The organism is Klebsiella planticola (assembly GCF_000783935.2).
Classification (GTDB): Bacteria; Pseudomonadota; Gammaproteobacteria; order Enterobacterales; family Enterobacteriaceae; genus Klebsiella; species Klebsiella planticola.
Window position 1 is genome coordinate 288358 of sequence record NZ_CP026047.1, and the last position, 56596, is coordinate 344953.

The window sequence follows — 56596 nt, forward strand, 5'->3', positions numbered from 1 at the left end:
AGTCAGAAAACTTTATCGCCTATAAAGATATTCTGGGCAAAATGTCGCGCAACCGGATGTACACCATGGCTGCAACCGCGATGTCGACCGTCTCCATGTCTATCGTCGGTGCCTACATGACGATGCTGCAGCCTAAATATGTCGTGGCTGCGCTGGTGCTCAACATGTTCAGTACCTTTATTGTCCTGTCGCTGATTAACCCGTATCGCGTCGAAGAAAGCGAAGAAAACCTGCAGATGTCCAACCTGCATGAAGGTCAGAGCTTCTTTGAAATGCTGGGTGAATACATTCTGGCCGGCTTTAAAGTTGCCATTATCGTTGCTGCAATGCTGATCGGTTTCATCGCCTTGATCTCCGCGCTGAACGCCCTGTTCGCTACCGTTACCGGCTGGTTTGGCTACAGCATCTCCTTCCAGGGGATCCTTGGCTACATCTTCTATCCGGTGGCCTGGGTGATGGGCGTCCCGGCAGGGGAAGCGCTGCAGGTGGGCAGTATTATGGCCACTAAACTGGTGTCTAACGAATTTGTGGCGATGATGGATCTGCAGAAAATTGCCAGCACGCTTTCTCCACGCGCTGAAGGCATTATCTCTATCTTCCTGGTCTCCTTCGCCAACTTCTCCTCTATCGGGATTATTGCCGGGGCGATTAAAGGCCTGAACGAAGAACAGGGTAACGTGGTATCCCGCTTTGGTCTGAAGCTGGTTTACGGTTCGACTCTGGTGAGCGTGCTCTCGGCGTCTATCGCCGCACTGGTTCTGTAAGCTGACAAGATGATAAAAAAAGCCGGGCTTGCCCCGGCTTTTTTACGCCCGCAGCTCACTGAGCGGCCGCGGCTTGCCGATTAAATATCCCTGCAAATAGTCGACGCCTAATGCCAGCAGTTTCTCTTTTTGCTCTTCCGTCTCAACGAACTCCGCCACCACCGTCATATTTTTAACTTTCGCCACTTCAATAATGGATTTAATCATAATCACATCCAGCGGCTCGCTCTCGAGATCGCGGACAAAACAGCCGTCAATCTTTACGATATCCGCCTGCAGGCGCTTCAGACGTTCGTAGTTGGCGTAACCCGTACCGAAATCATCAATGGCAATAGCGCAGCCAAAATCCCGCAGCAGATCAATGTTATGCATACTTTCTCCCGCATCGCTGAACGCCTGCTCTTCGGTAATCTCGATGGTGATGGCCTCCGGCGACAGCTGATAGCGTTTAAACAAGGCGATAATCTGCGCGGCGCTATCATTTTGCATCAACGTGTAAGGCAGCAAATTAACCGAAAAATGTTGCCCCGGGTACTGATGCAGCGTGCTGAAAAGCATCTCCAGCACCAGCATGTCAAAACGCTGGCTCAGGTTGAACTGAACAATCAGCGGAATAAACTGGTCTGGCGTCATCATCGACTGGCCACAGCGCATCCGCGTCAGGATTTCATGATACCCCTCGCCGGCCGAATTCTGGATCGGCTGGGCATACAGCACAAGATCGCGTTCATTCAGCGCCCGCTTCACCTGGGTCAACATCCGAACCTGCTCGCTGGTTTGGTCAGAAACCTGCTCTTGCGCGGCGTCCAGTGCCAGCACCTGCCGACCGTTCCCTGCCTGCTCTGACAGCCAGCTCAGTTGGCCCAGCATGGGATGCAGCTCTTCTTCGATGCCGCGATGTCTTGCCCAGGACGCGCCAAACTCCAGATCCAGTGTTTGATTATGCCAGCTGAACTTCTTGTGATTTAGCATCGCCACCATATGACCCAGCCGCGCGGAAGGATCTGGGCCGCCTAAAACCAGTAATAACTCGCTCCCCGGCAACTGGAAGAGTTCATCCCTTTCCCCCAGCAGCGGCCGTAATTTGCTGGCAATTTGCTGTTTGCAATGCACCCCCATCATCATGCCGTAATGACGGCTGAGAAAGTCGAGGTTAGCGATCCGTAAGCTGCTGATGACGAAATCAGCATCCTGGCGCAGATAGCATTCCAGCGCGCGCAGGTTCGGGAGCCCGGTTAACGGATCTTCCTGGGCCTGATCCCGCCATCTGAGTTTAATTCGTTCGTTCTGGCCGTAAATATCTACCATATAAAACAAACAGATGGTGAATGAGATCAGCACGGAAAGCACAAATGACAGGGAGTATTCAGTCTGGACACCTTGCAGAAAATTTTGATTATAGGCAACGAGTAAAAATGCCGAAACAGACCAGGAAATACGAATTAATACATGGCCCAGGCGGCTAATGCCGATAAAATAGAGAATGAAAATAAGTGGGACTAAATAACCTGCAATATAATCAGAATTATAGGGGGCGCAAAGCACCAGCAATATGGCCCCCAGCGCCATAAACCAGTACAGGGTAAATGCCCGTCGTTCGCGGGTAAACCATGGCTGGCAATGGCGCCGCCAGAATAATTTTGCGTAACGCGGACTGATAAGCATCCGCATTGGGTAATAAAAGAAGGTGGTAAATATTAACGCCGCGCTGATCAGGCTTTGTATATCAATAATAGTATACACGGCCGGCATCCCTTTGAAATAACTAGAGATAGCCAGCGGGAATGCGAAAAACACGCCGACCAGATACATGGTCAGTTTCATTAACACCGGTGCAAAAAAAGCGCCCCAGAAAATCCGCGTCCCCATATACTTTGCCGTCAGCCCGCTGCGCCAGGTCCTGCCAATCAGCATTCTGACAATCGCGCAGGACACCAGCACTGAAAATAGCTGGCAAAATAGCAGCAGCACCGACTGCAAGGCCGTCAGGGGAAGGATGATATGATTAGTAATAGCAAACGAAATAATTAATGGTGCGATTGCGTAGCGGCCAAAAATAAAGATAACCGCATACATCATGCTTAATGGTAGCCAGGCGAGAAAAACCTGATTCCCGTCGACGATAGCCAGAGGTGAAATAAACCTGGCTAATGGGATCGAAATTAAACAAACAACCAACGCGAGAAACGTTTTTCTGATATCAATGTTAAAATTATCAATCATTATTGTTAATAAAAACTCCGGCGCTGGATAATACTATTTTATATTGAATAAAATACTAAAGGGGATAATAAATCCAGGCAAGAAAATAACCTGAGGAAGAATCTTAAATTACATAGAATTCTAATGGCTGTAAGTTTTCTGACTTAACCAGAAAGTGCTTTACATTCGCGATGGCAAAAAAAAACCCCCGCCGTAGCGAGGGTTCTGAATTTGGTGGAGCTAAGCGGGATCGAACCGCTGACCTCTTGCATGCCATGCAAGCGCTCTCCCAGCTGAGCTATAGCCCCACAAGTGTTTTACGAACCAAACCTGATGGGAACAGTGTTTGGTGGAGCTAAGCGGGATCGAACCGCTGACCTCTTGCATGCCATGCAAGCGCTCTCCCAGCTGAGCTATAGCCCCGAACCGTAAAACGTGTCGTGTTGACGGGCGGCATAATATGAATTCCTTCGTCAGGTGTCAACGGCAAAATGAAGCCTCGCAATTTGATCGCTGAAAAAGCAGGCAACTCGCTGACATTGCGAGCCTTATCGCAGGTAGACGTTAAACATGTCACTCTTTCGCGTAAAAGGATGCTATAACATGAGCAACTAATTCCCACATTTTTACTCAGGAAATAGTATGCTCAAGGAACGAATGACACCTGAAGAAATTGCGCATCTTACCGGGTTCAGCCGGCAGACGATCAATAAATGGGTACGTAAAGAGGGATGGCAAACATCACCACGTCCCGGCGTGCAGGGCGGTAAGGCGCGTCTCGTACACGTTAATGAGCAGGTCAAAGAATTCATTCGCAGCGCGCAGCGCGTGGCGGAACCCTCCCCTTCTTATTCTCCGGCAGAAAACGACCTTGAACCCTTGCTGCTGACGCTCAGTAAAGAGATGACTCCCGGGGAACAGAAACAGCTGATGTCGCTACTGCTGCGCGAAGGCATTCGCGGGTTACTCCAGCGGCTGGATATTCGTGACCAGTAATATAATGATGAAACTAAAAGATAAAATGACGCCAGCAGAGCTGGCAGAATGCCTTGGGCTGGCCAGACAAACGATTAACCGCTGGGTCAGAGAACAAAAATGGCGCACCGAGACTATTCCCGGCGTAAAGGGTGGTCGCGCTCGTCTGATCATTATTGATAAGCCGGTCCTCGATTTTCTGGCCAATATTCCGGCACTCCGTCATCTGCTGACCGAGCATCAGCTGGCGGAACCGTCCAGCCACTATTTTGTTAACGATGCTGGCGTTATCTGGCGGCAGATTGCCGAGACGCTGCATCTGATGACGGCTGAAGAGCAGCAGCGCCTGCGGGACCTTCTTGCCCGTGAAGGCATCAGTGGGTTCCTGTCGCGTCTCGGTATTGCCAGTCAGAAATAGGTAAAAAAAACGGCAGGATATATCCTGCCGCTTCGTTACGCTTCGAGAAGCAAGCCTGAATCAGGATTGCTGGCTTTCACGTTCGGCAATAAAAGTCAGCGCTTTATTGATACGTTCTACGCTGCGGGATTTACCGATCGCATGTACAGTCACATCAAGAGCCGGTGACTGGCCTGCCCCGGTCACTGCAACGCGCAGCGGCATCCCGACTTTACCCATCCCGACTTCCAGCTCATCCGCCGTCGCCTGAATAGCATGGTGAACATTTTCTGCTGTCCAGTCAGTGATGGCGGCCAGTTTGTCACGCACGACTTCCAGCGGCTGACGAGCAACCGGACGCAGGTGTTTCTTCGCTGCGTCCGCATCAAACTCGTCAAACTCCTCGTAGAAATAGCGGCAGCTTGCCGCCATCTCTTTCAGCGTTTTGCAACGTTCACCCAGCAGAGTGACCAGCTCAGCCAGCTGCGGGCCGTTACGGGTATCGATATTTTCCTGCTCAATATGCCACTGCAGATAGGTCGCTACGTATTCCGGCGCCATCGAATTAATATAGTGATGGTTCAGCCACAGCAGTTTATCCGTGTTGAATGCGCTGGCCGATTTGCTTACTGCTCCGAGAGAGAACAACTTGATCATCTCTTCACGGCTGAAGATCTCCTGATCGCCGCTGGCCCAGCCCAGACGCACCAGGTAGTTCAGCAGAGCTTCCGGCAGGTAGCCATCATCACGATACTGCATGACGCTCACGGCGCCGTGACGTTTGGAGAGTTTCTTACCGTCATCACCATTAATCATGGAAACGTGGGCGTATACCGGTACCGGCGCGTTCAGCGCTTTCAGGATGTTGATCTGACGCGGGGTGTTGTTGATATGATCTTCACCCCGGATCACGTGAGTGATCTCCATATCCCAGTCATCCACAACCACACAGAAGTTGTAGGTCGGAGAACCGTCGGTACGACGGATGATCAGATCGTCAAGTTCCTGGTTGCTGAATTCAATTGGCCCACGGATCTGGTCGTCAAAAATAACGGATCCGTCCTGCGGGTTAGCAAAACGCACGACGCAAGGTTCATTATCGGCATGATGTTCATGGCCGTGGCGGCAGCGCCCGTCATAACGCGGCTTTTCACCCTTTGCCATCTGCTCTTCACGCAGCGCGTCCAGACGTTCTTTGGAGCAATAGCATTTATAAGCGGTACCCGCTGCCAGCATTTCATCAATGACGGCGTTATAACGGTCAAAACGTTTGGTCTGGAAGTACGGACCTTCATCCCATTCCAGATTCAGCCAGTTCATCCCATCCATGATGGCTTCAATTGCTTCCGGCGTTGAGCGTTCAAGATCGGTGTCTTCAATACGCAGTACAAACTCACCGTCATTATGACGAGCAAAAAGCCAGGAATAGAGAGCAGTACGCGCACCGCCAACGTGCAGATAGCCTGTCGGGCTGGGCGCGAAGCGAGTTTTGATTTTCATGAAATGGCCTTACGTTTAATAAAGATGCCGACAACCGGCAGAGTCCGTGGGTATTTATGGGTGAATATTCTAACACCGTGGGCTGATTCCTCAATGTTGTTCAGGTCTGAACGTCACGCTTTGCTATTTTTGTTTATAAATCATGCGTCGCGGATGCTTTTGCGATCGTTTTGGCTAATTTTACGACGAACAAACAAATTATTTAGAAAAGGCGTTGACTCATTTTCAACTCTCCCTATAATGCGACTCCACACAGCGGGGGTGATTAGCTCAGCTGGGAGAGCACCTCCCTTACAAGGAGGGGGTCGGCGGTTCGAACCCGTCATCACCCACCACTACTTATGTAGTCTCCGCCGTGTAGCAAGAAATTGAGAAGTGGGTGATTAGCTCAGCTGGGAGAGCACCTCCCTTACAAGGAGGGGGTCGGCGGTTCGATCCCGTCATCACCCACCACTTTCTCGCCAGCTGGATTTCTTGTTAAAATGTGAAGTACCGAAGTGGGTGATTAGCTCAGCTGGGAGAGCACCTCCCTTACAAGGAGGGGGTCGGCGGTTCGATCCCGTCATCACCCACCACTTCGGGTCGTTAGCTCAGTTGGTAGAGCAGTTGACTTTTAATCAATTGGTCGCAGGTTCGAATCCTGCACGACCCACCAATGTTAAAAGGCGCCCTAAAGGCGCCTTTTTGCTATGTGCCAAATTCAACAATTCGAACCTGCGGCAGGTTCGAGTCAAGCAAAGCGAGACAACGGAGCCGCTCGCGGCGACGGCCCGAAGGGCGAGCAAAGCGAGTTATCCTGCATCCCACCACACATATTCTTTACACCCGTATTGTTGTTTCTGCACACCGCGCCCGCCTCCCCTGAAGCACGCTTCATCGCTGATACAGCGGATCGTCAGTTCTGCCCGCGGTCAGCGTATTTCCCTCTTCACGCACGACTTCCCATAACGCCTGCGCGGCGGTAGAGAGTGAACGATTTTTACGCTGCGCCAGCATCAGCTGACGCTCAACAACCGGAGTGAGTCGCTTGACCCGCAAATGGCTGCCTTGAGGCAACGGTAGCGCCAGCGCCGGTAGAATGCTGATGCCAATACCCGACTCCACCATCGGAAACAGTGTCGCCGGATGCCCAATCTCCTGCACAATATTGGCGTCAATGCCAAAGCGCGCCAGCGCGGCATCAATCAACGGCCGGCTGCCGGAGGCGTAATCCTGCAATACCAGCCTCTGGCGGTGAAGCTCCTGCCAGCTCACCGATGCTCTTTCAGCAAAAGGATGATCCTCCCGGCATAAAAGCAAAAAAGGTTCCGCCAGCACCGTTTCACATTGCAGATCGGTCGCCGCGCCGGGATCGATAACAATGCCGAAATCCACTTCACCCTGGCGAATGCTTTCCAGCACCCACTGCTGCGGCCGATCGTGCAGAACAAAGTCGATCTCCGGATAACGTTGATTACTGTGGGCAATACATTGGGGGATCAGGTGCGCTGAAATCGTCTGGCTGGCGGCCACCCGTACGGTTCCGGTTAACTGCTGCCCGACCCGTCCGGCATCACGCAGCGTACTGTTCAGTTCGTCCAGCAGCCGCTCAAGTCGACCGGCCAGCTGCTGTCCCGCCTCGGTCAGTACCACCTCCCGGGTCGTACGGTCGAGCAAACGAACGCCGGTCTGGTGCTCCAGCTCTTTGACGCTATGGCTGACCGCAGACTGACTAAGACCAATGATCTCCCCTGCCCGGCTGAAGCTTTTTGCTCTGGCGACGGTGACGAAGACCTTTAACTGACGTAGCGAATAATTCATCTTTTTTATTCATGAATGGATGCAATAAATTAATTTTATTTCTCAAAATAGAAAAAGCACAATAGCGCTATCGATTTTCAGGAGCGTTTATGAAACTTTTCCGCATTCTTGATCCCTTTACTCTGACTCTTATCACCGTTGTACTGCTGGCCTCTTTTTTTCCGGCCCGCGGCGGTTTTGTTCCCTTCTTTGAAAATTTAACCACCGCCGCCATTGCGCTGCTGTTTTTTATGCACGGGGCGAAACTCTCCCGCGAGGCCATCGTCGCCGGCGGCAGCCACTGGCGTTTACACCTGTGGGTGATGTGCAGCACGTTTGTGGTATTCCCTGTTTTAGGCGTGCTGTTTGCCTGGTGGGCGCCGATTAATGTCGACCCTGCACTGTACACCGGGTTTATCTATCTCTGCATTCTGCCTGCGACCGTTCAGTCAGCCATTGCCTTTACCTCGCTGGCAGGGGGTAACGTCGCGGCGGCCGTCTGCTCGGCATCGGCTTCGAGTCTGCTGGGGATATTTATTTCGCCGCTCCTGGTCGGTCTGCTGATGAACCTGCACGGCGCCGGCGGCAGTCTGGAACAGGTCGGTAAGATTATGCTGCAACTTCTGCTGCCGTTCGTCCTGGGCCACCTCTCGCGCCCATGGATTGGCGACTGGGTTGCACGGCATAAAAAGTGGATCTCAAAAACCGACCAGACGTCAATTCTGCTGGTGGTCTATTCCGCCTTCAGCGAGGCGGTAGTGAACGGCATCTGGCATAAAGTCGGCGTCGGCTCGTTGCTCTTCATCGTGGTCGTCAGCCTGGTTCTGCTGGCTATCGTGATTGCCATTAATATCTTCGTCGCACGCAAATGCGGCTTTAATAAGGCCGATGAAATCACGATTGTTTTCTGCGGTTCGAAAAAGAGCCTGGCAAACGGTATACCGATGGCCAACATCCTCTTCCCGACGTCGATTCTGGGGATCATGGTACTGCCGCTGATGATCTTCCATCAGATTCAGCTGATGGTGTGCGCCGTTCTGGCACGACGCTACAAACGGCAGGCTGAAGCACAGCTGGCGCAGGAGAAAACCCGCGCCTCTGAGGCTTAACGCGGCTTCTTCAAGGGCTGAACCAGCTGGCTCAGCCCTTCTGTTTTAATCAACAAAGTTAATGCCATCAGCTCGCCAAGATGGCCGGCAGGAAACTGGTCTTTACGAGCAAACCACAGCAAATACTCTTCCGGTACATCAATCAGACGACGGCCTTTGTATTTGCCAAACGGCATTTCCGTATTAGCAATCTCAATGAGCTGATCCTTATCCACCTTATTCTCCCAGCAGCCGCAGCATTTCGGCTTCATCAATAACGGCAATGCCCAGCTCCTGCGCTTTAGCGAGCTTAGAGCCCGCCGCTTCGCCGGCAATCACCAGATCCGTTTTCTTCGAGACGCTGCCGGCGACTTTTGCCCCCAGCGCCATCAGCCGCGCCTTCGCATCATCGCGAGAAAGCTGGCTGAGGCTGCCGGTCAGGACAACCGTTTTACCGGCAAACGGACTATCAATCTCCTCGGCATTGACCACCACCGGCGCAGGCCAGTTGACCCCTTCGGCGCGGAGCTGCGCGATCACATCGCGGTTGTTCTCTTCAGCAAAGAAGTGAAAGACGTGCGTGGCCACGACAATGCCCACATCCGGAACTTTTTGCAGCTCCTCAATGGAAGCCTGCTCCAGCGCTTCAAGCGTGGCGAAATAGGCCGCCAGCCCGGCGGCCGTTGCTTCACCGACCTCGCGAATACCTAATGCGTAGAGGAAACGAGCAAAGGTGGTTGCTTTTGATTTTTCCAGGGCATTAACCACGTTTTGTGCTGACTTAGGCCCCATTCGATCCAGGCCAGTGAGCTTCCCGGCGGTTAAGCGGAAGAGATCCGCCGGTGTGTGAACGTACTCTTTCTCAACCAGCTGGTCGATAATTTTGTCCCCCATGCCCTCCACATCTAACGCGCGGCGGGAGACAAAATGCTTTAACGCTTCCTTACGCTGTGCGCCGCAAATTAACCCGCCGGTACAGCGCGTTACCGCCTCGCCTTCGACCCGTTCGACATCAGAATTGCACACCGGACAATGGGTCGGGAAGACTATCTCTCGCGTCTCCTCCGGACGCTCGGAGAGTACGACGTTAACGACCTGAGGAATCACGTCCCCCGCGCGGCGAATCACCACCTTATCGCCAATTCGCAGCCCCAGGCGCTCTATTTCATCGGCGTTGTGCAAAGTAGCATTACTCACCAGAACACCGGCCACATGCACCGGCTCCAGGCGAGCCACCGGGGTGATGGCTCCGGTACGCCCCACCTGAAACTCGACGTCGCGCACGAAAGTCATTTGCTCCTGCGCCGGGAACTTAAACGCCACCGCCCAGCGCGGCGCGCGGGCCACAAATCCAAGCTGTTCCTGAAGCGCCAGGGAATCGACTTTGATGACCACGCCATCAATATCAAAACCTAAATTCGGACGGTCTTCTTCAACTTTACGGTAGTAAGTAAGCACTTCCTCTGGGGTATGGCAAAGTTTCACCCGGTCGCTAACCGGCAGCCCCCACGCCTTAAACTGCTGCAGACGGCCGGAATGACTCCCCGGCAGCTCACCGCCATTCAGCGCTCCCACGCCGTAGCAAAAGAAAGTAAGTGGTCGCTTCGCCGTAATTCGCGGATCGAGTTGACGCAGAGAGCCTGCCGCCGCGTTGCGTGGGTTAGCAAACACTTTCCCTCCGGTGCGGCGGGCCTCTTCGTTAATTTTTTCGAAGCCGGCCTGCGGTAAGAAGACCTCGCCGCGAACCTCCAGCCGTGCTGGAATATTGTCGCCACGCAGTCTCAGTGGGATGGCGCGAATCGTCCTGACGTTGGCGGTGATATCTTCGCCGGTGGTGCCATCGCCACGGGTTGCCGCCTGAACCAGCACGCCGTTTTCATACAGAATGCTGACCGCCAGCCCGTCCAGCTTTAGCTCACAGCAATAGATCAGGTCATCACTGCTCTTCAGCCGATCCTGAACGCGCTTATTGAAGGCAAGGAAGCTCTCTTCATCAAAGACGTTATCCAGCGACAGCATCGGAACTTCATGGCGGACCTGGCTAAATGATGCCAGCGGCGCCGCGCCCACGCGTTGGGTTGGAGAATCAGGGGTAATCAGTTCCGGATGGAGGGCTTCAAGCTCGCGCAGTTCGCGCATTAACCGGTCATATTCCGCATCGGGAATCTCCGGGGTATCCATAACGTGGTACAGATATTCATGATGGCGAAGCGTGGTTCGCAGTTCAGTTAGTTTTTGTTCGATCGGTTCCATATCACACCATCAATGATAAAAAACCCCCGGCAGGCGGGGGTTCTGGATTGGTAGACGAAACGCCGGGGAATAAATCAGGCGTTGGCCTCTTTAACTTCACGAATACGGTCCTGATATTCGCGCAGTTTTTGCGGGGTCATCATCCGACGCTGATCGTCCAGCACCACACCACCGACTTCATCGGCAATATACTGTGCGGATTGCAGCATCAGTTTAAAGTTTTGTAGCTCATCACCAAACGACGGCACCTGCATAAAGATCGTTACGCCAGGCGTGGTCATGTCGGCCATACCATCAGGATTGAAGGTGCCCGGTTTAACCATATTTGCCAGGCTGAACAGAACCTGGCCGCTGCCGTCCGGGCTGAGATGGCGATGAAAGATATTCATATCGCCAAATTTAAAGCCCGCCTGCTGGATGCTGTTAATCAGCACTTCGCCGTTAATCTGCGTGCCCTGGTGCGCAGAAACGTTCATGACGATAACCGTTTCTTTGCGTTCTTTTGGCTGCGGCGCTGGCTGCTGAGGCTCGGAGACCTGCGGTTCAGCTACCGGCTGAGGCTGCGCGGCGACAGGCTGCGGCGCTGGCTGCTGTACCTGAGCAGGCTGTTGCGGCGCACTCTGAACGACCGGCTGCTGAGGCGACTGCTGAGGCTGATATTGCGGCGGCACAGGCTGCTGCGGCGCGACAGGTTGCGGTGGCTGTTGCACCTGAGGCGACGGCACATGAGGCTGCGGTGCCTGATGCTGAGCGGGCTGCTGCCGTACCGGCTCTTCCGGACGCACAGGCTGCTGCACCTGACGCTCGTAAGGAGGCTGGTATTGGTGTTGCGGCGGCGCCTGACGAGGTGCTTCTTGCTCCCCATGCACGCCATTTGGGGCGTGGTTAACCCGGTGAACGCGAACTTCACCTACGCCTTCAACATCGTCATCAAAGTCATCGTTCTCAGACTCTTCGTCATCGCGAGACTTCATACGTTTCAGTGGGCGATCGCGAAACATCGAGGAACGTTCTTTACGGCTGGTCCAGAAACCGTGTACCAGTAAAGCGAGTATGGCGATCGCGCCAACAATGATTAATATCAGACGCAAATCCTGCATCATTATATTCTCTGTTGTTCTAACACCTTGCCACCACGGCAAACATTTACTCACTAAGAGTATTTGCCGATTACGTCGAGTGCAAGTGTGTCTACCGCTTTCACTACATAAAGATGAACTAAATCGTGCTTTTTGCTGTTTTTTCGAACATTTCCTAACTGGTTATTGTCTGACAACCCGATAAAATAAGCGGGCATTCAGTTAGGATGTCAAAAGAGGAGCATCGCCTGACCATGGTTTCAACATCCGCATCTACCCCGCGTAGCGGCGTCTACTATTTTTCGCAGGGCTGGAAACTGATCGGGCTGCCGGGGATTCGTCGTTACGTCTTTCTGCCTCTGTTAGTCAACATCATTCTGATGGGCGGCGCCTTCTGGTGGCTGTTCACCCGCCTGGATAGCTGGATTCCATCCTTAATGGGCCATGTTCCGCAGTGGTTACAATGGCTGAACTATCTGCTGTGGCCCATCGTGGTCATCTCTATCCTGCTCGTGTTCGGGTACTTCTTCTCCACCATCGCCAACTGGATTGCCGCACCGTTTAGCGGCCTGCTCGCTGAACAGCTCGAAGCTCGTCTCACCGGCGCCACGCCGCCGGACGTGGGTATTTTTGGCATCATGAAAGACGTGCCGCGCATTATGAAGCGTGAGTGGCAAAAGTTCGCCTGGTACCTGCCGCGCGCGATCGTCCTGCTGATACTCTATTTTATTCCCGGGATTGGCCAGACTCTGGCGCCGGTACTGTGGTTCCTGTTTAGCGCGTGGATGCTGGCCATTCAGTACTGCGACTACCCCTTCGACAACCACAAGGTGTCGTTTAAAACCATGCGCGAGGCGCTGCGGACCCGTAAAGTCACCAATATGCAGTTTGGCGCTCTGACCAGCTTATTTACCATGATCCCGGTACTGAACCTGGTCATTCTGCCGGTCGCCATTTGCGGCGCAACGGCCATGTGGGTCGATTGCTATCGCGATAAACACGCCATGTGGAAATAGCGCCCTCTCCTTATGCTCAGTGCTTCGGGCCAGCAAAAGCATGGCCTGAAGCACAGCGGCTATATACCGCTCCTTATTCCTTCTGGCTTACCATTATTTCCCTTCCGAATATAGATATGCTAAATCCTTACTTCCGCATATTCTTTAAGCGGGTATGCTGAAGCCGTACTCCCAAATTTCATACAGTTAAGGACGGGCCATGAGTAAGATTTTTGAAGACAACTCCCTGACTATCGGCCACACGCCGTTAGTACGACTGAACCGAATCGGTAACGGGCGCATCCTGGCAAAGGTTGAATCACGCAACCCGAGCTTTAGCGTAAAATGCCGAATTGGTGCCAATATGATTTGGGATGCCGAAAAACGCGGTGTACTGAAAGCAGGCGTTGAACTGGTTGAACCGACCAGCGGCAACACCGGTATCGCTCTCGCCTATGTTGCGGCAGCGCGCGGGTATAAGCTGACGCTGACCATGCCGGAAACCATGAGTATTGAACGTCGTAAGTTGCTGAAAGCTCTAGGCGCGAATCTGGTGCTGACCGAAGGCGCGAAGGGCATGAAAGGCGCGATTCAGAAAGCAGAAGAGATTGTCGCCAGCAACCCGGAAAAATATCTGCTGCTGCAGCAATTCAGCAACCCGGCAAACCCGGAAATTCATGAAAAGACCACCGGTCCGGAAATCTGGGAAGATACGGATGGCCAGGTGGATGTCTTTATCTCCGGCGTCGGCACCGGCGGTACGCTGACCGGCGTGAGCCGCTACATTAAAGGCACTAAAGGCAAAAAAGATCTGATCACCGTGGCGGTTGAACCGACCGACTCCCCGGTTATCGCTCAGGCGCTGGCAGGCGTTGAGCTCAAGCCAGGTCCACATAAAATTCAGGGCATCGGTGCCGGCTTTATTCCTGGCAACCTTGATCTGAAGCTGGTTGATAAAGTGGTTGCTATCACTAACGAAGAAGCCATCTCCACCGCACGTCGCCTGATGGATGAAGAAGGTATTCTGGCCGGTATCTCATCCGGCGCGGCCGTCGCTGCCGCACTTAAGCTCCAGGAAGATGAGGCCTTTACCAATAAGAATATTGTAGTTATCCTACCGTCTTCAGGTGAGCGTTATTTAAGCACCGCGCTGTTTGCCGATCTCTTCACCGAGAAAGAACTGCAACAGTGATGCCAGCTCGTTAGCATCGTGTAAAAAAGCACCTTTTCAGGTGCTTTTTTGTGGCATACGTCAAAGTTTTACCCCTCCTGGCATTGATTCACCGCGTAGGGTCTGGTATTTAACCAACACATTTATTTTGATGCGCGAAATTATTCATAATCGGATTTCCGTAAGCTGAATCGATTTTATGATTTGGTTCAAGTCTTCCTTTCGCTGCATAATGTTTAATGACGTGCCAGACGTCCACGGCCAGATGGTCTTCACAGCGAACACGCTGCTGACACCTTAGCCAGACACGTAATGCCGGCGCTAACAATACAGGCTAAAGCCTTGCCGTTAGGCTAGACTTTAGGTCCACAACACTAAACCTATAAGTTGGGGAAATATAATGTTCCAGCAAGAAGTTACCATTACCGCTCCGAACGGTCTGCACACCCGCCCTGCTGCTCAGTTTGTTAAAGAAGCAAAAGGCTTCACTTCTGAGATCACTGTAACCTCCAACGGCAAAAGCGCCAGCGCCAAAAGCCTGTTCAAACTGCAGACTCTGGGTCTGACTCAGGGTACCGTCGTGACTATCTCCGCTGAAGGCGAAGATGAGCAGAAAGCAGTTGAGCATCTGGTAAAACTGATGGCTGAACTCGAATAAGTTCACGGGTTCTTTTTAATATCAGTCACAAGTAAGGTAGGGTTATGATTTCAGGCATTTTAGCATCCCCGGGTATCGCTTTCGGTAAGGCTCTCCTGCTGAAAGAAGACGAAATTGTCATCGACCGGAAGAAAATTTCTGCCGATAAGGTTGATCAGGAAGTCGAACGTTTCCTGAGCGGCCGCGCCAAGGCCTCCGCCCAGCTGGAGGTCATCAAAACCAAAGCTGGTGAAACTTTCGGTGAAGAAAAAGAAGCCATCTTCGAAGGGCACATCATGCTGCTGGAAGATGAGGAGCTTGAGCAGGAAATCATAGCCCTGATTAAAGATAAGCAGATGACTGCCGATGCGGCAGCAAATGAGATTATCGAAGGTCAGGCCACTGCCCTGGAAGAGCTGGATGATGAATACCTGAAAGAACGTGCGGCTGACGTACGTGACATTGGTAAGCGCCTGCTGCGCAACATCCTCGGCCTGGCTATCATCGATCTGAGCGCGATTCAGGAAGAAGTGATTCTGGTTGCCGCCGATCTGACTCCGTCGGAAACCGCACAGCTGAACCTGAACAAGGTGCTGGGCTTCATCACCGACGCCGGTGGCCGTACCTCCCACACCTCTATCATGGCGCGTTCCCTTGAACTGCCAGCCATCGTGGGCACCGGTAGCGTCACCACCCAGGTGAAAAACGGCGATTATCTGGTCCTTGATGCGGTGAATAACCAGGTTCTGGTTAACCCGACCAACGAACAAATCGAAGAGCTGCGTAAACTGCAGATTCAGGTCGCTGAAGAGAAAGCAGAGCTGGCTAAGCTGAAAGATCTGCCGGCGATTACGCTGGACGGACATCAGGTTGAAGTCTGCGCCAACATCGGTACCGTACGTGACGTCGATGGCGCTGAGCGCAACGGCGCAGAAGGCGTAGGTCTGTACCGTACAGAATTCCTGTTCATGGACCGCGATGCGCTGCCGACTGAAGAAGAGCAGTTTGCTGCCTATAAAGCGGTTGCCGAAGCGTGCGGTTCTCAGGCCGTTATCGTTCGTACCATGGACATTGGCGGCGATAAAGAACTGCCGTACATGAACTTCCCGAAAGAAGAGAACCCGTTCCTGGGCTGGCGTGCCGTACGTATCGCGATGGATCGTAAAGAGATCCTGCGTGACCAGGTACGTGCCATCCTGCGCGCCTCCGCGTTCGGTAAGCTTCGCATCATGTTCCCGATGATCATCTCTGTTGAAGAAGTGCGTGCGCTGAAGAAAGAGATTGAGATCTACAAGCAGGAACTGCGTGACGAAGGTAAAGCATTTGACGAAAAAATCGAAGTCGGCGTAATGGTTGAAACACCGGCCGCGGCAACGATTGCCCGTCATTTAGCGAAAGAAGTCGATTTCTTTAGTATCGGAACCAATGATTTAACGCAATATACTCTGGCAGTTGACCGTGGTAATGATATGATTTCACATCTTTACCAGCCCATGTCGCCATCTGTACTGACGCTGATTAAGCAAGTAATTGATGCTTCTCATGCCGAAGGCAAATGGACTGGCATGTGTGGTGAGCTTGCGGGCGATGAACGTGCTACACTTCTGTTGCTGGGTATGGGGCTGGACGAATTCTCTATGAGCGCCATTTCCATCCCGCGTATCAAGAAGATTATTCGTAACACGAACTTCGAAGATGCGAAAGTATTAGCAGAGCAGGCTCTTGCTCAACCGACAACGGACGAGTTAATGACGCTGGTTAACAAGTTCATTGAAGAAAAAACAATCTGCTAATCCACGAGATGCGCGGCCCAAATTACTGCTTAGGAGAAGATCATGGGTTTGTTCGATAAATTGAAATCTCTGGTTTCTGATGACAAAAAAGACTCCGGAACTATTGAGATTGTTGCTCCGCTCTCTGGCGAGATCGTCAACATCGAAGACGTGCCGGATGTGGTTTTTGCGGAAAAAATTGTGGGTGATGGCATTGCCATCAAACCTACCGGCAACAAAATGGTTGCGCCGGTAGACGGTACCATCGGTAAAATCTTTGAAACCAACCATGCATTCTCTATTGAATCGGATAGCGGCATCGAGCTGTTTGTTCACTTCGGTATTGATACCGTTGAACTGAAAGGCGAAGGCTTCAAACGCATTGCCGAAGAAGGTCAGCGTGTGAAAGTGGGTGACCCGGTCATCGAATTCGATCTGCCGCTGCTGGAAGAGAAAGCCAAGTCGACCCTGACTCCGGTTGTTATCTCCAACATGGACGAGATCAAAGAGCTGATCAAACTGTCCGGTAGCGTTACCGTGGGTGAAACCCCGGTCATTCGCATCAAGAAGTAATTCTTGCCGCAGAAAAAATGGCGCCCTATTGGCGCCATTTTTTTTACAGGATGGATTTTACCGGCCAAAAGCATTTCTCCCGGGAGAGGACCTTCATTCCCTCTGGTCCACTTTCCAGAATCCGCCGTTCGCTATCTGAAACCAACAGATCGCACTGGTATCCACCGGTGACGCCAAACAGCGACCGGGCCACGCAGACATCTTCCAGGGCATCATTACCGGCGGTATCAAAATAACCAACAATACGCCCTTGCTGACGTACAACTAAACGATAGCTCTTCATGCGCTTACCTCCGGCGGCGGCAGGATCAGCTCATCACAGCCCTGTCGATCGGTCCAGGTCATCACTGCCAGCACGCGCTGCGCCGCAGCATGCGTCGCCGCTCCCAGCGCCAGCCCCGACATCAGGCCGCTGATCAGCTCGGCGCAAAACAGGTCGCCGGTACCTTTCAGGTCCGTTTCAACCCGCGGATGGACCACCACCTCAACCGAATCAGCCGTCACCACCAGAACGTTAATCGTCGCGCTGTCCATTCCCGGAGCGCTGGTAATCACCACCCACTTCAGCGAGTCGGATAACAGACTACGCGCGGCAGCGATGGCCTCCTGCTGATGGCGGCAGGGCATGCCGCTCAGCGTTTCCAGTTCGAACAGGTTTGGCGTTATCCCCTGCGCCAGCGGCAGCAGATGAGTACGATAGGCATCCGGAATCTCCGCCTTTACGTAGATCCCGCTGTCGACATCGCCAATGACCGGGTCAACAAGAATACAGAGCTGAGGGTGAGATTTGCGGATCCGGCGTAACCACTGTGCCAGACGTTCTATCTGTACCGCGCTGCCCATATAACCCGTGGTCACCGCCCGCAGTTCACGCAGCGCGTCACGCTCCTCCAGCGCCTGCAGGTAACCCACAAACCACGCTTCCGGAATCACTCCGCCATAGAACGTATCGTAGTGTGGCGTATTACTGAAAAGCACGGTCGGCACGGCCATCACCCGCAGTCCATGCTGTTTAATGGCCGGCACCGCGATACTGTTACCGACGCTACCGTACACGACTTGCGATTGCACGGCGACGATGTCGACCTGCAGCGCCCGGCTCTTATCGTTGAAGAGCACTGATTGTATTTCGTCTTGTTGGCCCATCCCTTCTCCCCCCGCTGGACAGCGGGTCATACTCTGATTATCATTCGTCCTATGCTAAAATTCATTTTGTCATAGGTCAATAATGATCGTTGGAAAAACCGCCAGTGAAATTTTTGATAACATCCGCCATCTGATACAAAGCGGTGTATTAAAACCCGGAGAGACGCTGCCTCCGGTTCGTGAGCTGGCTGCTGAGCTGACGGTTAACCGCAACACCGTCGCAGCGGTCTATAAACGGCTGGTCACCTCCGGGCTGGCCGTCAGTCAAGGGCGCAACGGTACCGCCATTAAATCCGCGAACGCTCCCCTGCCGCAGGAAGGCGGAGATCCCTCGTCGCCACTCAGGGATATCTCCGGTGGTAACCCGGATCCCCGCCGCCTGCCGGATCTCGCTCGCTATCTGAATCAGCTCTCGCTGACCCCGCACCTGTACGGCGATGCTGCCGTGGAACCTAAGCTGGCGGCCTGGGCGCAGCGCTGGATGCACCAGGACCTGGGAATCCAGGCTGAGATTAACCTGACCAGTGGCGCCATCGATGCGCTGGAGCGGCTGCTTTGCGCCCTGCTTCTGCCCGGCGATGGCGTGGTGGTTGAAGACCCCTGCTTTCTCAGCAGTATCAATATGCTGCGCTACGCCGGATTTAATGCCTGTCCGGTGGCCGTTGACGGTGAGGGGATATTGCCTGACGAACTGGAACTGGCCTTACGCAGCGGCGCGCGAGCCGTCATTCTGACCCCACGCGCGCACAACCCGACCGGCTGTAGCTTCAGTGAAGCCAGAGCAGCGGCTATTCGCGAGATACTGACTCGCTACCCGCAGGTGCTGGTGATTATTGATGACCACTTCGCATTGTTATCGGCAACGCCCTGGCATTCCCCCCTGCCCGCCACCACGCAGCGCTGGGCGCTGGTACGCTCCCTGTCAAAAACGCTCGGGCCGGACCTGCGTCTGGCGTTTGTCGCCAGCGATAGCACCACCTCAGCTGCGCTACGTCTGCGGCTCAACGCCGGCAGCCAGTGGGTCAGCCATCTGCTGCAGGGCTTTGCCTTTGCCTGCCTGAATGATAGCGTCTTTACTGCCTCGCTGGCGGAGAGTCGGCGCCATTATCGTCGGCAGAATGAAAAACTGGCCGCGGCCCTGACCCACCGTGGTTTCCCCCCCTTTCCTCCGGGAGATGGCCTGAATTTCTGGCTGCCGCTAACGCAGCCGAGCCAGCCAATAGCCCTGCGCTTAGCCCGCGCCGGCTGGTTAGTCCGCGAAGGCGAAGCGTTCGGTATTCGCACGCCATCGCACGGCCTTCGGCTATCGCCGGGGACGTTAAGCGATGATGAGATTGAGCGCCTGGCTGACGATTTACACCTCGTTCTACAACCCTGACGGGAGTGACGTCTATGCACATTTATTTTATCGTCCACGAACACTTTGAAGCACCGGGAGCCTACCTCCACTGGGCCCAGGAGCGGGGCTACACCACCGGCTGGTCACGGGTATATGCCGGTGACCCGCTGCCGGCAAACGCCGATGCCTTCGATATGTTGGTGGTACTCGGCGGCCCGCAGTCGCCTCGTACGACGCTGGCGGAGTGTGCTTATTTTGATACGCATGCTGAGCAACATCTTATTGCCCAGGCCATCGCCGCCGGGCGGATGGTCATCGGCATTTGTCTTGGATCGCAACTGATTGGCGAAGCGCTGGGCGCCCCGGTCATGCAAAGCCCGGAAAAAGAGATCGGCCACTACCCTGTCACCCTCACCGTAGAGGGTTTACGCGACCCGAATATCGCTCATTTTGGCCCTGCTCTGGTCGTGGGGCACTGGCATAACGATATGCCCGGCATGACGCCGACGGCGACGGTTCTGGCCGCAAGCGAAGGTTGCCCGCGACAAATTGTGAAATATGGCGACCGGGTATATGGTTTCCAGTGCCATATGGAATTTGACGCAGAGGTCATTGAACGACTAATCACCCATTCGCAGGAGGAGCTTGAGGCGGCAAGAGGCCGGCGTTTTATCCGTTCCGTACAGGAGATGCGCAGCTGGGATTATCGCGAGATGAACCAGAAACTGTGGACATTTCTCGATAATCTGGTGATCCATTATCCGCACTAAACCCGAGGGTATGCATGGTAAACCCGCAGCTAAAAGCCGTCATTGAAGCGTGCGACCGCGCGATATCGCAGGAAGACTACGATACGTTAATGGACTACTACGCAGAGGATGCCCTGCTGGTGGTGCAGCCGGGACGGATCGTGAAAGGCAAGGAGAACATCCGCAAAGCCTTTCTCGCCATTGCCGACTATTTTCAGCACCGGCTGGTGGTGACGCAAGGCAAAATGGAGATACTGGAAGGCGGTGACACTGCGCTGGTGATTATGGAAACCCGGCTGGATGTACCGACTCCACAGGGGGGAACCACCCAGGTTACACGCCGCGCCACCTATGTTTTTCGCTGGCAGGAACAGCGCTGGCTATGTACCGTAGATAACTCCTACGGTACCGATCTGCTGGACTCACCTGCCAGTTAAATACCCGCCCCCTGGCTGAAGTGCTCTTCGCCAAAAACCCCGGTGGACAGGTAGCGATCGCCGCGATCGCAGACGATCGCCACCACTACCGCGCCGGGGTTTTCCCGCGCGACACGTAATGCGCCGGCCACCGCGCCGCCTGAGCTGACGCCGCAAAAAATACCTTCCCGTACCGCCAGCATACGCATGGTGTTTTCCGCATCCTGCTGGTGAATATCCAGCACCGCATCGACCAGCGAAGCATTAAAAATTCCCGGCATATACTCTGCCGGCCAGCGCCGAATCCCCGGAATGCTGCTGCCCTCTTCCGGCTGAAGCCCCACGATGCTCACCGGCTTATCCTGTTCACGCAGAAAGCGGGATACGCCGGTAATGGTGCCGGTAGTGCCCATACTGGAGACAAAATGGCTGATTCGCCCGGCGGTCTGCTGCCAGATTTCCGGCCCGGTGGTGGTGTAATGCGCATAGGGGTTATCCGGATTGTTGAACTGATCCAGCAGTTTCCCTTCGCCACGCTGCGCCATTTCTGCCGCCAGATCGCGCGCGCCTTCCATCCCCTGCTCTTTGGTTACCAGAATCAGCTCGGCACCGTAGGCCAGCATCGCAGCACGGCGCTCCTGGCTCATGTTGTCCGGCATCAGGAGCTTCATCTGATAGCCTTTCAGCGCGGCAATCATCGCCAGCGCGATCCCGGTATTCCCGCTGGTGGCTTCAATCAGGACATCACCGGGCTTTATTTCACCGCGTTTTTCAGCTTCAACGATCATTGAAAGCGCGGCGCGGTCCTTTACTGAACCCGCCGGGTTATTGCCTTCCAGTTTGACCCAGATTTCACTGCCGTTGTCCGGTCCCATGCGCTGAAGCTTGACCAGAGGGGTATTACCGATGGTGTGTTCAAGTGTATTCACGATTTTTACTCAATAAAAAAGCCGGGTGGCGCTTCGCTTACCCGGCCTACAAGACGCAGTGATAACTGTAGGCCCGGTAAGCGCAGCGTCACCGGGCGATAAACATATTCAATAAACTATCAGGCTGACTCCGCCAGAGCAATATCCTCACGCGGCTCTATCCGCTGATTGCCGTTATAGAGTCGCGCATTCTGTAAGCCGACAAACAGCCGTTCACCGCGATACGGCGCGTCATCGCCCGACAGCACGACGGTCAGCGGTTCGTCATACCACCCTAATGGCTGAACAACTAATTGGGTGTAGTGCCCTTTCGGACTGGCTTCCAGTACCTGGACCGGCAAGGGTGAATCGAGGCTGGTACGGCGACTGATATCCACTTCCCAGGGGCGGAGGAACAGATCCACCGGCCCTTGATAAGCCGGGGTATACCCCAACGGCCAACGATGAGCACCGACATGGAACTGGCCACCGCGAACAATCCCTTTCAGGCGGTTAACCTCGCCCATAAACTCCAGTACAAAGCGGGTAGACGGTTCACGCCAGACCTGTTCCGGTGCATCGGCCTGTTCGATATTGCCCTGGCTCATGACCACCACGCGGTCGGCCACTTCCATCGCCTCTTCCTGATCGTGGGTCACGAACACGCTGGTAAACTTCAGCTCTTCATGCAACTGACGCAGCCAGCGGCGCAGCTCTTTGCGCACCTGAGCGTCCAGCGCACCGAAGGGCTCATCGAGCAGCAGAATTTGCGGCTCCACGGCTAACGCTCGCGCTAACGCCACGCGCTGCTTTTGCCCACCGGACAGCTGCGCCGGGTAGCGATCGGCAAGATGAGCCAGCTGCACCATTTCCAGCAGCCGGGTAACTTTCGCTTTGATCCCGGCGGCGTTCGGACGTTCACGACGCGGCAACACCGTCAGCCCGAAGGCGATATTCTCAAATACCGTCATATGGCGGAACAGCGCATAGTGCTGGAAGACGAAGCCCACTTTACGGTCACGGGCGTGAACGCGGCTCACGTCGGTACCATGGAAACGAATATGACCGCTGGATTGATTCTCCAGACCAGCAATAATACGCAGCAGCGTGGTTTTCCCGGAGCCTGACGGCCCCAGCAGCGCAACCATCTGTCCGGAAGGGATATCCAGAGAGATATCATTCAGCACCTGAGTGCGTCCAAAAGATTTCTTAATATTGACAATCTCAATGCTCATGATTCCCCTCCAGTTGCGCGCGTTTTTCCTGATTGGCCAGACGCCATTGCAACATACTCTTTAAAAACAAAGTCAAAATAGCCATTAACGTCAGCAGAGCTGCGGCGGTAAAGGAACCGACGGTATTGTAATCCTGCTCCAGCAATTCAATCTGCAGCGGCAGCGACAGGGTTTCACCGCGAATCGAGCCCGAAACCACCGAAACGGCGCCAAACTCCCCGATAGCACGAGCGTTGGTCAGCACCACGCCGTATAACAGCGCCCAACGGATATTCGGCAGAGTCACCCGGCGGAACATCTGCCAGCCGGACGCGCCGAGCAGAATCGCCGCTTCATCTTCATTACTGCCCTGACTGATCATCACCGGAACCAGCTCACGCACCACAAATGGGCAGGTGACAAAGATGGTGGCCAACACCATGCCAGGCCAGGCAAACATGATTTGCAGGTTATGTGCGTCCAGCCAGCCACCGAGCGGACCGTTGGAACCGTAGAACAGCAGATAGACCAGCCCCGCCACCACCGGCGAAACGGCAAAAGGAATATCCAGCAGCGTCAGCAACAGCTGGCGGCCAGGGAAGTTAAAACGTGTCACCAGCCACGCCAGCAGCGTGCCAAAGACCAGGTTTACCGGTACGGTAATCAGCGCAATCATCACCGTCAGCCAGATTGCGTGCAGCATGTCCGGATTAGCCAGGTTGTGCAGGACCGGCATCAGCCCTTTGCTGAAGGCCTGGACGAAGATATAGACCATCGGCACGATCAGAATGAAAGCGGAAACCAATATTCCGGTGCCGATCAGAAACCATTTCCCCCAGTTGATGCGGGGCGCATCGTAACGCTTCAATTGAGTAACTTCCGCCATTAGTGACCTACCACACGTCGACCAAAGCGACTTTGCAGGGTGTTGATGGAAAACAGCAGCAGCAGCGAAGCCGCCAGGATCACCGACGCAATCGCGCTCGCCGCCGGGTAATCAAACTCCTGCAGGCGCACGAAAATCATCAGGGAGGTGACTTCGGTTTTCCATGCGATGTTGCCGGCGATGAAAATCACCGCGCCAAACTCGCCAAGGCTACGCGTAAATGACAGCGCGATCCCGGCCAGCAGCGCCGGAGAGAGCTCAGGCAGCACCACTTTACGGAAGCTCTGCAGGCGCGTGGCGCCCAGCGTTTCCGCCGCTTCTTCATATTCCGGCCCCAGCTCTTCCAGTACCGGTTGAACCGTACGGACCACGAAAGGAATACTGGTAAACGCCATGGCGACCGCGATACCGAGCCAGGTATAGGTCACCTTAATATCAAACTTCGCCAGCCACTCGCCGTAAAAGCCGTTGACCGAAAACAGTGAAGCGAGGGTCAGGCCGGCGACTGCCGTCGGCAGAGCAAACGGCAGGTCCATCAGCGCATCGAGCAGCGTACGGCCCGGAAAGCGATAGCGCGTCAGAATCCAGGCCATCAGCAGGCCAAATACGCCATTAAAAATTGAGGCGACAAACGCCGACAGCAGCGTGACTTTGTAGGCCGCCACCACCTGCGGGTTGGTCACCACTTCCCAGTACTGCCCCCAGGTCATCTGCGCCAGCTGCATCACCAGCGCACTCAGGGGGAGCAGTAAAATCAAGCAGACAAACAGCAGGCTGGTGCCGAGGCTCAGGGTAAAGCCAGGCAGCACGCGCTTAGATGCAGCAGCAAACATTACTTACGCCCCGCCGCCAGCAGTTTGTCCAGCTCACCGCCGCTGACAAAGTGGGTTTTCATTACCTGCGGCCAGGAGCCAAACTGGTCTTCGACGCGGAACAGTTCGGTCTGCGGGAATTTATCCTTTAACGTCTCCATCACCTGCGGGTTGTTCACGCGATAGTAATAGTCGGTGATGATCGTCTGCGCCTGCGGGCTATAGAGCCAGTTCAGATAAGCCTTCGCCGCCTTCTCGGTTCCGTTGGCCTTGACGTTTTTGTCCACCCAGGCAACCGGGAACTCCGCCAGAATATTGACCTTCGGCACCACCACTTCGAAGCCCTGGTCCTCGTACTGTTTGCGAATATTGTTCACTTCCGATTCAAAGGTAATCAGGACGTCGCCAAGTCCACGTTCAACGAAGGTGGTGGTTGCGCCGCGGCCGCCGGTATCAAACACTTCGACGTTTTTCAGGAACTGGGTCATAAACTGCTCGGTTTTCGCTTTATCGCCACCGTCAGCTTTATCTGCGGCTCCCCATGCAGCCAGATAGGTATAGCGCGCGTTGCCGGACGTTTTCGGATTCGGGAAAATCAGCTTCACGTCAGGGCGCACCAGATCGCTCCATTCATGAATATTCTTCGGGTTCCCCTTACGCACCAGGAACGCCATGGTGGAGTAGAACGGCGAGCTGTTGTTCGGCAGACGGCTTTGCCAGTCGGCGGGGATCAGATTGCCTTTGTCATGCAGAATCTGTACATCCGTCACCTGGTTATAGGTCACCACATCGGCTTTTAAGCCCTGCAATATGGCCAGCGCCTGTTTTGACGAACCGGCATGAGATTGTTTGATCGTCAGCTTATCGCCGGCATTATCTTTCGCCCACTGCTGTTCAAACGGCGGATTAAGGGCGGCAAACAGCTCGCGGGAGACATCATAAGAGCTGTTCAGCAGCTCAGTCGCCTGCGCCTGCGCAACCAGCAGCATCGAAGCAGCCAGTGCCAGATATCCTTTGTTCAGTGATTTAACCGCCATTGCGCACCCTTATCAGTTTGATGACTTTCTTATAGCCATAATATTTATAACGAGTATGAAAGGAGTAACGGTTTTATATACCGTTTGGCGATTTGGAAGTCGAAAAGAGAATAAGCCGTTTACAAACCCGTACGAAGGCGGATTTTCGGCGTGCTTCTCCCTCTATGGGCTGGGAGAGAAGATAAGGTAGAACAAGGAGTTAAGCCGAATGAGGCCGCAAGGCAGGGAGAAGGTTATCTGCCCCTCTTCCGAAGGGAAGAGGGGCAGAGTCAACCCGGGATTACAGCGCCTGGAGACGATCCAGGGATGGCGCAAAGTAGTAGCCGCCGGTCACGGGTTTAGTAAAGCGCAGCATGGCATCACGCTTGCCGTCGGTATCGCCAAACATGCTCAGCAGCTGCTGTTCAATGTTATGGATACGCGCGCAGTACGCACAGAAATAGAGGCCGTGAGTGCCGCTGGCGGTGCCGTAAGGCAGGCTCTGACGAACAATCTTCAGCCCTTTACCATCTTCTTTTAAGTCGACGCGACTCAGATGCGAGGTTGCCGGGCGATCGTCGCCGTCAATCTCTTCATTGGCTTCTTTGGTCCGGCCAATCATCATCTCCTGGTCCGCAACGCTCATGCGATTCAACTGCTTGAGATTATGCTCCCAGCGCTGAACGAACACATAGCTGCCGCCGGCATCCACGCCATCTTTAATGATCGCCACTTCACGGCGGGTTTCAAGACCGGCCGGGTTTTCCGTACCGTCGACGAAACCGCTCAGGTCGCGCTCTTCAATCCAGCGGAAACCGTGCACCTCTTCTTTCACCTCAATCGCATCGCCGAAGGCCGCCATGGCGGCCTGAGCCACGGAGAAGTTCACCTCATGACGCGCAGAGAGGATATGAATCAGGACATCATACTGGGTAGACGGCGCCAGGCCCTTGCCGTATACCGGGAAATCTTTAAGCTCTTCGGCACCAACACCGCCGCTCAGCTGGCGCCAGACGTTATTTCCAAAAGCCACCACCGCCCCCAGCTGGGCGTCCGGAAATTGCGTTTGAAAGGTCGCTAATTTATCAATAAAGACTTTGCTGGCTTCGCGCAGGGCGTTGACGTCCCCTTTGACATTGGCTTCAATCCAAATCGCCGCACGGCAATGTTCCGGCAAAATGCCGCTCTGAACCTGAGACATCGCTCCTCCTGAAATGATACAACCACAAAACTGTGGCACTTTTATCGCGCTATTGTACCCGTTTTTTCCCTGTGCCGTGTCCCTTCAGATCAAATTAGCCGCGCCAGATAATTTTGCTGACCTTCCAGTTTTTCAGCGTGTCGTCGGAAGGCATCAGCTCTTCCGGACCATTCCAGTGGCCGGTAAAGGCGTAGCTGATATGCTGACTGCCGTCCGCCTGGCACTCCACCACGGCACCATTATCGTTTGCCCCTTTCTGACAATGACCAAAGGCTTTGCTATACAGCTCGCTAAATGGCGTGCCGACCTGAACGCCGCGGTCCGTTTTGATCTCGCTATCCCGCACTTCAATACGGTTGATGGTGCCGCCGTCGCCGTTAATGGTCATCGCGACTTTGTCATCTTTCAGCGCCTCAAAGTAGCGCACGATATTACCGTTGGCGGCTTTCATGCCGCTGCGCAGGCGATAGCTTCCGCCAAGCGCATCGCTGATGGCCTGTTCATTCAGCGGCGTTGTGGCCGTCAGTTTACCCACGCCCTGCTCGGTCACTTCCATTGAGGAACCAAACCAGTTCCATGGGTAGGCCGCTGACCAGTTAACCGCACTCATGGTGGAGCAGCCGGTTAATGCCAGCGGTAAAGCGCAGAGAAGTAAACGTAGCGATTTCATGACTCGGTCCTTTCTTGTTTATTTGACGCCTGTTGGAGTGCAGGATCGGCAAAAAGTGCCGTTAAACCCGATCTTCCTGAAAACAGGCTTTGAGTCGACGGCTGGCTAACAGCCACCAGAAGGCATAGAGATCGGCTATCAGCAGGCCGATAGTCAGCATCGAAGGTGACTCGCCGCTCAGCCATAACAGCGGTTGCCAGAGCAGCAGCAGCGTCTGGGACAGCACCAGCAGCCAGCGCATTAGCGGCCAGAGACGGGGAAAGCGCTGCCGCTGCCCGCTTACGATAAACGCCAGTACTGCCGGGATGCCCGGCAGTAACCCTAGCCAGAAATTGTCGTGATCGGGATAGAACAGGTTCAGTAACACATCGCCCTGCTGGCGGGAGGCCCCCGCCATAATGAACAGCACCCAGGTCCGCGCCTGCAGCAGCAGTACGCACCAGAACAAAAACGGTAGCCTGAGCCGGCCATGAGCATCAAAATCAGAGGGGATAAACTCAGTATTCTTCATCTTCAATCAAACGTTTACCCAGACTCAGGATATCGGCATATTCGTAACCAAGCCGTTCATACATCCCCTGCACCACCTCATTATCATCGCGAACCATAATGTTAATTTTCGGGCAGCCGCGAGCAATCAGCTTTTTTTCCAGCCGGTTCAGCAGCGCATTGGCGATACCGCGGCCGCGATATTCCGGATGCACGCCAAGGTAGTAGGCGGAACCGCGATGACCGTCATAGCCGCCCATCACCGTGCCAACCACCTCGCCATTCACTTCCGCGACCAGAAACAGGCTGACATCGTGGTTAACTTTACGCTCAATGTCCATTTCCGGGTCATTCCACGGGCGCAGAAGCTCGCAGCGCTCCCACAGCGTAATCACTTCTTCAAAATCTTGCTGGCGAAAAACGCGTATCTCCATGGTATTCCCCATTTTTCAGGCTTAAAAACAGCGATTATGGCGCGATTTCAGCGGATAGCCAATATCAGGCGAAATGAAGTGGAAAAAATGACATAATACGCACTGTCATGTATTGAAATGAAAAGTAAAACAATTCTTGTTTTGAATGGTCGTAACGGAAAACGCGATACGATATAACACCAGGTACCACTTGTTTGCAATTCAGGCCGAATGAGCACTTTTAAACCATTAAAAATACTTGCTTCGCGCCGCCAGGTGCTGAAAGCAGGACTGGCTGCCATGACCCTTTCCGGGGTTTCATCGCAGGTCATCGCAAAAGAACAGCCGCTGACGACGTCCAACGGCCACAGTAAACCCGCGGCGAAAAAGGCGGGCGCAAAGCGCATCGTTATGCTCGACCCGGGCCATGGCGGTATTGATACCGGCGCTATCGGTCACAACGGTTCTAAAGAGAAGCATGTCGTACTGGCGATTGCCAAAAACGTACGCAGCATCCTGCGCAATAACGGTATTGACGCACGCCTGACGCGTTCTGGCGATACCTTTATCCCGCTGTACGACCGCGTGGAAATTGCCCACCAGCACGGCGCCGATCTGTTTATGTCGATTCACGCCGACGGCTTTACCAATCCCAGCGCAGCCGGCGCTTCGGTATTTGCCCTCTCCAACCGCGGCGCGAGTAGCGCGATGGCGAAATACCTTTCCGATCGCGAAAACCGCGCCGATGAGGTCGCCGGTAAAAAAGCCACGGCCAAGGACCACCTTTTACAGCAGGTGCTGTTTGACCTGGTGCAGACCGATACCATTAAAAACAGCCTGACGCTGGGTTCGCATATTCTGAAAAATATTAAGCCGGTGCATAAGCTGCATAGCCGTAACACGGAACAGGCCGCCTTCGTGGTATTGAAGTCGCCATCAATCCCGTCCGTACTGGTTGAAACCTCATTTATCACCAACCCGGGCGAAGAAAAACTGTTAGGCACCACCGCGTTCCGGCAAAAAATCGCCAGCGCGATCGCGTCCGGTATCATCAGCTACTTCCACTGGTTCGATAACCAGAAGGCCCACTCGAAGAGACGTAAATGAAGCCCGATGCGCACCAGGTAAAACGCTATCTCCTCCAGCTCCAGGAGACCATTTGCCAGAAACTGAGCGCCATTGACGGCGGTGAGTTTGTCGAAGACAGCTGGCAGCGCGAAGGCGGCGGCGGTGGTCGCAGCCGGGTTCTGCGCGATGGCGGCGTGTTTGAGCAGGCGGGCGTAAACTTCTCCCACGTTCACGGCGACGCCATGCCGGCTTCGGCAACGGCGCATCGCCCGGAACTGGCCGGTCGCAGCTTTGAGGCGATGGGGGTTTCTCTGGTGGTGCATCCGTGGAATCCCTATGTGCCGACCAGCCATGCCAACGTGCGTTTTTTCATTGCTGAAAAGCCCGGCGCAGAGCCGGTGTGGTGGTTCGGCGGCGGGTTTGACCTGACGCCCTTCTACGGCTTTGAAGAGGATGCGGTTCACTGGCATCGCACGGCTCACGATCTGTGTCAGCCCTTCGGCGAAGAGGTTTATCCGCGCTATAAAAAATGGTGCGATGACTACTTCTATCTGAAGCATCGTCATGAGCAGCGCGGAATTGGCGGCCTGTTCTTTGACGATTTGAATACCCCGGATTTTGACCACGCCTTCGCCTTTATGCAGGCGGTGGGCAACGGCTATACGGATGCCTATCTGCCGATAGTTGAGCAGCGCAAAGCCATGCCATATGGCGAGCGCGAGCGGAATTTTCAGCTCTATCGTCGCGGCCGCTACGTGGAGTTCAATCTGGTGTGGGATCGCGGGACGCTGTTTGGCCTGCAGACCGGCGGGCGCACGGAGTCGATTCTGATGTCGATGCCGCCGCTGGTGCGCTGGGAGTATGACTACCAGCCGGAAGAAGGCAGCCCTGAGGCTGCCCTGAGTGAGTTTATTCAGGTTCGCGAATGGATTTAATGCCGGGCGGCGCCTTCGCTTGCCCGGCCTACGTTATTCCGTAGGTCGGGTTAGCGTAGCGCCACCCGACAAATCCCTTACAGCGGCTGAGTCTGTGCCTCGACCACCGCCAGCGCAACCATATTGACAATGCGGCGCACGGAAGCGATCGGCGTCAGAAAGTGAGTCTGTTCAGTTCCACGCATGGATTTAATGCCGGGCGGCGCCTTCGCTTGCCCGGCCTACGTTATTCCGTAGGTCGGGTTAGCGCAGCGCCACCCGACAAATTCCTTACAGCGGCTGAGTCTGTGCCTCGACCACCACCAGCGCGACCATATTGACAATGCGGCGCACGGAAGCGATCGGCGTCAGAAAGTGAGTCTGTTCAGTTCCACGCATGGATTTAATGCCGGGCGGCGCCTTCGCTTGCCCGGCCTACGTTATTCCGTAGGTCGGGTTAGCGCAGCGCCACCCGACAAATCCCTTACAGCGGCTGAGTCTGTGCCTCGACCACCGCCAGCGCAACCATATTGACAATGCGGCGCACGGAAGCGATCGGCGTCAGAAAGTGAGTCTGTTCAGTTCCACGCATGGATTTAATGCCGGGCGGCGCCTTCGCTTGCCCGGCCTACGTTATTCCGTAGGTCGGGTTAGCGCAGCGCCACCCGACAAATCCCTTACAGCGGCTGAGTCTGTGCCTCGACCACCGCCAGCGCAACCATATTGACGATGCGGCGCACGGAAGCGATCGGCGTCAGAAAGTGAGTCTGTTCAGTCCCACGCATGGATTTAATGCCGGGCGGCGCCTTCGCTTGCCCGGCCTACGTTATTCCGTAGGTCGGGTTAGCGCAGCGCCACCCGACAAATCCCTTACAGCGGCTGAGTCTGTGCCTCGACCACCGCCAGCGCGACCATATTGACGATGCGGCGCACGGAAGCGATCGGCGTCAGAATATGTACCGGCTTCGCCACTCCCATCAGCACCGGTCCGACGGTCACCCCTTCCGAACTGGAGACACGCAGCAGGTTATAGCTAATGCGCGCGGCTTCCATATTCGGCATCACCAGAATGTTGGCCGAGCCTTTCAACGGGCTGTCCGGCATCCGCTCATGGCGAATACTTTCCACCAGCGCCGCATCGCCGTGCATTTCACCATCGATCATCAGATCCGGCGCCAGCGCTTTCACTCGCTCCAGCGCTTCGCGCATTTTGCTCGCTGACGGACAGTCAGAGGAACCGAAGTTGGAGTGCGACAGCAGCGCCACGCGCGGCTCAATACCAAAACGACGGACGCTTTCCGCCGCCATCAGGGTGATTTCCGCCAGCTGCTCCGGCGTAGGATCGTTATTGACGTAGGTGTCGGCGATAAAGGTGTTACCGCTTGGCAGCAGCAGCGCGTTCATGGCCCCCGCGGTGCTGACGCCGTCCCGGTAGCCGAACAGCGGCTGAACCACCCCATAATGCTCGTGGTAGTCGCCGATGGTGCCGCAGATCATGGCATCCGCCTCGCCACGATGCACCATGATTGCGCCAATGACCGTCGTATTGGCAATCACCGCCCGCTGCGCCTGCTCCTGGGTCACGCCGCGGCGTTTCATGATCTGGTAATACTCGCCCCAGTACTCTTTAAAGCGCGGATCGGATTCGTTATTGACGATCTCAAAATCCACGCCGGCTTTGATCTGCAGCCCCAGCTTCTGGATACGCATTTCAATCACGCTCGGACGGCCGATCAGAATCGGTTTTGCCAGCCCCAGCGATACCAGCTCCTGAGTTGCGTGCAGGACGCGCGACTCTTCGCCTTCCGCCAGCACCACGCGCCTGGGCTCTTTGCGCGCCTGGGAGAAAATCGGCTTCATGAACAGGTTAGTTTTGTAGACAAACTCGCTGAGTTTCTCAATATAGGCGTCGAAGTCGGCAATCGGACGCGTGGCTACACCGGAGTCCATTGCCGCTTTGGCGACCGCCGGAGCGATCTTGACGATCAGGCGCGGATCGAACGGTTTCGGAATGATATATTCCGGACCAAAGCTCAGATCCTGATCGCCGTAGGCAGAGGCGACCACTTCGCTCTGTTCGGCATGTGCCAGTTCCGCTATCGCGTGGACTGCAGCCAGCTTCATCTCTTCGTTAATCGCCGTGGCGCCAACGTCCAGCGCCCCGCGGAAGATGAACGGAAAGCACAGCACGTTGTTGACCTGGTTCGGGTAGTCGGAGCGCCCGGTGCAGATGATGGCATCTTCGCGGACCTGCTTCGCCAGCGGCGGCAGAATCTCCGGTTCCGGGTTAGCCAGGGCGAGGATCAGCGGCGCGCGGGCCATTTTTTTCACCATCTCCGGGGTCAGCACTTTCGGGCCTGAACAGCCGAGGAAAATATCCGCTCCGTCAATCACATCGTCCAGCGTGCGTTTGCCGTCATCTTCTACCGCGTAGGCCGCCTTGGTCTCTGCCATGTGAGGCTCACGGTCTTTATAGATGACGCCTTTGGAATCGCAGACCACGATATTGTGTTTCTGCATACCCAGCGCCACCAGCAAATTCATGCAGGCAATCGCCGCCGCGCCCGCGCCGGATACTACCATCCGAACGTCGGAAAGATTCTTCTCAACCACCCGCAGGCCGTTAATAATCGCCGCGGTGCTGATAATGGCCGTACCGTGCTGATCGTCATGGAACACAGGAATGTTCATGCGCTCGCGCAGCTTTTGCTCGATGTAGAAACACTCTGGCGCTTTGATGTCTTCGAGGTTGATGCCGCCGAAGGTGGGCTCCAGCGCCGCCACGACATCGATAAATTTATCCGGGTTCAGCTCATCGACTTCGATATCGAACACATCAATACCGGCGAATTTTTTAAACAAAACGCCCTTGCCTTCCATCACCGGCTTACCGGCTAGCGCACCAATATTCCCCAGTCCCAGCACCGCGGTGCCGTTGGAAACAACGGCCACCAGGTTGCCGCGGGCGGTATATTTGTAGGCAGCCAGCGGATCTTTCTCGATTTCCAGACAAGGTGCCGCCACGCCCGGCGAGTAGGCCAGCGCCAGATCGCGCTGTGTGGCCAGAGGCTTGGTTGGGACAACCTGAATTTTCCCGGGAACGGGAAACTCATGGAAATCGAGGGCACTTTGTTTCAACTGCTCATCCATTTTATTGTTCCTTTCACGTATCGGTCGTAGGGGGTGTGCGTAATGACTATCCTGGTGCCCACCCCAGGTGGCGCATAGTATCTCGCCTGACGGCTTTTCAAACTTTGAACGCCGCCAAACTCTCGCCATCGCAATGGTATATTTGTTATCGATTTATAACATTTATGTAACCTGATTTCGAAAGCAATGATAGTCCCGTCTGCTATGCTTTTTAGTTATCCACCCCATAAACGCCTCGACAGACAATCAACAAAAACTCATGCAACATCTTGTTTCAGGAGTCCATTATGTCCCGAAGAGAACTTGCCAACGCCATTCGCGCCCTGAGCATGGACGCTGTACAGAAAGCCAACTCCGGCCACCCCGGCGCCCCGATGGGGATGGCGGATATCGCCGAAGTCCTGTGGAATGATTTCCTTAAACACAATCCGGGGAATCCGCACTGGTATGACCGTGACCGCTTTGTGCTCTCAAACGGTCATGCGTCCATGCTGCTGTATAGCCTGTTGCATCTGACCGGCTACGATCTGCCGCTGTCCGAACTGAAAAACTTTCGCCAGCTCCATTCCAAAACCCCCGGCCACCCGGAACACGGCTATACCCCCGGCGTCGAGACCACCACCGGCCCGCTTGGCCAGGGGCTGGCCAACGCCGTCGGCATGGCGATTGCCGAGCGCACGCTGGCGGCGCAGTTTAACCGTCCCGGCCATGACATTGTCGATCACTATACCTGGGTGTTTATGGGCGATGGCTGTCTGATGGAGGGGATTTCCCACGAAGCCAGCTCGCTGGCGGGGACGCTGGGTCTTGGCAAGCTGATCGGCTTCTACGACCATAACGGCATCTCAATCGATGGTAAAACCGACGGCTGGTTTACCGACGATACCGCCGCGCGCTTTCGGGCCTATCACTGGCACGTGATTGGCGATATTGACGGTCACGACCCGCAGGCAGTGAAACAGGCAATTCTCGAGGCGCAAAGCGTCACGGATAAACCTTCGCTGATCATCTGCCGCACCGTGATTGGCTATGGCTCACCGAATAAAGCCGGTTCGGAAGAGTCCCATGGCGCTGCGCTGGGGGAAAAAGAGGTGGCGTTAGCCCGCGAGAAGCTGGGCTGGAAACATCCACCGTTTGAGATCCCCAAAGAGATTTATCAGCAATGGGATGCCCGGCCGCGCGGCGAGCAGGCAGAACAGACGTGGAATCAGCGGTTCGCCGCGTATCAGCAGCAGTATCCACAACTGGCGGCGGAGCTAAAACGCAGAATGGACGGCGCGCTGCCGGAGAGCTGGGGCGATGCGGCGCACGACTATATCGCGCAACTGCAGGCCGAGCCGGCGAAAATTGCCAGCCGTAAAGCGTCGCAAAATGCCCTGAACGCCTATGGACCGCTTCTGCCGGAGCTGCTGGGCGGGTCGGCGGATCTGGCGCCGAGCAACCTCACCATCTGGTCCGGGTCAACATCGATCAAAGAGGACGTGGCGGGCAACTATATTCATTATGGCGTGCGCGAGTTCGGCATGACGGCGATCGGCAACGGCATTGCCCTTCACGGCGGCTTTATCCCTTATACGTCCACCTTCCTGATGTTTGTCGAATATGCGCGTAACGCGGCGCGAATGGCAGCGCTGATGAAAGCCAGACAGATTATGGTCTATACCCATGACTCGATTGGGTTAGGGGAAGATGGCCCCACTCATCAGGCGGTCGAACAGCTGGCCAGTCTGCGATTGACGCCGAACTTCAGCACCTGGCGCCCCTGCGATCAGGTCGAAACGGCGGTGGCGTGGCAGGCGGCGATTGAACGGCAAACCGGCCCCACCGCGCTGATTCTGTCGCGGCAAAACCTGGCGCAAATGGCGCGGACGCCGCAACAGGTACAGGATATTGCCCGCGGCGGCTACGTGCTGAAAGATGCGGGGGGCAAACCGGATTTAATCCTGATAGCCACCGGTTCCGAAGTGGAGATAACCGTGCTGGCGGCGGAAAAACTGCTCGCCAAAGGGGTTAACGTGCGGGTAGTCTCCCTGCCCTCAACCGATGTTTTCGATGCGCAAGATGAGGCATATCGGGAGTCGGTTCTTCCGGCTAACGTCAGCGCCAGAATTGCGGTTGAGGCCGGTATCGCCGACTACTGGTATAAATATGTCGGGCTGAAGGGCGCCATCGTGGGAATGAGAAGCTACGGTGAATCAGCGCCGGCGGAGAAGCTGTTCCCGTTCTTTGGCTTTACCGTCGAGCATATTGTCAGTCTCGCGGATGAAATATGTAACGGGTAACCCATAGCGTGGGCCAGGCATCTGGCCCCTGCCAGTTATCACACTGCGGCTGCTGCGCATAGCGAACCAGGCTAAACCGCTGGCCATCATAGCGCCAGCGGGTCTGAACCCCGCAATCGCCGGGGCCGCGCCCTTTATCCAGAGTCACCAGCTCGTGACGTCGCTCATCAATACTGGCATTAATCAGTTCAATATCACGCGCCGCATTGCCCGGCGGCTGGAAGGGCAGCGTCAAACGGACCTGGCGGGCCACATACGGCTGCTGGCGCGACACCAGCCAGGCCAGCCAGATGGTGTTGTACGCTCCGGCTTCGCAGCTGACCATCAGTAACACCTTCTCATCCGTCAACGCGGTAACCCGAATCTCACGGCGGAAAGGGTCCAGCGAACAGGCGCTATTGTTCATCCGCTCGTTGCCGTAATCCATCAGGTCATTGAGCTCCTCCCGACTGAGCGGTGATTGCGAGAAGTCAACTTTGCCAACCGCCCGCAGCGCAGGTGCCGGAGGCACGCTAAGCGGCGGCTCTTCCCCCTTACCCACCCACGCGGTTTCACTGCCGACACGCTTTTGATGGCTATCGATAAACAGCAGCGCGGCTTTCAGCCCTTGCAGAGAAATGCTTTGCAGTCCGTTAACCAGGGTTATCGCCTGTCCTTCCTGCACCTGCTGGAGAAAAGCATCGATCGTCACGCTATCTCCGGTTTTGATCAGCTTATCCGCAACCAGCCAGTGTTTATCGGTCAACGCCAGCGGTTTACCGTCAAGCAAAAGACGAGGAGCGATCGGCGCCAGGGCGGCCACCGGGTTACCGATACCGCCCAGCTCAATGCGCAGGCTGGCATCCGTAACGGCGCCGGCGCTGCGGCTGAGAGTCATAACCAGTCCGTGATGCAGACCGACGTTGCGAGCGACGCAGAAATTCTGATTATTGCAGGTGACCAGCCAGTCGCCGAATAGCTGTTGTACCGGCGCCGCCCACGCCCACGACGCCGGTAGTAAACCGAAAAGCAGAAAAAAAAGAACCCGATAAAGCATGCGCGGCACAACCCCAGAGAAGAACGCTCAAAACAGCAGCCATCTTCACCAGCGGCGGCACGTTACTCAATCAGATTTATCAGATAACCCCGCCATCAGTCCCGATGTTTGCAGGTATTGCAGCAGAATCACCGCCTTGCCATCGCGTATCGCGCCGTCGGCGACCATCTGCAATGCCTGGCGAAAAGGCAGCTCCAGTACCTCGATATCTTCATCTTCAACGCCGCCGCCGCGCGTTTTGCGCTGCGCATCGCTGTACTCGGCGATGAAGAAGTGGACAATTTCGGTCACCCCGCCGGGAGACATATACAGCTCGAACAGCTTATGCGCATCGCCGACTTCGTATCCGGTCTCTTCGATGGCCTCTTTGCGGATGCAGGCTTCAGGCTCGTCGTTATCCAACAGCCCGGCGCAGGTTTCGATCAGCATTCCGTCCTCGTTACCGTTGACCCAGGTGGCGACACGAAACTGACGGACCAACACGACGGTTTGCTTGCGGCGGTTATACAGCAGCACCGTGGCGCCGTTGCCGCGATCGTAAACCTCGCGCTTATGACGGACCACGCTGCCGTCGCTACGCGTCAGCTCGTAGGTCATATTGCGCAAAATAAAGTAGTTTTCAGAGAGGAGTTTATCTTTGATAACGTTGATGTTGAGTGACATACGGCCCCGCAGCGTGGAATGACGCTGTCATACTACGCTGCGGAGTCGGGTTTGTCGTTAGTGAAGCAGGGCCGATTTTACGCCGAGATAATCCATGATCCCCTGCGCCGCATGGCGGCCTTCGGCCATCGCCGTCACCACCAGATCGGCGCCGCGGACGGCATCTCCGCCGGCAAAAATTTTGTCGTGCGTGGTCTGATAGCGGTAGCGGCTCTCGACACTGGCCTTAATCCGCCCCCGGTCATCGAGCTGTACGCCGACGGACTCCAGCCACGGCATCCCGTGGGGATGAAAACCAAAGGCCATAATCACCGCATCGGCCGGCATCACGAACTCGCTGCCCGGCAGCGGCGATGGGCTGCGACGCCCCTGCTTATCCGGTTCGCCCAGCTGTGTGCGCAGAAAACGTACGCCGTTAACCCGGCCGTCGCTATCCAGTTCCAGCGTCACCGGCTGAACGTTAAATTCGAACGCAGCCCCTTCTTCACGAGCGTTTTTCACCTCTTTTTTCGACCCCGGCATATTGGCCTCATCGCGACGATAGGCGCAGGTCACCTTTTTCGCCCCGTGACGCAGCGCGGTGCGCACGCAGTCCATCGCCGTGTCGCCGCCCCCCAGCACCACGACATTCAGCCCGTGGGTATTGACGTAAGGCTCTTCGGGTTGCTCACTCAACCCCATGACTTGCTTAGTATTGGCAATCAGGAACGGCAGCGCATCATAGACCCCCGGGGCATCTTCATTCGGCAGTCCCGCTTTCATGGAACGATAGGTTCCGGCGCCAATAAATAGCGCATCGTACTCTGCCAGCAAGGTGGTTAACGCCACGTCCTTGCCCACTTCACACTCCAGTTCAAAGCGGATACCCATCTCAGTAAAAATCTCTCGTCGCCGGGCCAGCAGTGACTTTTCCAGCTTGAAGGCCGGAATGCCAAAAGTCAGCAACCCGCCAATTTCCGGATGACGGTCAAAGACCACCGGCTGCACGCCGTTGCGGATCAGCCGGTCAGCACAGGCCAGTCCCGCCGGCCCGGCGCCGATAATGGCCACTTTTTTCCCGCTGTCGACAACCCTGGAGAGGTCCGGTCGCCAACCCTGTGCCAGCGCCCGATCGGAGATATAGCGCTCGATGTTGCCAATTGTCACCGCGCCATGTTCATCGCGCAGCGTACAGGCCCCTTCACACAGGCGATCCTGCGGGCAAACGCGGCCGGTTATCTCCGGCAGGCAGTTGGTTTGATGGGACAGCGCCACGGCGGCGTCGATATCCCCCGCTTGCAGCCGTTCAATCCACTGGGGTATATGGTTATGTAGCGGGCAGGTCCATTCACAGATACTGTGTTCGCCGCACTGCAGGCAGCGCTCCGAGGCCTGCTGCGCCTGCCCGGCGTTAAAGGGCAGAACGATCTCGGCAAAATCCTTCTTGCGGATCGCCGCGGCCCGTTTATCGGCCTCGCTACGCAGAGGCGTTGCCGCCATCTGGCTGACTTTTTCGCCAGCGCTCGGTAATGCCATATCGCCTGGTTGCGCATGCCACGGCCGCGCATCCATCCGCGCCGTACGCAGGCGTCGCTGTTTGGCCATCGCGGAAAGAGTCGCTTCCGTCGCCAGCTGCAGCGCCTGCGCCGGGCAGTTTTGCACGCAGGAAGGTCCGCCTTCACGGCCGCTGCACAGATCGCATTTATGTGCGGTGGCTTTCACTTTTCCCGCCGCCGCCGGTAACAGCACGATCTCCATGACGCCAAACGGACAGGCCACCATGCAGGATTTACAGCCGATGCACTTCTCCTCGTCAACCTGCACGCTGTCGTTTATCTGACGAATGGCATCATTCGGGCAGCTGCGGGCGCAGGGGGCGCTTTCACAATGGCGACATGTTATTGCGTTACGTTTTTGCTCGTGCTTCATCACGGTAATGCGCGGTAAGAAGCGCTGTGGGGTCAGGACGTGCTGCTCGTCGTTGTGTGCCATCACGCAGGCCACTTCGCAGGCTTTACAGCCGATACATTTGCGACTATCGCTGATAATAAAGTGGTTCATGGTATCCTTCGGTCTTTGCTAAATAACCCCTCGATTCGCATGACTATTTATTACCCGACAAAACGGGGCTGAAACAATGTTCATTTGCCCGAAATAGTTTTTTTCTGGAGATAACCCGTTTTGGATCAAATTCTTTGACTTAAATGAAATTGCGTTTTATTTAACGTAGCAAGCAGAAAACTGTCTAACGATGGCAAACAGGCTCCGGGGTAAGCGGCGGTTTTCGCAAAGAGAGTCGGAGAGTTCTTTACGGTGTCCGCTAAAGCCACACGATAAATTACACTATCTCCTTAATTTCTCCACGTTTGCCCGTGGCGTTGCCTATAAAGTGTCACAGACGGTGCGGTAACAAAAATGTACACAATGAGGTCTCAATTCTGATGGCGAATTTTTTTATCGATCGCCCCATTTTCGCGTGGGTTCTGGCGATCCTGCTATGCCTGACCGGAACGCTCGCAATCTTGTCACTTCCCGTTGAGCAATATCCCGATCTTGCGCCGCCTAACGTGCGCATTACCGCCAATTATCCCGGCGCCTCCGCACAAACGCTGGAAAATACCGTCACTCAGGTTATCGAACAGAATATGACCGGCCTCGATAACCTGATGTATATGTCTTCCCAGAGCAGCTCTTCGGGCCAGGCGACGATTACGCTGACCTTTACCGCCGGCACGAATCCCAACGAAGCCATGCAGCAGGTACAAAACCAGCTGCAATCGGCAATGAAAAAACTGCCTCAGGATGTGCAAAATCAGGGGGTGACGGTACGTAAAACCGGTGATACCAACATTCTGACCATCGCATTCGTCTCAACTGACGGCAGCATGGATAAGCAGGATATCGCCGACTACGTGGCCAGTAACATTCAGGAACCGCTCAGCCGCGTGAATGGCGTTGGCGATATTACGGCCTACGGCTCGCAATACTCAATGCGCATCTGGCTTGATCCGGCCAAACTCACCAGCGTGCAGATGACGGCGAAAGATGTCACCGACGCCATCGAATCACAGAATGCGCAGATTGCGGTCGGCCAGCTTGGCGGAACGCCGTCGGTCGATAATCAGTCGCTCAACGCCACCATTAACGCCCAGTCGCTGCTGCAAACGCCGCAGCAGTTCCGCGATATTACGCTGCGCGTGAATCCGGACGGTTCGCTGGTGACGCTCGGCGATGTGGCGAAAGTCGAACTGGGCGCGGAAAGCTACGATTACCTCAGCCGCTACAACCGCAACCCGGCCTCCGGCCTTGGCGTGCAGCTGGCCTCGGGGGCAAACGAAATGCAGACCGCGGAGCTGGTGCTCAATCGTCTGGATGAGCTGTCGCAGTATTTCCCTCACGGCCTTGAATATAAAATTGCCTACGAAACCACCTCCTTCGTGAAGGCCTCTATCCATGACGTGGTAAAAACGTTGCTGGAAGCTATCGTGCTGGTGTTCCTGGTGATGTACCTGTTCCTGCAAAACATCCGCGCAACGCTCATCCCAACCATTGCCGTACCGGTGGTTCTGATGGGGACCTTCGCCATCCTGTTTGCCTGCGGCTACAGTATCAACACCCTGACGATGTTCGCGATGGTGCTGGCGATAGGTCTGCTGGTGGATGATGCTATCGTGGTTGTCGAGAACGTTGAGCGCATCATGAGCGAAGAGGGGCTTTCGCCGCGTGAAGCGACACGAAAATCCATGGGCCAGATTCAGGGGGCGTTGGTCGGGATCGCGATGGTACTGTCGGCGGTCTTTATCCCGATGGCCTTCTTCGGCGGCACAACCGGCGCCATTTATCGTCAGTTTTCTATTACCATCGTCTCGGCGATGGTGCTGTCGGTACTCGTGGCCATGATCCTCACCCCGGCCCTGTGCGCTACCTTGCTGAAACCCATGAAGAAAGGCGAAGAACACGGTAAAAAAGGCTTCTTTGGCTGGTTTAACCGTATGTTCAACCGTAACGCCAGCCGTTATGAAACCGCCGTAGGCAAAATTCTTCACCGTTCGCTGCGCTGGATAGCTATCTACGCGCTGCTGTTGGGGGGGATGGTCTTTATGTTCTTACGCCTCCCGACTTCGTTCCTGCCTCAGGAAGACCGCGGCATGTTCCTGACCTCGGTGCAGCTGCCGAGCGGCGCAACGCAACAGCAGACCTTAAAAGTCGTGCAAAAAGTTGAGGACTATTTCTTTAGCCATGAACAGGCCAACGTTGCTTCGATTTTCGCCACCGTGGGCTCTGGCCCGGGAGGCAATGGTCAGAACGTCGCGCGCATGTTTATCCGCCTGAAAGACTGGGATGAACGGGATGCGAAAACCGGTACCTCGTTTGCGATCATTGAACGCGCGACAAAAGCCTTTAACAGCATTAACGAGGCGCGCGTCTTCGCCACTAACCCACCGGCCATCAGCGGGCTGGGCAGTTCCGCCGGTTTTGATATGGAGCTCGAAGACCACGCCGGCAACGGGCACGCGGCGCTCATGGCAGCCCGCGACACGCTGCTCGATCTGGCGGCGAAAGACGACCGGTTGACCCGGGTTCGCCATAACGGCCTTGACGATAGCCCGCAGCTGCAGATTGATATCGATCAGCGGAAAGCCCAGGCGCTGGGCGTGTCTATTGACGATATCAACAACACGTTGCAAACCGCCTGGGGCTCAAGCTACGTGAACGATTTTATGGATCGCGGCCGCGTGAAGAAAGTCTACGTCCAGTCTGCCGCCCCTTACCGCATGCTGCCTGACGATATTAATCTGTGGTATGTGCGCAACAGCAGCGGCACGATGGTGCCCTTCTCGGCATTTGCCACCTCGCGCTGGCAAACCGGCTCCCCGCGCCTGGAGCGCTATAACGGCTACTCGGCGGTGGAAATCATCGGTGAAGCGGCTCCGGGCATCAGTACCGGTACCGCGATGGCTATCATGGAAGATCTGACCAGACAGCTGCCAAACGGCTTTGGGCTAGACTGGACGGCCATGTCCTATCAGGAACGACTGTCCGGCGCGCAGGCGCCGGCGCTGTACGCCATTTCGCTGCTGGTGGTGTTCTTGTGTCTGGCTGCGCTGTATGAGAGCTGGTCTATCCCGTTCTCGGTCATGCTGGTGGTGCCGCTGGGGGTTATCGGTGCGCTGATGGCCACCTGGATGCGCGGTCTTGAAAACGACGTGTACTTCCAGGTTGGCCTGCTGACGGTTATCGGCCTGTCGGCGAAAAACGCCATTCTGATCGTCGAGTTTGCTAATGAGCTCAACGAGAAAGGGGAAGATTTACTCGCCGCCACGCTGTCGGCCTGTCGCCAGCGTCTGCGTCCGATCCTGATGACTTCGCTGGCCTTTATTTTTGGGGTCCTGCCGATGGCGACCAGCACCGGCGCCGGTTCCGGTAGCCAGCATGCCGTGGGCACCGGGGTGATGGGAGGAATGATTTCCGCCACGGTCCTGGCTATCTTCTTCGTTCCGCTATTCTTCGTACTGGTACGTCGACGCTTTCCGCAAAAAGAGCGCCCGCAATAAGCCGGCAGGATCCTGAGCGTCCCGTTTCTTCCTCGGGAAATAACAAAAAGGCGACTGTCATAGTCGCCTTTTTTATCTGTTTAACACCGCCGGGCTATTATTTTAGCCTTACGATTACCCTGCTCACATTGAGGATTTTATTTACGCAGCATACCTTCAATAAAATCTTTCCAGTTCCCTAGTTCATGTTCAATCATAATAGCCTCTCTTATTATTATGGGTAATTTTATGCAAATCGGTTTGGGAAAGGAAGTGCATTAAGGTTATCACTGCGATTGCTGGTAACCCCTTCTACGCCATCATCTCTCTGATTTACTGCTACTATGGGCCCGGGAGTGGAAATTTAATGTGATGCATAGCAACATTTAGCAACATTACGCCTGTTTTCAGATAATTTACACTACCGATATCCTGCTCTTTATATCCCCTGCCTGCAGGCGATTTCCGGGTTATCGTTAGCGGACTGGTTAATATTCACCCAGTGCATATATAGAGGGTAAAAAAGGATATTTATTCACGCGATTCACGTATTATTTTATACAGCCTGCTGTATTCGGAAATTTCTGAGTTAATCGCTTAAACCAACGTAAAAGAAAAGGTTTCATTTATGCTGACTATGTACGGAATCAAAAACTGCGACACCATTAAAAAGGCCCGCCGCTGGCTGGAAGCGCATCAGATTGCATATCAGTTCCATGATTATCGTGCCGATGGCCTGGATCGCGAGTTGTTAAACACCTTTATCGCCGAACTGGGCTGGGAAGCATTACTCAACACGCGCGGTACAACCTGGCGGAAACTGGATGAAACCGTGCGTGCCGGTATCAATAACGCCGATGCCGCCGCCGCGCTGATGCTGGAAATGCCGGCAATTATCAAACGCCCATTGCTCTGCGCGCCCGGGCAGCCTATGCTGCTGGGTTTCAGTGAACTCACTTATAAGAAGCTTGTTAACGAGGTATAGTCTATGTCTTGCCCGGTCATTGAGCTGGCTCAGCAGCTTATTCGCCGCCCTTCCCTCAGCCCCGATGATGCGGGATGTCAGGCGTTAATGATTGAACGCCTGCGTGCGATTGGCTTTACCGTGGAACCGATGGATTTCGGCGATACGCAAAATTTCTGGGCCTGGCGCGGGCGCGGTGAAACGCTGGCCTTTGCCGGCCATACCGACGTGGTTCCGGCCGGCGATGCTGACCGTTGGATTAACCCGCCCTTCGAACCCACCATCCGCGACGGCATGCTGTTTGGCCGTGGCGCGGCAGATATGAAAGGCTCGCTGGCCGCGATGGTGGTTGCCGCCGAGCGCTTTGTCGCCCAGTACCCGAATCATAAAGGTCGTCTGGCCTTTTTGATCACCTCTGATGAAGAGGCCAGCGCGCATAACGGAACGGTGAAAGTGGTCGAAGCGCTGATGGCCCGCAACGAACGCCTGGACTACTGCCTGGTCGGCGAACCGTCAAGCACCGAAGTCGTCGGTGACGTGGTCAAAAACGGTCGTCGTGGCTCACTCACCTGTAACCTGACCATTCACGGCGTGCAGGGGCATGTCGCTTACCCGCATCTCGCCGATAACCCGGTGCACCGCGCGGCCCCTATGCTGACGGAGCTGGTAGGAATCGAGTGGGATAAAGGCAATGAATTCTTCCCCCCCACCAGCATGCAGATAGCCAACGTACAGGCGGGTACCGGGAGCAATAACGTGATCCCCGGCGACATGTATGTTCAGTTCAACTTCCGCTTTAGCACTGAACTGACCGACGAGATGATTAAAGCCCGCGTCGTCGAGCTGCTGGATAAATATCAGCTGCGCTATACCCTGGACTGGTGGCTGTCTGGCCAGCCGTTCCTCACCAGCCGTGGCAAACTGGTCGAAGCGGTGGTGAACGCCATTGAGCACTATAATGAGATCAAACCCCAGCTGCTGACCAACGGCGGTACCTCTGACGGTCGCTTTATCGCTCGCATGGGTGCGCAGGTGGTTGAGCTGGGACCGGTGAATGCGACAATTCACAAAATCAATGAGTGTGTTAACGCCGCCGACCTGCAGCTGCTGGCGCGGATGTATCAACGCATCATGGAACAACTGGTCGCCTGACGACCTCGACCTGAAAAGAGGAAGCGCACATGGAATGGCTAATCAACCACTGGTGGATTCTGGTGCTGGTATTTTTGGTGGGCGTCATGATTAACGTCATTAAGGATCTTAATCGCGTTGACCACAAAAAGTTTCTCGCCAATAAGCCAGAACTGCCGCCCCATCGTGATTGTAACGATAAATGGGACGATGACGACGACTGGCCGAAGCACGACCAGCCGAAGAAGTAAGATTTCGGCCCTGCCCCCGGTCAATCCCACACGGCCGGGAATGCCCCGGATAGCGGCGTGATACGCCTTATCCGGGGAGTACGTTCACGAAATCAGTTCGCTTAGAGCAATTCGATAATATCGTCGTCTTTTGGCGTACTGCCGCTCAACGCTTCGTCAAAATAGTGTTTCGGCACGGTATAGCGCAGGCGCTCAAGGGCAAACTGCATACTGCGATCGTCAATCGCGTGCCCCAGATCCTCGACAATATCCAACGTCACGTCGCCACCCGCCTGCTGAAGCGCCTCCTGAGCCGAAACCGCCCACGCCAGATCGATAACGCGATCCTCGCCGCCGTGAATCAGATGGATGGTTGTCGCGGTGGTTGCCGACTGCGGAAGCGTCGCATACCGTCCGTTAAAGGCGATAACCCGTGATGCCAGCCCAGGCTCGGCTTTGATGCTCTCCAGAGACATAATCGCCCCCTGCGAGAAACCAATCAGTGCCGTCGCCCGCGGACCGACACCGCTCTGTTTCTGCCAGTAGCGAACGGTCTCAATAAAGGTCGGCATAATGGCATCAATACGCGACTGGCGATTTTCCTCCGTCACCCCCTGAACCGAGAACCACTGGCGACCCGGCGGTGGACCGCAAGGTTCCGCGCCACCGATGCTGACGATCAGCGCATCCGGAAACTGCGGCGCAAACAAGCTACCGATTTGCCCCATTGCAACCGGGTTATCGCCGACGCCATGAAACAGCAACAGCAGCTGTTGGGCAGGTGTCGCAGGGCTTTGCACAATAAAATGGTCGTGTTTCATGGCTGTCTCCTTAGTTTACGTGGGCAGTTTACGCCGCACGCGGAATATGACCATGACATTTAACTGAATGAGTTAGTTAAAAAAATTGCAGTTCCCCAACCTGCTGACGCAGTCTCTCCGCCCGCGATGCGTCGAGGTTCAGCAGCGCCAGTCCCGCTTCTTCGCGCAGCCTGGCCAGCAGCGCTTTGCGTCCGGACAGACGCAGCCCGGCGCAAATCTCCGCTTCATCCTGGCGTTGCAGACGGGCGCGAAGCGCCGGAAGCGGCAGCCCGCAGTGAAGCAGCAGGCGGTTCAGGCTGCCAACCACCGCCAGCAGCGGGCGATGGGCAAACGCGAACCCCGCCACATCCAGCCAGTCGTCATCCGTAAGCATAGCTGCTGGCGCCATCGGCCGCGGGAATAACGCTTCCCGCCACTCCCACAGCCAGAACTCATCGCGCGCCAGACGCTGCGACTCCCGTAGAACCAGTTCGTGCCCCGCAGGGGTTAACGGATAAAGCGCCATCGCCGTGTAGCACCCGCTGCTTGCCTCACGATGGGTACCTAAACGCACCAGCGTAAAACCGCAGCGCTGCCAGAAGCGCCCTAGCTCTGGCGTATAGCCAAAGCTGACCGATAGATAATCGAGGCCGTGGCTTTGCGCTACCGCCCGGGCTGCCAGAGCCTGACCAAGCCCCTCGCGTTGTCGGGTCGGATGCACGGCGATACGGGTGATTCGCTGCCCCAATAGCGTAGCAGCCAGCGGGCTTCCGCCGTGGGCAGCCAACGACTGCGCCACCAGATTACCGCGCGGGCGGCGAAAACCGGCCCATACCGCCCGGCTGAGGGCGGGATCAAGCCCCCCCTCCTCCACCCGCCATACCGCCGCGGCCACGCCGTTGCTCGTGCGGGCGCAGGTAAAATGCTGACCCGGCGCATCCATCATCCGCCGCAAATCCAGCGGCGATGTGCGGTAATGTGCGCCGGAGAGCAGCTGATACATCGCCTCGGCAAGCCCGTCCTGCTGCTGCCAGCTGTCCTGACTCACCGCCTCAAACGTCACCTCCCCTGCTGGAGATTGGGTAAAGGTTTCATCGCCAAACAGGAGTAATTCACTGACCAATGCTTCCAGCGGGCAGCCAGGGGCCCAGCGGATGGGATCAAGCAGACTAAACTGGCGCAGGTGAGGAAAGCTGGCGCAAAACTTGAGCAGAAAACCGCGGCCGGTCCCTTCATAACCCTGCACGGTCGTGGTCAGTAAGGTGCGTGGAAAACGGGTGACCAGCTGGCGAAGCAGCGGCCCGGGAATGGCTGCCGCTTCATCAACGATCAGCCATGACGCTCGAATATCGCCAGCCAGCAACGCATCCGGCGCCATAAAGCGAAAACCGTCACCGGCGAACGTTGCCATCACCTCGGTCGCGCCGCGCGCTGGGGCGGTAACGATGGCATCGCCCGCCAGCTGACGTATCAACATTCCCGCCAGCGCGGATTTTCCCCGTCCGCGCTCGGCGGTAACCGCGGCAATGCCCGCAGGAAGTGTGCTCAGACTGGCCAGAATAGCGGCCTGTTCGGCCTGAGGATGGCCATCAGCTGGATACCAGTGCGGTCGTGGCACCTCCTCCGGTAACATCAGCGGTTCATTCTGACGCCAGACGATCGCCTCAGGATTCGCACAGACTCGCTGACAAAAACGGTGGACAAAATGGGGAGTGGGAATAGGCTCCGACGCGTCGCTCCAGCGCAGAGAATCCGCATCGGGCTGCGATGGCCAACAGGCAAAAGAGGGGGTCAGCAGGATCAGCCAGCTTCCCGCTTTCAACGTCCCGCTCAGCGCGGCAAAAGCCGCCGCGTCGAAGCCGCTGCGAGCATCAAAGAAGGCGTGGTGATACTCACGTCCGAGGAGAGATTTGAGGGCTTGCGGCGAGATACAGGGCTCTTCCATAGGCTGCGGCCCCACCCACAGACCATCGCCGGCCAGCCGTTTACGCAGCAGCAGCGCCTGCTGCAGGCACCACGCGTCGTCGCCGCTGAGCACCAGCAGACGACGAATGCCCTGCTGCGCCATCCGCGCCGTCAGGTTAAGTAATTCATCCATTTACAGCGGCGGTCAGAGCGCATGACCAAATGTATTGCACTGCGCCGGGTCTCCACTGTCAAAACCGCGCTTAAACCAGGTATAGCGCTGCTGCGAAGTCCCGTGGGTAAAGCTGTCCGGGACAATGCGCCCCTGGCTTTGCTGCTGCAGGCGATCGTCGCCGATAGCCTCTGCGGCATTCAGCGCTTCCTGCAGATCGCCGGTCTCCAGCACATCCTGATTCTGCATGCTGTGTCCCCAGACGCCGGCAAAGCAGTCCGCCTGCAGCTCCATTTTCACCGACAGGCGATTAACTTCAGCCTGCGACGCGTGTTGCTGCAACTGACGCACTTTGGATTCAATACCCAGCAGCTTCTGCACGTGATGCCCGACCTCGTGAGCAATCACGTAGGCCTGCGCAAAATCGCCATCCGCGCCGAGCTTGTTTTTCATCTCATCATAGAACGAGAGATCGATGTAGACCGTGCTATCAGCCGGGCAGTAGAACGGTCCCATAACGGACTGGCCGGTACCGCAGCCGGTCCGCGTGGCGCCGCGATAGAGCACCAGCTTCGGCTGCGGGTACTGACGGCCCATCTTTTGGAAGATAGCGCCCCAGGTATCTTCGGTATCGGCAAGAATCACCTTCGTAAACTTCGCGGCCTGCTCTTCCTGCGGGCTGACAGAACGTTGGGTGGTGGTTTGCTGCTGTGAAACGGGCTCTCCGGTCAGCATGCCGGTCAAATCCACGCCGTAATAGCCCGCAACCAGCACGATAATCAACAGGACGATACCGCCCTTCCCGCTGGGAAGACGGAAACCACCGCCGCCGCCCAGGGGCGAACCGGAATCATTACGTCGATCTTCTACATTGTCGCTTTCGCGACGTCCTTGCCAGCGCATAGGCACCTCAATCCATCAAATTCTCGAATATGAGAGATCGTAGGCGGTTCGGCGTAGAATTACCACTGGAAACAACAAGAAGAGCGCCAGAAGGTAGAGCGACCTTCTGGCGAAGGGAGGATTAGTCGAGCTTAACGCCAAGGCGATGGGCCACTTCTTCGTAGGCCTCAATCAGGCCGCCGAGGCTCTGGCGGAAGCGGTCTTTGTCCATTTTGTCGAGGGTATTTTTATCCCACAGACGGCTGCCATCTGGCGAGAACTCATCGCCCAGCACCACTTCGCCCTTGAACAGACCAAACTCAAGCTTGAAATCGACCAGGATCAGGCCGGCATCATCAAACAGCTTTTTCAATACGTCGTTGGCTTTAAAAGTCAGTTCCTGCATGCGCGCGAGGTTCTTTTTGCTTACCCAGCCAAAAGTCTCGCAGTAAGACTCGTTGACCATCGGATCGTGCATCGCATCATTTTTCAGGAACAGATCAAACAGCGGCGGATTGAGTTCAATCCCTTCTTCAATACCCAGACGCTTAACCAGAGAACCGGCGGCGCGGTTACGGACTACGCACTCCACCGGAACCATCTCCAGTTTTTTCACCAGACATTCGGTATCGGAGAGCAGCGCTTCCATCTGAGTCGGGATACCGGCTTCTTCCAGTTTGCTCATAATGAAATGGTTAAATTTGTTGTTCACCATGCCTTTACGATCGAACTGCTCAATGCGCGCGCCATCCCCTGCTGAAGTATCGTTACGGAATTCGAGTACCAGCAGATCCGGATTCTCCGTGCTGTAAACGGTTTTCGCTTTACCACGATACAACTCAGCTTGCTTTTGCATCTTTGTCACTCCAGTGAAGATATAGACGATAAAAATTGCGCTTTTCTGCCGACGCACACGTTTGCGTCACTATACATGAAAAAGGGCTGGATTGCTCCAGCCCTGTTTATTACTTACTGAATGCGGCCTGGAATACGGCTACCAGGGCGTCATTCTGCGACTGCGTCAACGTATGGCCTTTCGGATCGATGAACTGCAGACTGCTGCGGTTATCGAGGTCACCGACCTGCAGTTTGTAGTCACCTGAAACCAGCTGCGGATCGCTGGCGCCCAGCGCCTGCCAGCTGCTGTCAGACAGCGGCTTGTAGGTCAGCGCCATGCTGCCTTGCGAGCGGGTGCTATCCGTCACCTTCATGCCCACTTTTTCCAGTGCGCCCGGCAGACGTTGCCACACCATGTTGAACGGTGCGCGAACAACCAGCATTGGCAGCCCCGTATCGTCGGCAGCGCTCTGCACATCGAAGGTGGCGCCGGCATTTTTCTGCGCCGCATTCTGCGCATTGGTGGCGTTCATATCCAGACCTTCGGAAATGACGTTCAGCATTGAGGTGCTATAGCGTTGCAGAGAAGCCGGATCGGATACCGGTTTCCCGGCCTGCTCCAGATTCACCAGCTTCACGATAACCGCCTGCTGATAACCCTGCGGTTTCACTGAGATTTGATAGCGACCACGATACTGCTGGTCTTCATCGAGGCGATTCCATTCAACCCAGTCGGTATTCAGCGTCTGGCTGGCATCGTCACGTTTGGTGATGACATAGTTCTTAGACTGTATGATGCTGGCTACCTGCGCCCACAGCGAACCGCTACGACCGTTCTCGACCATCAGCGTGGCGGTATCACCATTGAACTGAGTACGAGCGCCGCTCACCAGTGCCAGAGGCTGAGCCGGTGGGCGGATGTCCAGAGCTTTGCCCACTGCGCCTGTGCTGGTCGCAACCGGAATATTATAATCACCAACCTGAACCGGCAGAATCATACCCGCAGGTGCGTGAAGTTCACTGAGCGGCGTAGCTTGCAGATAGACCTCATCGCCCCCCACCTGACGTTTGTAGCGTGAGTCGGAACTACAGGCCGCGAGAAGCAGGACCAATGAAACACCCGCAACCTTCGTCAGGCGCGACTTCTGTACTGAGTAAGCCATCAAATCTCCCTAAACTTTACAGCAAACCGGCATGCTTCAGCGCTGCGGTAACGGCCTGAGTACCCTGTTCGGTAATCGGCGTCATCGGCAGGCGCAGCGTATCGGTTGCCACAAGACCCAACGCCTTACATGCCCATTTCACGGGGATCGGGTTGGGTTCGACAAATAATTTTGTATGCAATGGCATCAGACGTTGGTTAATTGCACGAGCTTGCGCAAACTGGCCTTCTGCAGCCAGTCGGCACATATCCGCCATTTCGCGAGCCGCAACGTTCGCCGTTACGGAAATCACGCCCTGACCGCCGAGCTGCATAAAGTCCATTCCGGTGGCATCATCGCCGCTCAACAGAATAAAGTCATCTGAAACCAGCTCTTTGATCTGATGAACACGACTTAAGTTCCCCGTCGCTTCCTTAATACCAATAATATTTTTTACTTCCGCCAGGCGACCGACGGTTTCCGGCAGCATGTCGCAACCGGTACGGGACGGCACATTATACAGAATTTGCGGCAGGTCGGTGTGTTCTGCGATGGCTTTAAAGTGTTGGAACAGCCCTTCCTGGGTCGGACGATTGTAATAAGGAGTGACCGTCAGGCAACCGACAACACCGCTATTGTTAAAACGTTTGGTCAGGCTAATCGCCTCTGCGGTTGCATTTGCACCGGTACCTGCGATGACCGGGATACGCCCGTCAGCAAGTTCAAGCGTCATCATCACGACATCGCCATGCTCTTCATGGCTGAGGGTCGCGGATTCTCCGGTAGTCCCTACCGAAACGATCGCCGAGGTTCCGCTGGCGACATGGTAATCAATCAGTTTTTTCAGGCTTGACCGGCAGACATTACCGTTTTCATCCATCGGCGTGACAAGCGCTACAATACTTCCCGTGAACATGGGCCATCCTCAGAGCTGAAGTGCGACAAGATTCTCAATGTTACGTTTGGTGCCGTAATAAAAGCAAGAGACCCGATGCCATCAGGGATGTTGTATGCCGGTTTTTTTTATGCTTTCCTAATGTTACCTCACCTTTTTAAAGGAAGAACAGGTTTGACCGCCTCATTACAACACTATCTGGTTATTACCGCTTTGGGCGCTGACCGTCCCGGCATCGTGAACACCATCACCCGCCACGTCAGCAGCTGCGGCTGTAATATCGAAGACAGCCGGCTGGCCATGCTTGGTGACGAATTCACGTTTATCATGCTGCTTTCAGGTTCATGGAACGCGATTACGCTTATCGAATCGACCCTGCCGCTGAAAGGTGCTGAGCTGGATTTGCTGATCGTGATGAAGCGGACGACCGCGCGGCCTCCTCAGGCCATGCCAAACACCGTCTGGGTCCAGGTTGAGGTACCGGACTCGCCGCACATTATCGAGCGTTTCACTGCCCTGTTTGACGCGTGGAATATGAACATCGCCGAACTGGTTTCTCGTACCCAGGTCAGCGGTGATGACGATTCAGCGCAGTTGTTTATTCAGATAACCGCACACAGCCCTGCAACACAAAATGCATCAAATATCGAACAAGCGTTCAAAGCCCTATGTACAGAACTGAACGCACAAGGCAGTATTAACATCGTTAATTATTCACAACATGATGAACAGGATGGAGTTTGAGTAATGAATCCACTGAAAGCCGGTGATCTTGCACCGAAATTTAGCTTACCGGACCAGGACGGCGAGGAAGTAAATTTGACCGACTTCCAGGGACAGCGTGTTCTGGTTTATTTTTACCCGAAAGCCATGACCCCGGGTTGTACCGTTCAGGCCTGCGGCCTGCGCGATAATATGGATGACTTAAAAAAAGCGGGCGTTGAGGTGCTGGGTATCAGCACTGATAAACCGGAAAAACTCTCCCGTTTCGCCGAAAAAGAGTTGCTGAACTTCACGCTGCTGTCTGATGAAAATCACCAGGTGTGTGAGCAGTTTGGCGTCTGGGGCGAAAAATCGTTTATGGGGAAAACCTACGACGGTATTCACCGCATTAGCTTCCTGATCGATAGCAACGGCAAAGTCGAACACGTGTTTGATAACTTTAAAACCAGCAATCACCACGATGTGGTGCTGAACTGGTTGAAAGAAAACGGCTAACGTTCTACCTGACGCAGGACGCCGGGTCGCAATTCACTGACCCGGCGTCCGTTTTCTTCCCTGCGTTTTCCAGCGCGGACTATTTCTTCTCGTCTTCCACCGCCAGGCCATCCGGCCACGCATGCACCACCGCTTTGATCAGGGTTGCCAGCGGAATCGCAAAGAAGACGCCCCAGAATCCCCACAGCCCACCGAAGATAACCACCGACAGGATAATCACCAGCGGATGCAGGTTGACGGCTTCTGAAAACAGCACGGGTACCAGCAGGTTACCGTCCAGCCCCTGAATAATCAGGTACACCGCAAACAGGCTCCAGAACTCCGGGCCTGCGCCAAACTGGAACAGCGCCACGCCGACCACCGGAATGGTCACCACGAAGGCGCCGATGTAGGGAATCAGTACCGAGAAGCCGACCAGCACCGCCAGCAGCAGCGAATAGTTGAGATCAAACAGGATAAAGCCAATCCACGTTGCCACGCCGACGACAATCATCTCCAGCACCTTACCGCGGATATAGTTGGTAATCTGCTGGTTCATCTCTTTCCATACCTGCCCCGCCAGCCCGCGGTTGCGCGGCAGCACGCGGCGCACGGCATTCAGCATCTGCTCTTTATCTTTTAACAGAAAGAACACCATCAGCGGCACCAGCACCAGATAGACCGCCAAAGTCAGTAAACCGACCAGCGAAGCCAGAGAGTATTTGACCACCGAATCGCCGACGGTAAGCACGCGGTTGCGCATATTATCCGCCATGGCGTCGATAATCCCGGCGTCCATCAGCGCCGGGTAACGGCGCGGAACCGTGGCAGCAAAATCGGACAGCTTATTGAGCATGCCAGGCATATCGCGAATCAGATAGATACCCTGCTGCCAGGCAACGGGCATCACCACAAACGCCATCAGCAACAAGACGCCCACGAACAGAATCAGCACGAACGAGGTTGCCCAGGTTCGCGAAAGCCCTACGCGCTCCAGCCTGACGGTTGGCCATTCCAGCAGATAAGCCAGCACGATGGCGACCAGCAATGGCGCCAGCAGGCCGCTGAAAAAGAACATGATCCCGAACCCGGCCAGCAAAATAACCAGCAGCGCTATCGCTTCCGGATCGCTAAACCGACGACGGTACCACTGCATTAACATCTCAAGCATAAAACCCTTCCCTGAAGCGCGTAGCGGCAAAAAAACCGAGGGAATTGTATCTAAATGTCACCTGAAAGACTTCGCTTTTATTAGCAAAGCCACAAACATTCACGCTGGTGTGAATATCATATTTTCAATAGCCTCAACGCCAGCTAAACTCGCATGACGCGCGGAAATGGAACATTACGCCGCCCAATCGGTCAAACTGGCACACCCACATTACAGGACAGAGGTTATGTTCAGGCAGTTAAAGAAAACGCTGGTGGCAACCGTCATAGCGTCGCTGACGCTGGGTTCGATTTTGCCTGCTTTTGCTGACTCCGCAGATACCCTGCCCGATATGGGAACCTCTGCGGGAAGCACGCTCTCTATTGGCCAGGAAATGCAGATGGGGGACTACTATGTGCGCCAGCTACGCGGTAGCGCGCCGCTCATCAACGACCCTCTGCTGGTGCAATATATTAACGGATTAGGTATGCGTCTGGTCTCACATGCTAACTCTGTTCGCACCCCTTTCCACTTTTACCTGATTAATAACGACCAGATAAACGCCTTTGCTTTCTTCGGCGGCAATGTCGTGCTGCACTCCGCTCTGTTCCGCTATTCAGATACCGAAAGCGAACTGGCGTCGGTCATGGCGCACGAAATCTCACACGTCACCCAGCGCCACCTCGCGCGGGCAATGGAAGACCAAAAGCGCAACGCCCCGCTGACCTGGGTCGGTGCGCTGGGCTCGATTCTGCTGGCGATGGCCAGCCCGCAGGCCGGGATGGCGGCACTCACCGGTACGCTGGCGGGAACCCAGCAGGGGATGATCAGTTTTACCCGTCAAAACGAAGAAGAAGCTGACCGCATCGGGATTCAGGTGCTGCAGCGCTCCGGTTTTGATCCGCAGGCGATGCCGGCCTTTATGGGGAAACTGCTCGACCAGTCGCGTTACTCTACCCGTCCGCCGGAAATGCTGCTGACTCACCCCCTGCCGGAAAGCCGTCTGTCTGACGCCCGCAACCGCGCAAACCAGATGCGTCCTGTGGTTGTCCAGTCTTCCGCCGATTTTTACCTGGCCAAGGCCAGAACCCTGGGAATGTATAACTCCGGGGAAAATAAGCTTGGCGACGATCTGCTGAACGCGTGGGCGAAAGGCAATATCCGTGAACAGCACGCCTCCCAGTACGGGCGAGCGCTGCTGGCTATGGGAAGCAATAATTACGATCTGGCGCGCAAAACGCTGCAGCCTCTGCTGAGCGCCGATCCGCAGAACGCCTGGTATCTCGACCTGGCGACCGATATCGATCTCGGACAGAAGAAAGCGACCGATGCGATTAACCGGCTGAAAAATGCTCGCGAAATTCGTACCAACCCGGTTCTGCAGCTGAACCTTGCCAACGCATACTTACAGGGCGGACAAGCGGCGGAAGCGGCGCAAATCCTTAACCGCTATACCTTTAGCTACAAAGATGACAGCAACGGCTGGGATCTGCTGGCGCAGGCTGAAGCAAGCCTCGGCCATCGTGACCAGGAGCTGGCGGCGCGTGCAGAAGGTATGGCGCTGGTTGGCCAGCTCGATCAGGCGATTACTCTGCTGAGCAGCGCCAGCTCGCAGGTGAAACTGGGCAGTTTGCAGCAGGCGCGCTACGATGCGCGTATCGACCAGCTGCGCCAGCTGCAGGAACGATTCCGCCCCTATCAAAAAATGTAAGGAGACGACATGTCTGACGCGGTAAAAATCTATCACAATCCCCGCTGCTCCAAGAGCCGCGACACCTTAAGCCTGTTGAAGGCTAACGGTATCGATCCTGAAGTCGTGCTCTATCTGGAGACGCCGCCGGATGCAGACACGCTGCGCCAGCTGTTGAAAATGCTCGGCATGGTCAGCGCCCGCGAACTGATGCGCCAGAAAGAGGATCTGTATAAATCCCTGGAGCTCGCTGACCCGCAGCTTAGCGAGGACGCGCTGATTCAGGCCATCGTCGATAATCCGAAGTTGATGGAGCGCCCGATTGTCGTCAGCCATGGTCAGGCGCGGATCGGCCGACCGCCGGAGCAGGTTCTGGAAATCGTCAACTGATGCCGATGCGCCATCGTGGTTTTACCGTGATGGCGCAGCGAGTGAACGACGAGGGACGCGGATTTGGCAGATAGCCGAGATCCAGCCCGGCTAGAGCTTGAGGATCTCTTTCACGAAAGGAATGGTCAACTTACGTTGCGC

The 56596-nt window shown here is 55.4% G+C and carries 53 protein-coding genes, 6 tRNA genes, 1 other RNA gene and 3 pseudogenes (2 of these 63 running past the window's edge); 28 read left to right on the forward strand and 35 right to left on the reverse strand.

Going from position 1 to position 56596, the window contains the following annotated elements; genetic code table 11:
* Positions 1-764 carry the 3' portion of a NupC/NupG family nucleoside CNT transporter gene (locus MC50_RS01280; protein WP_032686573.1) on the forward strand. It extends 439 nt beyond the left edge of the window, so only the last 764 of its 1203 coding nucleotides appear in the window; its start codon lies beyond the left edge, outside the window; the stop codon is at positions 762-764.
* A 42-nt stretch (positions 765-806) separates the two neighbouring features.
* On the opposite strand, the gene MC50_RS01285 is transcribed toward MC50_RS01280, so the two are convergent.
* The 3 genes from MC50_RS01285 to MC50_RS01295 all read right to left on the reverse strand — a co-directional run bounded on the left by MC50_RS01285 (position 807) and on the right by MC50_RS01295 (position 3389).
* A complete protein-coding gene (locus MC50_RS01285) occupies positions 807-2987 on the reverse strand; it encodes a sensor domain-containing phosphodiesterase (RefSeq protein ID WP_032686571.1) in 2181 nt (726 codons plus the stop codon).
* Between the two features lie 211 nt (positions 2988-3198).
* A tRNA-Ala gene (locus MC50_RS01290) sits at positions 3199-3274 on the reverse strand.
* Between the two features lie 39 nt (positions 3275-3313).
* A tRNA-Ala gene (locus tag MC50_RS01295) sits at positions 3314-3389 on the reverse strand.
* 219 nt (positions 3390-3608) lie between these two features.
* On the opposite strand from MC50_RS01295, the gene MC50_RS01300 reads away from it, so the two are divergent.
* Together MC50_RS01300 and MC50_RS01305 are read left to right on the forward strand one after the other, a co-directional pair.
* On the forward strand, positions 3609-3962 hold the full coding sequence (locus tag MC50_RS01300; RefSeq protein WP_004865414.1) for a YfeC-like transcriptional regulator: 354 nt from the start codon (positions 3609-3611) through the stop codon (positions 3960-3962).
* Between the two features lie 4 nt (positions 3963-3966).
* The gene (locus MC50_RS01305; protein WP_032686570.1) at positions 3967-4359 is read left to right on the forward strand and encodes a YfeC-like transcriptional regulator; all 393 of its coding nucleotides are present in this window, start codon (positions 3967-3969) and stop codon (positions 4357-4359) included.
* Positions 4360-4419: 60 nt separating this feature from the next.
* Here MC50_RS01305 and gltX read toward each other — a convergent pair whose 3' ends face one another.
* Positions 4420-5838, reverse strand: coding sequence for a glutamate--tRNA ligase (gene gltX / locus MC50_RS01310; RefSeq protein WP_032695522.1), 1419 nt, complete (start codon positions 5836-5838; stop codon positions 4420-4422).
* Positions 5839-6097: 259 nt separating this feature from the next.
* Here gltX and MC50_RS01320 point away from each other — a divergent pair.
* From MC50_RS01320 to MC50_RS01340, 5 genes are all read left to right on the forward strand, one after another.
* Positions 6098-6173: transfer RNA gene (locus MC50_RS01320), tRNA-Val, on the forward strand.
* A 42-nt stretch (positions 6174-6215) separates the two neighbouring features.
* Positions 6216-6291 (forward strand) — tRNA-Val (locus tag MC50_RS01325).
* A 46-nt stretch (positions 6292-6337) separates the two neighbouring features.
* Positions 6338-6413 (forward strand) — tRNA-Val (locus MC50_RS01330).
* Positions 6414-6417: 4 nt separating this feature from the next.
* Positions 6418-6493 (forward strand) — tRNA-Lys (locus MC50_RS01335).
* 34 nt (positions 6494-6527) lie between these two features.
* A non-coding RNA gene (locus tag MC50_RS01340) (RtT sRNA) lies at positions 6528-6647 on the forward strand.
* A 64-nt stretch (positions 6648-6711) separates the two neighbouring features.
* Here the strand turns inward: MC50_RS01340 and MC50_RS01345 are convergent.
* Positions 6712-7638 (reverse strand): LysR family transcriptional regulator, encoded by a 927-nt coding sequence (locus MC50_RS01345; protein WP_032695524.1) that lies wholly within the window; start codon positions 7636-7638, stop codon positions 6712-6714.
* A gap of 89 nt (positions 7639-7727) precedes the next feature.
* Here MC50_RS01345 and MC50_RS01350 point away from each other — a divergent pair, with 89 nt between their 5' ends.
* Positions 7728-8726, forward strand: a complete 999-nt coding sequence (locus tag MC50_RS01350; protein ID WP_032686553.1) for a bile acid:sodium symporter family protein — start codon at positions 7728-7730, stop codon at positions 8724-8726.
* Here MC50_RS01350 and MC50_RS01355 read toward each other — a convergent pair.
* The 3 genes from MC50_RS01355 to zipA all read right to left on the reverse strand — a co-directional run bounded on the left by MC50_RS01355 (position 8723) and on the right by zipA (position 12061).
* Positions 8723-8941: a DUF3820 family protein gene (locus MC50_RS01355; RefSeq protein ID WP_032686567.1), complete on the reverse strand. Its 219-nt coding sequence runs from the start codon at positions 8939-8941 to the stop codon at positions 8723-8725. The genes MC50_RS01350 and MC50_RS01355 overlap by 4 nt on opposite strands.
* Position 8942: 1 nt before the next feature.
* A complete protein-coding gene (gene ligA / locus MC50_RS01360; RefSeq protein WP_032686552.1) occupies positions 8943-10958 on the reverse strand; it encodes an NAD-dependent DNA ligase LigA in 2016 nt (671 codons plus the stop codon).
* A 74-nt stretch (positions 10959-11032) separates the two neighbouring features.
* Positions 11033-12061, reverse strand: coding sequence for a cell division protein ZipA (gene zipA, locus MC50_RS01365; protein ID WP_047663363.1), 1029 nt, complete (start codon positions 12059-12061; stop codon positions 11033-11035).
* A gap of 230 nt (positions 12062-12291) precedes the next feature.
* On the opposite strand from zipA, the gene cysZ reads away from it, so the two are divergent.
* From cysZ to crr, 5 genes are all read left to right on the forward strand, one after another.
* Positions 12292-13053: a sulfate transporter CysZ gene (cysZ, locus tag MC50_RS01370; RefSeq protein WP_032686565.1), complete on the forward strand. Its 762-nt coding sequence runs from the start codon at positions 12292-12294 to the stop codon at positions 13051-13053.
* Between the two features lie 199 nt (positions 13054-13252).
* Complete coding sequence (cysK, locus tag MC50_RS01375) at positions 13253-14224, forward strand: cysteine synthase A (protein WP_004865450.1); 972 nt, start codon at positions 13253-13255, stop codon at positions 14222-14224.
* A gap of 379 nt (positions 14225-14603) precedes the next feature.
* Positions 14604-14861, forward strand: a complete 258-nt coding sequence (gene ptsH / locus MC50_RS01385; RefSeq protein ID WP_000487600.1) for a phosphocarrier protein Hpr — start codon at positions 14604-14606, stop codon at positions 14859-14861.
* A 44-nt stretch (positions 14862-14905) separates the two neighbouring features.
* A complete protein-coding gene (ptsI, locus tag MC50_RS01390) occupies positions 14906-16633 on the forward strand; it encodes a phosphoenolpyruvate-protein phosphotransferase PtsI (RefSeq protein WP_004866073.1) in 1728 nt (575 codons plus the stop codon).
* A gap of 42 nt (positions 16634-16675) precedes the next feature.
* Entirely contained in the window at positions 16676-17185 is a 510-nt protein-coding gene (crr, locus tag MC50_RS01395; RefSeq protein ID WP_003861316.1) for a PTS glucose transporter subunit IIA, read from the forward strand.
* 43 nt (positions 17186-17228) lie between these two features.
* On the opposite strand, the gene MC50_RS01400 is transcribed toward crr, so the two are convergent.
* On the reverse strand, positions 17229-17468 hold the full coding sequence (locus tag MC50_RS01400) for a hypothetical protein (RefSeq protein WP_047663364.1): 240 nt from the start codon (positions 17466-17468) through the stop codon (positions 17229-17231).
* Entirely contained in the window at positions 17465-18331 is an 867-nt protein-coding gene (gene pdxK, locus MC50_RS01405; RefSeq protein WP_032686547.1) for a pyridoxine/pyridoxal/pyridoxamine kinase, read from the reverse strand. The genes MC50_RS01400 and pdxK overlap by 4 nt, the downstream gene beginning before the upstream one ends.
* 82 nt (positions 18332-18413) lie before the next feature.
* On the opposite strand from pdxK, the gene ptsJ reads away from it, so the two are divergent.
* Genes ptsJ through MC50_RS01420 form a run of 3 tightly spaced genes read left to right on the forward strand, consistent with a single transcriptional unit; the run spans position 18414 to position 20856 of the window.
* The gene (gene ptsJ, locus MC50_RS01410) at positions 18414-19709 is read left to right on the forward strand and encodes a MocR-like B6 salvage transcription factor PtsJ (protein WP_046851981.1); all 1296 of its coding nucleotides are present in this window, start codon (positions 18414-18416) and stop codon (positions 19707-19709) included.
* A 14-nt stretch (positions 19710-19723) separates the two neighbouring features.
* Positions 19724-20440, forward strand: coding sequence for a type 1 glutamine amidotransferase (locus MC50_RS01415; RefSeq protein WP_032686545.1), 717 nt, complete (start codon positions 19724-19726; stop codon positions 20438-20440).
* Positions 20441-20454: 14 nt separating this feature from the next.
* The gene (locus MC50_RS01420) at positions 20455-20856 is read left to right on the forward strand and encodes a YybH family protein (protein ID WP_047663365.1); all 402 of its coding nucleotides are present in this window, start codon (positions 20455-20457) and stop codon (positions 20854-20856) included.
* On the opposite strand, the gene cysM is transcribed toward MC50_RS01420, so the two are convergent.
* The 9 genes from cysM to MC50_RS01465 all read right to left on the reverse strand — a co-directional run bounded on the left by cysM (position 20853) and on the right by MC50_RS01465 (position 28465).
* Positions 20853-21764, reverse strand: coding sequence for a cysteine synthase CysM (gene cysM, locus MC50_RS01425; protein ID WP_032695529.1), 912 nt, complete (start codon positions 21762-21764; stop codon positions 20853-20855). The genes MC50_RS01420 and cysM overlap by 4 nt on opposite strands.
* Before the next feature lie 119 nt (positions 21765-21883).
* Complete coding sequence (cysA, locus tag MC50_RS01430; RefSeq protein ID WP_004866097.1) at positions 21884-22978, reverse strand: sulfate/thiosulfate ABC transporter ATP-binding protein CysA; 1095 nt, start codon at positions 22976-22978, stop codon at positions 21884-21886.
* Positions 22968-23843, reverse strand: coding sequence for a sulfate/thiosulfate ABC transporter permease CysW (cysW, locus tag MC50_RS01435; protein ID WP_032686543.1), 876 nt, complete (start codon positions 23841-23843; stop codon positions 22968-22970). The genes cysA and cysW overlap by 11 nt, the downstream gene beginning before the upstream one ends.
* Positions 23843-24676, reverse strand: coding sequence for a sulfate/thiosulfate ABC transporter permease CysT (gene cysT / locus MC50_RS01440; RefSeq protein WP_004866101.1), 834 nt, complete (start codon positions 24674-24676; stop codon positions 23843-23845). The genes cysW and cysT overlap by 1 nt, the downstream gene beginning before the upstream one ends.
* Positions 24676-25692 (reverse strand): sulfate ABC transporter substrate-binding protein, encoded by a 1017-nt coding sequence (locus tag MC50_RS01445; protein ID WP_032686542.1) that lies wholly within the window; start codon positions 25690-25692, stop codon positions 24676-24678. The genes cysT and MC50_RS01445 overlap by 1 nt, the downstream gene beginning before the upstream one ends.
* Before the next feature lie 280 nt (positions 25693-25972).
* The gene (locus tag MC50_RS01450; RefSeq protein ID WP_032686541.1) at positions 25973-26872 is read right to left on the reverse strand and encodes a Dyp-type peroxidase; all 900 of its coding nucleotides are present in this window, start codon (positions 26870-26872) and stop codon (positions 25973-25975) included.
* Positions 26873-26966: 94 nt separating this feature from the next.
* A complete protein-coding gene (locus tag MC50_RS01455) occupies positions 26967-27542 on the reverse strand; it encodes an RpoE-regulated lipoprotein (RefSeq protein ID WP_004866110.1) in 576 nt (191 codons plus the stop codon).
* Positions 27543-27603: 61 nt separating this feature from the next.
* Positions 27604-28053 carry a DUF2919 domain-containing protein gene (locus MC50_RS01460; RefSeq protein ID WP_004866113.1) on the reverse strand — a complete coding sequence of 150 codons (450 nt, stop codon included), beginning with the start codon at positions 28051-28053 and terminating at the stop codon, positions 27604-27606.
* Positions 28040-28465, reverse strand: a complete 426-nt coding sequence (locus MC50_RS01465; RefSeq protein WP_004866116.1) for a GNAT family acetyltransferase — start codon at positions 28463-28465, stop codon at positions 28040-28042. Before MC50_RS01465 ends, MC50_RS01460 begins: the two co-directional genes overlap by 14 nt.
* 210 nt (positions 28466-28675) lie before the next feature.
* Between MC50_RS01465 and amiA the strand changes: the two genes are divergently transcribed.
* Both amiA and hemF read left to right on the forward strand, forming a co-directional pair.
* The gene (gene amiA / locus MC50_RS01470; RefSeq protein WP_015583734.1) at positions 28676-29551 is read left to right on the forward strand and encodes an N-acetylmuramoyl-L-alanine amidase AmiA; all 876 of its coding nucleotides are present in this window, start codon (positions 28676-28678) and stop codon (positions 29549-29551) included.
* On the forward strand, positions 29548-30447 hold the full coding sequence (gene hemF, locus MC50_RS01475) for an oxygen-dependent coproporphyrinogen oxidase (RefSeq protein WP_047663366.1): 900 nt from the start codon (positions 29548-29550) through the stop codon (positions 30445-30447). Before amiA ends, hemF begins: the two co-directional genes overlap by 4 nt.
* A 77-nt stretch (positions 30448-30524) precedes the next feature.
* On the opposite strand, the pseudogene MC50_RS29190 reads toward hemF, so the two are convergent.
* From MC50_RS29190 to maeB, 4 genes and pseudogenes are all read right to left on the reverse strand, one after another.
* Positions 30525-30611: pseudogene (locus MC50_RS29190) on the reverse strand (phosphate acyltransferase); the annotation flags it as partial.
* Positions 30612-30910: 299 nt separating this feature from the next.
* Positions 30911-30997, reverse strand: a pseudogene (locus MC50_RS29195) (phosphate acyltransferase); the annotation flags it as partial.
* A gap of 106 nt (positions 30998-31103) precedes the next feature.
* Positions 31104-31190 (reverse strand): annotated as a pseudogene (locus MC50_RS29200) (phosphate acyltransferase); the annotation flags it as partial.
* Between the two features lie 106 nt (positions 31191-31296).
* Complete coding sequence (maeB, locus tag MC50_RS01500; protein ID WP_032686540.1) at positions 31297-33576, reverse strand: NADP-dependent oxaloacetate-decarboxylating malate dehydrogenase; 2280 nt, start codon at positions 33574-33576, stop codon at positions 31297-31299.
* Positions 33577-33863: 287 nt separating this feature from the next.
* Between maeB and tkt the strand changes: the two genes are divergently transcribed.
* Positions 33864-35858 (forward strand): transketolase, encoded by a 1995-nt coding sequence (gene tkt / locus MC50_RS01505; protein WP_032699037.1) that lies wholly within the window; start codon positions 33864-33866, stop codon positions 35856-35858.
* Here the strand turns inward: tkt and MC50_RS01510 are convergent.
* From MC50_RS01510 to aegA, 3 genes are all read right to left on the reverse strand, one after another.
* Positions 35827-36894 (reverse strand): DUF1176 domain-containing protein, encoded by a 1068-nt coding sequence (locus tag MC50_RS01510; RefSeq protein ID WP_032695535.1) that lies wholly within the window; start codon positions 36892-36894, stop codon positions 35827-35829. The two genes, tkt and MC50_RS01510, sit on opposite strands and share 32 nt — an antisense overlap.
* A 66-nt stretch (positions 36895-36960) precedes the next feature.
* The gene (nudK, locus tag MC50_RS01515) at positions 36961-37557 is read right to left on the reverse strand and encodes a GDP-mannose pyrophosphatase NudK (protein ID WP_032686539.1); all 597 of its coding nucleotides are present in this window, start codon (positions 37555-37557) and stop codon (positions 36961-36963) included.
* Positions 37558-37614: 57 nt separating this feature from the next.
* Positions 37615-39597, reverse strand: coding sequence for a formate-dependent uric acid utilization protein AegA (aegA, locus tag MC50_RS01520; RefSeq protein ID WP_047663367.1), 1983 nt, complete (start codon positions 39595-39597; stop codon positions 37615-37617).
* A 380-nt stretch (positions 39598-39977) separates the two neighbouring features.
* Here aegA and acrD point away from each other — a divergent pair, with 380 nt between their 5' ends.
* A complete protein-coding gene (gene acrD / locus MC50_RS01525; RefSeq protein WP_032686537.1) occupies positions 39978-43091 on the forward strand; it encodes a multidrug efflux RND transporter permease AcrD in 3114 nt (1037 codons plus the stop codon).
* A 137-nt stretch (positions 43092-43228) separates the two neighbouring features.
* Here the strand turns inward: acrD and ypfM are convergent, their stop codons facing one another.
* On the reverse strand, positions 43229-43288 hold the full coding sequence (gene ypfM, locus MC50_RS01530) for a protein YpfM (protein WP_100181659.1): 60 nt from the start codon (positions 43286-43288) through the stop codon (positions 43229-43231).
* 410 nt (positions 43289-43698) lie between these two features.
* Between ypfM and MC50_RS01535 the strand changes: the two genes are divergently transcribed.
* Genes MC50_RS01535 through MC50_RS01545 form a run of 3 tightly spaced genes read left to right on the forward strand, consistent with a single transcriptional unit; the run spans position 43699 to position 45416 of the window.
* Positions 43699-44055: an ArsC family reductase gene (locus MC50_RS01535; RefSeq protein WP_032699035.1), complete on the forward strand. Its 357-nt coding sequence runs from the start codon at positions 43699-43701 to the stop codon at positions 44053-44055.
* Between the two features lie 3 nt (positions 44056-44058).
* Positions 44059-45186, forward strand: coding sequence for a succinyl-diaminopimelate desuccinylase (gene dapE / locus MC50_RS01540; protein ID WP_032695538.1), 1128 nt, complete (start codon positions 44059-44061; stop codon positions 45184-45186).
* Between the two features lie 29 nt (positions 45187-45215).
* Entirely contained in the window at positions 45216-45416 is a 201-nt protein-coding gene (locus MC50_RS01545) for a YpfN family protein (RefSeq protein ID WP_004866145.1), read from the forward strand.
* Positions 45417-45517: 101 nt separating this feature from the next.
* On the opposite strand, the gene ypfH is transcribed toward MC50_RS01545, so the two are convergent.
* The 6 genes from ypfH to dapA form a co-directional block, all read right to left on the reverse strand.
* The gene (gene ypfH / locus MC50_RS01550) at positions 45518-46216 is read right to left on the reverse strand and encodes an esterase (RefSeq protein WP_004866158.1); all 699 of its coding nucleotides are present in this window, start codon (positions 46214-46216) and stop codon (positions 45518-45520) included.
* Positions 46217-46292: 76 nt separating this feature from the next.
* Positions 46293-48293: a tRNA(Met) cytidine acetyltransferase TmcA gene (locus tag MC50_RS01555; RefSeq protein ID WP_064385280.1), complete on the reverse strand. Its 2001-nt coding sequence runs from the start codon at positions 48291-48293 to the stop codon at positions 46293-46295.
* Between the two features lie 12 nt (positions 48294-48305).
* Entirely contained in the window at positions 48306-49175 is an 870-nt protein-coding gene (gene ypfJ, locus MC50_RS01560) for a KPN_02809 family neutral zinc metallopeptidase (RefSeq protein WP_032686532.1), read from the reverse strand.
* A 121-nt stretch (positions 49176-49296) separates the two neighbouring features.
* Positions 49297-50010: a phosphoribosylaminoimidazolesuccinocarboxamide synthase gene (gene purC, locus MC50_RS01565; RefSeq protein WP_004866167.1), complete on the reverse strand. Its 714-nt coding sequence runs from the start codon at positions 50008-50010 to the stop codon at positions 49297-49299.
* A gap of 109 nt (positions 50011-50119) precedes the next feature.
* Positions 50120-51154: an outer membrane protein assembly factor BamC gene (bamC, locus tag MC50_RS01570; protein WP_032686530.1), complete on the reverse strand. Its 1035-nt coding sequence runs from the start codon at positions 51152-51154 to the stop codon at positions 50120-50122.
* Between the two features lie 16 nt (positions 51155-51170).
* The gene (dapA, locus tag MC50_RS01575) at positions 51171-52049 is read right to left on the reverse strand and encodes a 4-hydroxy-tetrahydrodipicolinate synthase (protein ID WP_032686529.1); all 879 of its coding nucleotides are present in this window, start codon (positions 52047-52049) and stop codon (positions 51171-51173) included.
* 153 nt (positions 52050-52202) lie between these two features.
* On the opposite strand from dapA, the gene MC50_RS01580 reads away from it, so the two are divergent.
* Together MC50_RS01580 and bcp are read left to right on the forward strand one after the other, a co-directional pair.
* Entirely contained in the window at positions 52203-52772 is a 570-nt protein-coding gene (locus MC50_RS01580) for a glycine cleavage system transcriptional repressor (protein WP_004866176.1), read from the forward strand.
* Between the two features lie 3 nt (positions 52773-52775).
* Complete coding sequence (bcp, locus tag MC50_RS01585) at positions 52776-53246, forward strand: thioredoxin-dependent thiol peroxidase (RefSeq protein ID WP_032686528.1); 471 nt, start codon at positions 52776-52778, stop codon at positions 53244-53246.
* Between the two features lie 79 nt (positions 53247-53325).
* On the opposite strand, the gene MC50_RS01590 is transcribed toward bcp, so the two are convergent.
* On the reverse strand, positions 53326-54396 hold the full coding sequence (locus MC50_RS01590; protein WP_032686527.1) for an AI-2E family transporter: 1071 nt from the start codon (positions 54394-54396) through the stop codon (positions 53326-53328).
* Between the two features lie 226 nt (positions 54397-54622).
* Here MC50_RS01590 and bepA point away from each other — a divergent pair, with 226 nt between their 5' ends.
* Positions 54623-56086: a beta-barrel assembly-enhancing protease gene (gene bepA / locus MC50_RS01595; RefSeq protein ID WP_046851975.1), complete on the forward strand. Its 1464-nt coding sequence runs from the start codon at positions 54623-54625 to the stop codon at positions 56084-56086.
* A gap of 9 nt (positions 56087-56095) precedes the next feature.
* Entirely contained in the window at positions 56096-56455 is a 360-nt protein-coding gene (gene arsC, locus MC50_RS01600) for an arsenate reductase (glutaredoxin) (protein WP_032699032.1), read from the forward strand.
* Positions 56456-56545: 90 nt separating this feature from the next.
* Here arsC and MC50_RS01605 read toward each other — a convergent pair whose 3' ends face one another.
* On the reverse strand, positions 56546-56596 hold the 3' portion of the coding sequence (locus MC50_RS01605; protein WP_071824600.1) for a DnaA inactivator Hda. The gene runs 651 nt beyond the window's last position; the window shows 51 of its 702 coding nt (coding positions 652-702); the start codon falls outside the window, past its right edge — the gene reads right to left on this strand; its stop codon occupies positions 56546-56548.

Bases quoted from the DNA above. Each gene is read 5' to 3' on its own strand.
- ypfJ (WP_032686532.1), bottom strand. From the start codon at position 49,175: ATGCGCTGGCAAGGACGTCGCGAAAGCGACAATGTAGAAGATCGACGT.
- ligA (WP_032686552.1), bottom strand. From the start codon at position 10,958: ATGGAACCGATCGAACAAAAACTAACTGAACTGCGAACCACGCTTCGC.
- arsC (WP_032699032.1), top strand. From the start codon at position 56,096: ATGTCTGACGCGGTAAAAATCTATCACAATCCCCGCTGCTCCAAGAGC.
- MC50_RS01305 (WP_032686570.1), top strand. From the start codon at position 3,967: ATGATGAAACTAAAAGATAAAATGACGCCAGCAGAGCTGGCAGAATGC.
- dapA (WP_032686529.1), bottom strand. From the start codon at position 52,049: ATGTTCACGGGAAGTATTGTAGCGCTTGTCACGCCGATGGATGAAAAC.
- ptsJ (WP_046851981.1), top strand. From the start codon at position 18,414: ATGATCGTTGGAAAAACCGCCAGTGAAATTTTTGATAACATCCGCCAT.
- pdxK (WP_032686547.1), bottom strand. From the start codon at position 18,331: ATGGGCCAACAAGACGAAATACAATCAGTGCTCTTCAACGATAAGAGC.
- MC50_RS01400 (WP_047663364.1), bottom strand. From the start codon at position 17,468: ATGAAGAGCTATCGTTTAGTTGTACGTCAGCAAGGGCGTATTGTTGGT.
- MC50_RS01300 (WP_004865414.1), top strand. From the start codon at position 3,609: ATGCTCAAGGAACGAATGACACCTGAAGAAATTGCGCATCTTACCGGG.
- MC50_RS01555 (WP_064385280.1), bottom strand. From the start codon at position 48,293: ATGGATGAATTACTTAACCTGACGGCGCGGATGGCGCAGCAGGGCATT.
- MC50_RS01285 (WP_032686571.1), bottom strand. From the start codon at position 2,987: ATGATTGATAATTTTAACATTGATATCAGAAAAACGTTTCTCGCGTTG.
- bcp (WP_032686528.1), top strand. From the start codon at position 52,776: ATGAATCCACTGAAAGCCGGTGATCTTGCACCGAAATTTAGCTTACCG.
- cysW (WP_032686543.1), bottom strand. From the start codon at position 23,843: ATGGCGGAAGTTACTCAATTGAAGCGTTACGATGCGCCCCGCATCAAC.
- purC (WP_004866167.1), bottom strand. From the start codon at position 50,010: ATGCAAAAGCAAGCTGAGTTGTATCGTGGTAAAGCGAAAACCGTTTAC.
- nudK (WP_032686539.1), bottom strand. From the start codon at position 37,557: ATGTCACTCAACATCAACGTTATCAAAGATAAACTCCTCTCTGAAAAC.
- MC50_RS01545 (WP_004866145.1), top strand. From the start codon at position 45,216: ATGGAATGGCTAATCAACCACTGGTGGATTCTGGTGCTGGTATTTTTG.
- aegA (WP_047663367.1), bottom strand. From the start codon at position 39,597: ATGAACCACTTTATTATCAGCGATAGTCGCAAATGTATCGGCTGTAAA.
- MC50_RS01445 (WP_032686542.1), bottom strand. From the start codon at position 25,692: ATGGCGGTTAAATCACTGAACAAAGGATATCTGGCACTGGCTGCTTCG.
- ptsI (WP_004866073.1), top strand. From the start codon at position 14,906: ATGATTTCAGGCATTTTAGCATCCCCGGGTATCGCTTTCGGTAAGGCT.
- maeB (WP_032686540.1), bottom strand. From the start codon at position 33,576: ATGGATGAGCAGTTGAAACAAAGTGCCCTCGATTTCCATGAGTTTCCC.
- gltX (WP_032695522.1), bottom strand. From the start codon at position 5,838: ATGAAAATCAAAACTCGCTTCGCGCCCAGCCCGACAGGCTATCTGCAC.
- tkt (WP_032699037.1), top strand. From the start codon at position 33,864: ATGTCCCGAAGAGAACTTGCCAACGCCATTCGCGCCCTGAGCATGGAC.
- bepA (WP_046851975.1), top strand. From the start codon at position 54,623: ATGTTCAGGCAGTTAAAGAAAACGCTGGTGGCAACCGTCATAGCGTCG.
- MC50_RS01415 (WP_032686545.1), top strand. From the start codon at position 19,724: ATGCACATTTATTTTATCGTCCACGAACACTTTGAAGCACCGGGAGCC.
- MC50_RS01590 (WP_032686527.1), bottom strand. From the start codon at position 54,396: ATGCTTGAGATGTTAATGCAGTGGTACCGTCGTCGGTTTAGCGATCCG.
- amiA (WP_015583734.1), top strand. From the start codon at position 28,676: ATGAGCACTTTTAAACCATTAAAAATACTTGCTTCGCGCCGCCAGGTG.
- MC50_RS01460 (WP_004866113.1), bottom strand. From the start codon at position 28,053: ATGAAGAATACTGAGTTTATCCCCTCTGATTTTGATGCTCATGGCCGG.
- bamC (WP_032686530.1), bottom strand. From the start codon at position 51,154: ATGGCTTACTCAGTACAGAAGTCGCGCCTGACGAAGGTTGCGGGTGTT.
- MC50_RS01535 (WP_032699035.1), top strand. From the start codon at position 43,699: ATGCTGACTATGTACGGAATCAAAAACTGCGACACCATTAAAAAGGCC.
- cysT (WP_004866101.1), bottom strand. From the start codon at position 24,676: ATGTTTGCTGCTGCATCTAAGCGCGTGCTGCCTGGCTTTACCCTGAGC.
- ypfH (WP_004866158.1), bottom strand. From the start codon at position 46,216: ATGAAACACGACCATTTTATTGTGCAAAGCCCTGCGACACCTGCCCAA.
- acrD (WP_032686537.1), top strand. From the start codon at position 39,978: ATGGCGAATTTTTTTATCGATCGCCCCATTTTCGCGTGGGTTCTGGCG.
- cysA (WP_004866097.1), bottom strand. From the start codon at position 22,978: ATGAGCATTGAGATTGTCAATATTAAGAAATCTTTTGGACGCACTCAG.
- MC50_RS01510 (WP_032695535.1), bottom strand. From the start codon at position 36,894: ATGCTTTATCGGGTTCTTTTTTTTCTGCTTTTCGGTTTACTACCGGCG.
- crr (WP_003861316.1), top strand. From the start codon at position 16,676: ATGGGTTTGTTCGATAAATTGAAATCTCTGGTTTCTGATGACAAAAAA.
- ptsH (WP_000487600.1), top strand. From the start codon at position 14,604: ATGTTCCAGCAAGAAGTTACCATTACCGCTCCGAACGGTCTGCACACC.
- hemF (WP_047663366.1), top strand. From the start codon at position 29,548: ATGAAGCCCGATGCGCACCAGGTAAAACGCTATCTCCTCCAGCTCCAG.
- MC50_RS01345 (WP_032695524.1), bottom strand. From the start codon at position 7,638: ATGAATTATTCGCTACGTCAGTTAAAGGTCTTCGTCACCGTCGCCAGA.
- MC50_RS01465 (WP_004866116.1), bottom strand. From the start codon at position 28,465: ATGGAGATACGCGTTTTTCGCCAGCAAGATTTTGAAGAAGTGATTACG.
- MC50_RS01350 (WP_032686553.1), top strand. From the start codon at position 7,728: ATGAAACTTTTCCGCATTCTTGATCCCTTTACTCTGACTCTTATCACC.
- MC50_RS01455 (WP_004866110.1), bottom strand. From the start codon at position 27,542: ATGAAATCGCTACGTTTACTTCTCTGCGCTTTACCGCTGGCATTAACC.
- MC50_RS01420 (WP_047663365.1), top strand. From the start codon at position 20,455: ATGGTAAACCCGCAGCTAAAAGCCGTCATTGAAGCGTGCGACCGCGCG.
- MC50_RS01450 (WP_032686541.1), bottom strand. From the start codon at position 26,872: ATGTCTCAGGTTCAGAGCGGCATTTTGCCGGAACATTGCCGTGCGGCG.
- dapE (WP_032695538.1), top strand. From the start codon at position 44,059: ATGTCTTGCCCGGTCATTGAGCTGGCTCAGCAGCTTATTCGCCGCCCT.
- zipA (WP_047663363.1), bottom strand. From the start codon at position 12,061: ATGATGCAGGATTTGCGTCTGATATTAATCATTGTTGGCGCGATCGCC.
- cysK (WP_004865450.1), top strand. From the start codon at position 13,253: ATGAGTAAGATTTTTGAAGACAACTCCCTGACTATCGGCCACACGCCG.
- cysZ (WP_032686565.1), top strand. From the start codon at position 12,292: ATGGTTTCAACATCCGCATCTACCCCGCGTAGCGGCGTCTACTATTTT.